Origin of the sequence: Bradyrhizobium sp. WSM1417, from assembly GCF_000515415.1 — a bacterium.
Taxonomy (GTDB): domain Bacteria; phylum Pseudomonadota; class Alphaproteobacteria; order Rhizobiales; family Xanthobacteraceae; genus Bradyrhizobium.
The window spans coordinates 55,659-97,500 of the sequence record NZ_KI911783.1; the positions used below are offsets into that span (position 1 = coordinate 55,659).

Below are 41,842 nucleotides of genomic sequence, written 5' to 3' on the forward strand. Positions count from 1 at the left end.
GGCCGCGCGCAGCCGGAATCACCTCGAAGCGGCAGGACAGGCCAGAGAGATCGGGCTGCGTGCCCGCGGGCGCTTCGGTGATCGCAAACTCGCCGCGCTTCATCGCGGCGTCGGCCCAGGCGAGCCCGCCGCCAGAAAACATCGCATAGGACAAATTGGCCGACGGACCGAAGCGCGCGACGCGCACGTCGAGGCCCTGCGCCCGAATGGCGCTCACCGCCACCAGCGCGATGCGCATCCGCAAGTCGAGATCTTCCCGGACCCAGGTCGCGGTCGCAGCCAAAGCCTCGCGGGCGGGCTCGAGATCATTAGGCGCGACCGCAAAACTCGCGCCGTCGCCGCCGAACACGAAGGGAAATTCGCGTCCCTCCAATGCGTTCGTCACCGCCGCGATCACGGCGGCACCGGCCATGTTCACCGCCTTGTAGCGCTGCGCCGCGATGGCCTGGGTCGAATCCACGATGTCGGCAACGCCGACGCTCCAGTCATCGGGCAGCGGCGAGTACAAAGCGGGGTCCATCAGGCTGGTGAAGCCGCGAAACACCGGAATGCCGCTATAGAACGCTGATGTCATCGGATGATGCCGGATGGTTGGGACGCACGTCCAAAGAGACATACGCAGAAGAATCGATTCGGGTTCGCCGGGAGCGCGCCCTTGCAACCATTGGCCGAAATGGAACCGGACAACAAGACGAGGGCGCGCTGCAATGCCACAGAAGGTCATTGATCGGCATCAAACAGCTGCGCGCAAATGGCGTCTAGTCTTGATGATCTAACATGGTTGCGCGGGAACATCGACGTGTCCGACTTCGACAGGAAGGACTCCATCGCTCCGGTACGCCGGCGCACCGGGCGTGATCCGATCAGCGCGGTGAAGATGCCGGAAAGCCTGACCGCGGCCGTCGATAATTGGGCCGAAACGCATCACCTGTCGCGCTCGGATGCCATCCGGACGCTGGTCGAGCTGGGCCTGAAGGTCGCGCCCCCGGCACTCCCGCCAGGGCACCCGCTCGCCTCGGATGCCACCAGGATCGAAGAGCTTGCGGTGCATGAACTCGAGGGACTGCTCGATCCTGCCCTGTCTGAAGACGAACGCGAGCGCCGGATCCGCCGTCTGACCGACGGCCCGCCGGAGTTCTCACACGAACGGATTGACCTGCCGAAGCACCGGACCTGAATGTCTAGTGCAGCTTCTCATCCTGACGCTTGCACAGCGCGGATGAAGGTACGTCGTGGCAACCGACCAGACGCACGAATTTCTGCGGATACATTTCGTGACCGTGATCACCGGAATTTTGGTGAGACATCGGCTCGCAGCGAACGGGCTGACAGTGAACGTCGCTTTGCTGTGCGCAAGATGGCTTTGCCGACGCCTTGTCCGGGCTCGCAGCGGTCATGGACTGCTCCCTATCGATTAGGGCAGATCGATTGACGTAAGCCAATCGATTGCGCGGCATCTTACAACCAAATCCGGACGATGTCATTGCGCCGGATCAATGCAATTGTGCCGATGGAGTTCCGCCTACGCCGTGTTGCCCGCGTCGACCGTGAACACGGTACCCGTCACATTGCGACCGCCCTCGCCCAACAGATATTCCACCATGCGCGCGACATCGTCGGTCTCCGGCAGGCGGCGTAGCGCGCTGCGGCCGGCGATGCGCTTGCGGCTGTCGTCGGAGAGATTGTGCGTCAGCTCGGTGTCGATGAAACCGGGCGCGATCGCATTCACGGTGATGCCGAGCTTGCCGACCTCGCGCGCGAGCGAACGGGTGAAGCCGGTGGCGGCGGCCTTGGTCGCACCGTAAACCGAGAGGCCGTTATAGCCGGTGGTCGCGATGATCGAGGAGATGTTGATGATACGGCCGGCACCGTCGGCCATCATCTGGCGCGCGACATATTTGGTGAGAATGATCGGCGACAGCACGTTGAGCTGCACCAGCGCCTCGATCTCGGAATTGTGCATGGTCGCCAGCAGGCCTTCGGTGCCGAGGCCGGCATTGTTGACGAGGCCGTAGATCGGGCCGAATTCATCGCGCACGAGTTTGGCATAGGCCGGGATCGCGTCGATCACGGCGAGGTCACAGGCGCGGAAATGCAGGCGCCCTTCCGACCCGGCGATCGCCGCCTGGAGCTCGTCGCTCTCGCGCCGCGCGGCCGCGATCACGTTGTAGCCGGCATCGACAAGCCGCTTGCCGATCGCAAGGCCGATACCGCGGCTGCCACCCGTGACGAGAACATTATGCATCGGTGCGCGCCAGTTTGCCGGCCGGGGTGACGTCCAGCGCCTCGACGAAGCGGATCACCGCCGGCACCTTATGGGACGCGAGCTGCGCGCGGCACTGATCCAGGATCTGGGCGCGGATCTCTTTCGCGCGCGCCGGATCGGTGCCGTCGGCGAGGATCACGTCGGCGACGACGATGCCGCCGGTGATCGGGCTCTTGCGTGACTTCGCCCGCGACATCCGCACGTCGGGATGACGGTTGATCACCGCCTCGATCTCTTCAGGATGGACCTTCAGCCCGCCGATATTGATGATGCCGCCGCGTCGGCCGACGAAATAGTAGCGGTCGCCACGCAATTCGACGATATCGCCGCTGTCGACATACCCGTCTGCATCGGTGAGCGCAGCCGCGTCGCGGCCGATATAGGCGTGCGCCGTGCGCGTCGAGCGGATACGTAGCGAGCCGTCGACGACCTTCATTTCGACGCCATTGCGGTTGCCGAGATAGTCCGCCGGAAAGCCTTCCAGCCCGTCATTGACGGCAAAGCCGACGCCGGCCTCCGTGGATGCATAGGCATGGCCGACGGAGGAATTCGGGAACGACGCCTTCAGGCCGTCCAGCACCGCCTGATCGGCGATCTCGCCGGAGAGGCGGACATAGCGCGGCGCAAACTGCGCGGCCGAGCCGCTCATCAACAGCTTGCGCCAATGCGAGGGCGTGCCGGAGATGTGGGAGACGCCGCGCGCGTTCAGCCGCGTGACGTGATCGGCGAGCGCCTCATGCGGATCGGACAGCACCATCGAACCGCCGGAGAGGACGGCGCGGAGGAATATCTGCAGGCCGCCATAGCGGCGGATGTCGTAGAAGGTTGCCCATACCGGCGCCGGTCCACGCGCCGGGCCTTCGGCGACGATGGCGCCGGTGAGCGCTTCCAGCGTATGGCCAACGATCTTCGGCACGCCCGACGTGCCCGAAGTGAGCATCAGCCATTCCGTGGCGCGTTCAGTCCTGGCCGGTACGGTGGCCTGAGGCGGCAGTTTTGCGGTGACGACCAGCGGCACGCCGGTCTCGGCCCAACGATCGGGCTCGTCGGTGACGACGGCATCGATCCCGGCATCCGCCATCAGCGCATCGAGATGCGCGGGATTGAGATCGGGCGGGCACAGCAGCATGCGGCGGGCAATACCGTCGAGCTCGATCATGGCAAGACCCGATCGGAGCTGGTCGGACACTTTCAGCAGCACCGCGCGACCGGACAGCTCGCCCAGGCGGCCACCCAGCACCGTCTGCGACAGGATATCCGTCAGCGACACGATATCGTGCGCATCCGACAGCGCGCGGCCCGTCAGCTCCGCGCCGAGATGGTCGCGAAGCGCAAAGATCTCACGCGGGGACATTTTCGTAGGCCCGCACGAAATCGCCCACGGTGGCGGGGAACGCTGCGTCCTCGGAGATGGTGAAGGGGTCGACGCCGGTCTCGTCCTCGAGGCGCGCCACCAGGATGGCGAAGGCGAGCGAGTCGAAGCCCGTCTCGTGCAGGGACAGATCGTCAGAGAGTGCGGGAAGCGCGACGTGCTGCTCCTTGGCGATCTGCTGGATCGCTTCGATGACCTTAGACCGTACCGACATGGCTGGCTCGCTTCTGTTGTCGTTCGTGTTGCGGCGGTTCTTGATGACCGCCTCCCTGGGTCGCTTGTTTACCCGACAGAAGTAAATGGCTTCTTGGACAATTCGGATAAAATTGGACCTATCTCCGAATTTTCGCGGGCTAGTCTAGAGCCGGATCGTACCCTCGTTGATTTGCGCATGCGTCTCCGCGTCCAGCGCGACATAGGCGCCGGTCTTCGGGTCCAGCATGAACAGCGGATCGGAGACCGCGCCCGGATCAAACCCCTCGCGCGCGAGCTCGCCCTTTTTCTGTTTGAACGTCTCGGTCGCATCGAGCTCGCGCGAGATGCGTATGAAGACGGGGTGAGCATAGGCCGGCAGGCGCTGTGCGAGATGGGCGGGCAGCGCCTCGACGGCAAAGCCCTCGTTCACCACGATTGCGCTCATGCCGGCGCGGCCATCGGTGCCGGGGACGCTGACGCCGTAGGTGGTGGCGTCGATGACGCCGGTGAAATCGCGCACGGCGTCGTTGACCTCCGAGGTCGCGACGTTCTCGCCCTTCCAGCGAAAGGTGTCGCCGATGCGGTCGACGAAGTGGAAGAAGCCCTTCTCGTCGAGCCGCATCAGGTCGCCGGTGCGGAACCAGGAATCGCCCTTGGCAAAGACATCGCGCAGGATCTTCTTCTCGGTTTCGCTCGCCTCGGTGTAGCCCTCGAAGCGACCGCCGCCCTCGTCCGCCGTGCCGATGCGGCCTATGGCTTCGCCAGCCTCGCCGCGCGCGCAGGCGATGCAAAATCCCTCTGCATTGCGCAGCGGCGCGCCGTTGTCGGGGTCGAGCTTGACGAGACCGGCAGGGAAACGATGCGCGAGCAACGGCGGAACGCGGCCGATCGCGCCGGGCTGGCCCTCGACGTTGAACAGCGAGAAATTGCCTTCCGTCGCCGCGTAGAATTCGAGGATACGCGGAATGGCGAAACGCGCCTGAAAATCGTCCCAGATGTCACCACGCAGGCCGTTGCCGCAGACGAGCCGCAGGCGATGCCGGTTCTCGTATTCCGACGGCGGCGCCTTGAGAAGATAGCGGCAGAGCTCGCCGATATACTGAAACAACGTGCAGTCGTGGCGCACGATGTCGGGCCAGAAATTCGAGGCTGAGAATTTTTCCGCGATCACCACCGAGCCACCGGCGGCGAGCATGCTGCACGGCGCGACGATGCCGCCGACCGAGTGGAACAGCGGCAGGCAATCGTAGAGCCGATCCTGCGGCGTCGCGCCGGTGAGGCCCGCGAACCAAAAGCCCCAATTGAGGATGCGGCGGTGGCTGATGCTGGCAGCTTTCGGCAGGCCGGTCGTCCCGGACGTGTAGATCAGCAGGGCCCGGTCGTCGATGGTGACGTCGCCACGCTCGTCCGGCGAAAGCGGCCCGTCATCGAGGGCGGCGAGCGCGACATCGATCGCGCGTTCGCTGCGGGCATCGCCATGGGTCCAGACCTTTGCTTCCGTGTTCAGGTGCAGCGACGCCCCATCCAGCGTCTCCGCAAGCTCGTGCGCGACAATGATGTGAGCGGGCTTTGCGACTCCGATGCAATGCGCGAGCGACCGGCCGACGAGCTTGGTGTTGATCAACGCCACCACGCCGCCGACGCGGCTGATGCCGAGCCAGGCCGCGACATAGTCGATGCCGTTCGGCATGATCAGCGCGACAGTGTCGCCCTTGACCACACCGGCCGAGCGCGCCCACCGCGCATAACGATTGATGCGTTTCGAAAGCCCCTCATAGTCGAGGCTCGCGTCGTCGGTGACCAGCACAATGCGATCGGGCTGGCGCTGCGTCCAATCATCGACGACGTCTGCAAACAGCCGGCCCGGCAACGTCTCGATCCGCGCAGTGAGCTCGATCGCCTTAAGCCAGATTTTCGAAGCCGAAGGTGCACGCGCGGCTTTCGGTTGCTCGATGACGCCGGTGGTCATGCCGTTCATTCTTTCGGAACGTGTCTGCTGGTTGCCGACAGCTTAGCTCGCACGCCCTGCCCAGGAGTTAAGAGACAAGGTAAACCGGCTTAGTACGCGATTAACTCTAGTCATCCTTTACCAAACCGGTGGGATCGGCGTGCGCGGGCTCGCAATTCTTGCGATAGCAAAGCCAGTTGTCGGGGCGCGCTGCGCGTGTCTCTTTGCCCGCTTGCGGCGCGAGGTGAATTGGAGAGCATGATGATCACCAAGCGACATTTCCTTCAGGCTGCGGCTTCTGCCGCAACCGTGCTCGCCACGCCACGCGCCTTTGCGATCGGCAATCCCTCCTATCCCTCGCATAGCGTAAAATGGGTGGTGCCCTATGCACCGGGCGGGGCCACCGACGTGCTGTCTCGGCTGCTCTGCCAGCGCCTCTCCGACCGGCTCGGCCAGACCTTCGTCGTCGAGAACAAGCCTGGCGCCGGCAGCAATATCGGGACGCAGGCGGTGATCACGTCCGCCCCGGATGGTCACACGCTGCTGTTGACCTCGACCGCGAACGCCATCAACGCCTCGTTCGATCCGGCGCTGCCGTATGATTTCGCCAGGGGGATCGCGCCGGTCGCCGGCGTCGCGCGAATTCCGCTGGTGCTGGTCGTCAGCAACGACCTGCCGGTGACGAGCGTCGCCGACTACATCGCCTACGCCAAGGCCAATCCCGGCAAGATGTCGATCGCCTCTTCCGGCATCGGCACCTCGCTGCATCTCTCCGGCGAGCTGTTCAAGTCGCTGGCCGGCGTGCAGTTCACCCACGTGCCCTATCGCGGCTCGGCTCCCGGATTGACCGACGTGATGAGCGGCCAGATCCAGGGCATGTTCGACAACGTCACTTCATCCTTCGAGCTCGTGCGCGCCGGCAAGCTGCGCGCGCTCGGCGTCACCACGCGCGAGCGCTCGGAGATTCTGCCGGACGTGCCACCGATCGCGGATACGCTCACCGGCTACGAGACGAGTTCGTTCTACGGTGTCGGCGCTCCGCACGACACGCCGCGCGAGATCATCGACCTGCTCAATCGCGAGATCAACGCCGCGCTGTCCGATGCGGAGATCAAGTCGCGCATCGCCGGGCTCGGCGCAATCCCGCTGCACGGCAATGCCGGCGAATTCGGCGGCATGCTGACGGCGGAGACCGACCGCTGGCGCAAGGTGGTGGAGCTGTCGGGCATCCGGAAGGAGTAGCGACCGCGCCTGCATGCGAAGCGGAAGCGCTGGAATCCGCGCAGCGCTAGCCGCCTCGCTGATGGCGCAAGCGCTGCGGCGGTGCATTGAACGGATAATACGGATTGAGATCGCAGCTGGCGGAGCGGCCTGAAGCCGTAGCTTGGCACTGCGGCACCGAGGTGAAAGAGCAATCATACCACTCCCCGCCACCACCGTTCGCACCGGAATAGACGTGCATGCAGACGGGATAGCGCGGATCGAAGGTCTGCGCATGCGACGGCACGGCCGTGAGCAGGGCACCGACGGTCATGATCAGGCCGAATAAGCGACGCATAAGAATTCCCCCTGAAAGCCGCATTGCGGATCGCTAGTGCACGTTCTTGTGGCGCCGGCGCGGCGGCGGCGGGGGTTGGTCGAACGCATAGTAGGGATTAACGTCGCAGCTTGCCGAGCGGCCCGAGGCCGTGGCGCGGCACTGCGGCAGCGAGGTGAAGGAGCAATCGAAATAATCGCCGCCGCCACCGCCAAAGCCGCCGGGCGTATAGACGTGCATGCACACCGGATAACGCGGATCATAGGTCTGGGCGCTGGCATCTGCCGCCACGAACAGCGTGACAATTGCGGTGAGGGTCAGGATCGGCAGGCGCATCGGACATTCCTCGAATCGGTGGCAACGGCACGCGTTATGTCATTTCGATATGGCACAACTGCGCGGCAGAAGCGATTGTTCCTATTTCATACCTCTCCGGCTTGTGACACCGGACGAAATGAGTGAGACAAAGCGCCGCAAAGATGCGGAATCGGAAAGCATCCAGTTTTCCGGCCTGCGCGGAACGCATAACTCGCTGCAGCTCTCCTTCGACAAAGGTCGCAAAGCATCCAGCGCAGGAATCCGTTCGCTGGCCGGAGCGAACGTACTAGTCTTTCGATCACAACGCCGGCCCGGACCGACGACGTTCCAGGGCAATCAACAAGCAAATGGGCTGAAGGAAACGCACTTGCGCTCTCGGGCGCGACTCCGCTGTGAGCGGGGAGAAGATGCGCTGGCCAGGGCTGTGGTGTCAGGGCATGCAAGAGAGCTTCTCGTCTCCGTTCATCCGCTATCCGATCGGCACCTCACTGCTGATGGCGGGCATCCTGTTCGTAGGCCTCGTGGCCTATCCTCTGCTGCCGGTTGCACCGCTGCCCCAGGTCGACTTTCCGACCATTCAGCTCTCGGCCTCGCTCCCCGGCGGCAGCCCTGAGACCATGGCCTCTTCCGTGGCACAGCCGCTCGAACGTCAGCTCGCACAGATCCCCGGCATCACGCAGATGACGTCGACCAGCTCGCTGGGTTCGGCGTCGATCACGATCCAGTTCGACCTCAACCGGAAGATCGACGCCGCCGCCAACGATGTGCAGGCAGCGATCAATGCAGCGAGCGGCCAATTGCCGAAGAACCTGCCCTCGCCTCCCACCTATCGCAAGGTCAACCCGGCGGATTCGCCGGTGATGATCCTGTCCGCGACGTCCGACACGCTGCCGCTGACCGTCGTCAGCGACCGCACCGATGCGCAGCTCGCGCAACAGATCAGCCAGTTATCCGGCGTCGCCCAAGTGTTCGTCGGCGGACAGCAGAAACCCTCCGTACGCATACAGATCGATCCGGCCAAGCTCGTCGCCAAGGGCCTGTCGCTGGAGGACGTGCGCGCCCAGATCGCGGCTGCGACCACCGACAGCCCGAAGGGCAGCATCGACGGGGCCAAGCGCGCCTACACGATCTACGCCAACGACCAGCTCACCCAGGCCCAGCATTGGCAGGACGTCATCGTCGCCTATCGCAACGGCGCTCCATTGCGGATCCGCGACATCGGTGAGGCCGTGGCAGGGCCGGAGGACATGAAGACGGCGGCTTGGGCCGACGGCAAGCGCGGCGTGTTCCTCGTCATCTTCAAGCAACCCGGCGCCAACGTCATCGAGACCGTCGATCGTATCAAGGCGCAGCTGCCGCGGCTGATCGCGGCCATCCCGCCCGCGATCTCGATCAAGATCATCAGCGACCGCACCATCACCATCCGCGCTGCCGTCGAGGACGTACAGATCACGCTCATGACCACTATCGCGCTCGTGGTGATGGTGATCTTCATCTTTCTCCGCAGCTTCTGGGCGACGATCATCCCGAGCATCACGGTGCCGCTAGCGCTACTGGGAGCCTGCTCGCTGATGTGGGTCTTCGGCTATTCGCTGGATAACCTCTCCTTGATGGCGCTGACGATCGCGGTCGGTTTCGTGGTGGACGACGCCATCGTGATGCTGGAGAACATCACCCGTTACGTCGAGCAGGGCGAGAGGCCGCTTGCTGCCGGCTACAAGGGCGCGGCCGAAATCGGCTTTACGATCCTCTCGATCAGCATCTCTCTGATCGCGGTGCTGATCCCGTTGCTCCTGATGGGCGGCATCATCGGCCGGCTGTTCCGCGAATTCGCGGTCACGCTGGCGATGGCGATCCTTGTTTCTCTGGTGGTGTCGCTGACCCTGACGCCGATGATGGCCTCGCGCTTCCTGCGCGCCAACCACGAGGCTCGGCACGGCCGCTTTTACCAGTGGAGCGAGCGGGTGTTCGAAAGAGTGCTCGGCGCCTACGAACGCGGGCTCGACGTCGCGCTGCGCCACAGTTTCGTCACCCTTTGCATCTTCTTCGCGACCGTAGCACTCTCGATCTACCTCTTCATCCTGATCCCGAAGGGTTTCTTTCCGCAGCAGGACAACGGCTTCCTCACAGCCGTGTCCGAGATGCCCCAGGACATCTCCTTTGCCGAGATGAAACGGCGCCAGGTGGAGCTCAACACCATCGTGCAGGCCGACCCCGCCGTCGCTTCGATCGCGATGTTCATCGGCGGCGGCGGTACGGCACTGAACTCGGGGCGCATGTACATCACCTTGAAACCGCTGGAGGAGCGCGATGCCGGCGCACAGCAGATCATCGCGCGGCTGCGGCCCAAGATCGCCAAGGTGGAGGGCGCCAAGCTCTATATGCAGGCCTCGCAGGACGTTCGTCTCGGCGGCCGCGCCACCCGCACTCAGTTCGAATTCACGCTCCAGGACGCCAACCTCGCCGAACTGAACGAATGGGCGCCGAAAATCCTCGATGCGATGAAGACGCTGCCGCAACTGCGCGACGTCGCGACCGACCAGCAAACCGAAGGCACGACGGTTCAACTCAGGATCAATCGCGACACCGCCGCACGCTATGGCATTCAGCCGCAACTGATCGACGACACCCTCTATGACGCGTTCGGCCAGCGTCAGGTCGCGCAATATTTTACCCAGACCAACAGCTATCACATCGTCCTGGAGATCACACCGGACCTGCAAGGCCAGCTCGGTACGCTCGACAAGGTCTATCTCAGATCACCGCTTACCGGCGACGAGGTGCCGCTCTCGGTGTTCTGCAACTGGACCAATGTGCCCGTGCGACCGCTTGCGATTTCGCATCAAGGCCAATTTCCGTCGGTGACGATCAGCTTTAATCTCGCCGAGGGCGTGGCGCTGGGACAAGCGACCGACGCGGTGCTGCACGCGGTCCGCGAGATGCGCGCGCCGCCGGCGCTGGCAACAAGTTTTCAGGGTACCGCGCAGGCATTCCAGCAATCGCTCGGCACCGTGCCGTTGCTGATCCTCGCCGCACTGGTCGTGGTGTATTTGATTCTGGGCGTGCTCTACGAGAGCTACATCCATCCTCTGACCATCCTGTCCACGTTGCCCTCGGCTGGCGTCGGCGCCGTCGCGATCCTGATGATCTTCGGCTTCGACTTCAGTCTCATTGCCCTGATCGGAGTCATTCTCCTGATCGGCATCGTCAAGAAGAACGGCATCATGATGGTGGATTTCGCCATCGCGGCCGAACGCGAGCAGCATCTCACCCCGGAGCAATCGATCCGCCAGGCGGCGCTGCTGCGCTTTCGCCCGATCATGATGACAACGATGGCCGCCCTGCTAGGCGGCGTGCCGCTGATGCTCGGAAGCGGCACTGGCTCCGAAATCCGCCAACCGCTCGGTTATGCGATGGTCGGCGGCCTTCTCGTGAGCCAAGCGCTGACGCTGTTCACGACCCCGGTCGTCTACCTCTACCTCGACCGCTTCTCCGACCTGCTCTCGCGCTGGATGGAGAAGAAGCCGCAAGCTACCGTCGCGTGCGATGAGCGGAAGGATCACGCGGCGGAATGAGCGCGGCGGCATATATGGCCTGCGCCCCGCTACCCGCCGAGCCCCTGCAGCACCAGCCGGTTCAGCCTTGCCGCAAACGCCGCCGGATCTTCCGGCAGTTCGCCGTCCAGGATCTGCGCCTGTTCGAGCAGGAGCAGACTCAGATCGTCGACCGCCTTCGAGCCGGCCTGAGCCTTCGTGATCGCCGTGACCAGCGGATGGCGCAGGTTGATCTCGAGGATCGGCTTGGTGCGCATGCCACGGTTTTGCTGGGCCAGGATGCGCTCGAGCTCGCGGCTCGGGCCCTGGCTGTCGGCAACGAGGCAGGACGCGGAACTGGTGAGGCGCGTCGATGCCTTGACGTCGCTGACACGCTCGCCAAGCGCGGCCTTGATCACCGCGATGGTGGCACCCTCGTCGGCGGCCGGCTCGTCCTTTTTCGCTTCGTCCGCCTCGTCGACGCGCGGGATCAGCTCGAGATTGAGATCGCCCTGGCTTAGCGACTTCAGCGGCTTGCCGTCGAACTCAGATGGCATCGAAGTCCAGAAGGCGTCGACGGGATCGGATAGCAGCAGAACTTCGATGCCGCGCGCAGTCGCCGCCTCGAGCCTGGGGTTCGACTTCAACCGGTCGATGCTGTCGCCGACGAGATAATAGATCTCGGTCTGATTCGGCTTGAAATCGGCGATGACCTCCTTGAGCGAGCGCTTCTCGCCCGCAGTCGTGGTGAAACGCGACAGCGCGAGCAGCTTTTCGCGGCGCTCGAAATCCTCGTAGATGCCTTCCTTCAGCACCGCGCCGAAGGCCTCCCAGATCTTCGCGAAGTTCTCCGGATCCTTCTCCGCAAGGCTTTCGAGCTCGGACAAGACGCGGGTCGCCACGGCCTTGCGGATCTGTGCGAGCTGCGGATTGTTCTGAAGCATCTCGCGGGAGATGTTGAGCGGGAGATCCTCGCTGTCGACGACGCCGCGGATGAAGCGGAGGTAGCCCGGCAGAAGATCGGCATCGTCGGTGATGAAGACGCGGCGGACATAGAGCTTGACGCGCCCCTTGCGGTTCGGCTCGAACAGGTCGAACGGCTTGGTCGAGGGCGCGAACAGCAGCACGGCGTAGGAGTAACGCCCCTCCGCGCGATAATGCAGCGTCATCGCGGGATCGTCGAAGGCGGAGGCGATCTGCTGATAGGCCTTCTTGTAGTCTTCCGGCGTGAGCTCGGATTTCGAGCGCTGCCACAGCGCGCTTGCAGAATTGATCTGACGCGGTTCGCCCTCTTCAGGCACGAGCTCGATGGGGAAGAGGATGTTGTCGGAATAAGCGCCGACGATGCGCTCGATCTCGTAAGCTTCGAGATATTTCTTCGCATCGTCCTTGAGATGCAGGACGATCTCGGTGCCGCGCTGCACGCGGCCCGCATCCTCCTCGCTGGCACGCGCGATCTCGAAGCCCGACCCGCCTGTGGACGTCCAGGTCCAGACGTCGCTCTCGCCGGCGCGGCGGCTGACCACGACGATCTTGTCGGCGACCATGAACGCGGAATAGAAGCCGACGCCGAACTGGCCGATCAGGCCGAGACCATCCTTGGCCTCCTTGAGCTTCGACACGAAGGCCTTGGTGCCCGAGCGGGCGATGGTGCCGAGGTGGTCGATCAGCTCCTGCCGCTCCATGCCGATCCCGTTGTCGGCGATTGTCAGCGTCCCGGCCGTCTTGTTCGGAATAATCCGGATCTTGAGCGCGTCGCCCTCGCCCAGCAGCGCAGGACTCGCGATGGCCTCATAGCGCAGCTTGTCGCAGGCGTCCGATGCGTTGGAGACAAGCTCGCGCAGGAAGATATCGGTCTCGGAATAAACGGAGTGCACCATCAGGTGCAGAAGCTCGGAAACCTCGGCCTGGAAGGGCTGCGTATGCACAGCCGTGTCTGACGTCGTCATGCGTTTACCCGGTCAATCGAAGGGGAAAAGAAACCCGGGATATAACGCGAGGGGGCAGGGGATCAAGTGGACGTCAGCAATCGCCCTCCGGGCGGAGGGCGACTTGTCCGTGGCAAATGCCGATCAGGTCACGCAGCGACCGGGCTGGAGCAGTTTTGCGACCTCGGTCAGGGAGCTGACCATCGGCTCGCAGGCGATCGTCGGCTTTTTGCGGCTCTGCTTCTGGTCCGGGAGCAACACCGGCGGCTTGGCGTTGCCGGTCTCGATCACCGCGGGGACCCGCAGCAGGACCGACGTGTCGGCCAGATCATTCAGCCGCATCGACACGGTCCGGGTTGGAACCTCCGCCTGCTTGATGTCGGCGAGCCGGTCGGCTTTGCTGGAGCGGTTGACGTTATGGCCCGGCTTGTCAGCGACCGCCTGCCAGCGGTCGGCCAGATCATGGCCGGAGGCCAGCTGCACGGCGCCCACCTGAACGGCGCCAAGCGTCGCGGCGAGCGCGACGGCGCCTAAAAATACCTTTTGGATCTGTGACATGGCTGTCGGTCCCTCGCCCCATGGCGATCGCGGGAACAACGCAACGAGAGGACCGGGAGTTCTCAGTCGTTAAGATCACTTAACCGTGTGCGAAAAAGGCACGCCCTCGCGAAAAATTCCCAGAAAAATTTCGCAACCCCCTGGAACGACTTTCGCGGATCGGAGTCGTCTCAACAGCCGGCTATTCCCCCCTGCCCCATAAGCCGGCGACGTAGGGCGCGACTGTGGTGATGCCAGTCGCGCCTTACTTTTGTCTGGCGTTCAGTTCGCCTTCCCCGCGAGCCACTCCTGCCCCTGCCCATAGAGCTTCTCGACCTCAGGCCCGGTCAGACCCGGCATGTCGCGCTTGACCTTGTAGCCGATCAGCTCCTGCATGTAGGCGAGGTGGCGGTAGCCTTCCGGGAGCGCGGCAAGGGCTTTCTGGTCGAGCTGAAGTGTCGCGGCGGGATCGACCGGGTCGATCCGGTCCTTCTCGTAGATCGGCTGGCGGCGGACGATGCCCCATTTTCCCTGCCGCTTCTCCAGGAAATCGTAGAAGCGCCCGGTGCAGACGACGTCGCAGGGCACGTCGTGCACCGGCGCGCGCTGCGAGATGGTCATCTTGGTCTGCGCGATGGCGCGCGCCCCCTCGAGGTCGATGCTGCAGCCCCCAAGGAAATGCAGGATGCGCACGCCCTTGGCGAACCCCTCCTGGCTGACCCGCATGAAATCCCGCGCCGGCCCCTGAAACCAGGTGGCGGACATCCAGCCTTCTTCATGCCAGACGGTGGCGAAGCGCTCCCAGTCGCCGGCATCTCGCCACACCGCCCAGTTCTCGACGAGATCGCGGATGGCGAGGCGATCGAGGAGTTGCTGGTCCATGATGCGAAATCTCCGGTGTTTCGAAGCAGTTATGGATGTCATCGGCCCGAGATATCAACGGGGCAATTTGCCCGGCGTCAAGCGGGCTTCCCGGCCGATCGAATCGCCCCACACAAGCGCGACGCGATACGAGCAGCGAGCCTTGCAATCAACCTGATGGCGACTAGTATCCGCGCCGATGCAGATGAAACTCCCCTTGCTTGCCGCCCTCCTCGTATTGCTGGCGGCTTTCCCCGCCCATGCGCAGACTGCCCCCCAGAGCGAAAGTGTCAAAGCCTGGAAAGCGGGGCTGTCGGCACACATTGCCCGCAACAGGTTTTTCCCTGTTGAAGCATGGGGGCAAACCGGCAAGGCCAAGATCGCGTTCGTCATCGATCGCTCTGGCAGGTTGATCTCGCGGGCGCTGGCCGAGAGCGCCGGCTCGCGGTCGCTCGACGACGCCGCTATGGCGATCATTGCCCGCGCCGCCCCGTTTCCGGCGCCGCCTTCGGAGTTGAAGGACGCCTCGTTTGATTTCACCGTGACGATTGACTTCAGCGGCCGTCAATTCCTGGTGCCATCTTCCGGGCTGGTGCTGAGCAGGCCGGGTGCCATCCTCACGGAGTCCGATGCGATGGCTGCCTGGCGCAAGGCGGTCACCGAGCATGCCTGGCGCCACATCGCGTTTCCTCCGAAGGCGATCGGCCAACGGGGCGATGCCGGCGTCACTTTCGTGATCGACCGGTCGGGCAAATTGATCTCGAGTGCGCTGGTGGAGAGCACCGGCTCAGCGTTGCTCGATGAAGAGGCGCTCGCGATGATCGAGCGATCTCAACCATTCCCGGAGCCGCCCGCCGCGGCGAAGGATGATCTCCAGAGTGTGACAATCCTCGTGACATTCGACGGGACACCACGGCCCCCGGCAGGACCGTCGCCTGAGCGCGAAAAATTGCTCCAGTCATGGATCGAGGACCAGGCCAAGCTCAATGCGAAATCCCTTGGGCCGAACGATACCAAGCTGAATTCCATGCTTCGCAGCATTTGCCGCGGTTGCTGAGGCAGGGTATCGGCGAACAAAAACGGCGCGCCTTGCGACGCGCCGTTTCTGTTTCGGAGAGGCTTGCTTAAGCCGCCGGCACTTTCGGCGCGCGATTGCGCGAGTTGCGCTGGAAGAACAGCGCCTGGCTCGCCACTGCCGACACCATCGCCGGCTGGAACGGTTTTGAGATCAGGAACGCCGGCTCGGGGCGCTCTCCGGTAAGGAAGCGTTCCGGGTACGCCGTGATGAACACCACCGGCACTTCGAAGGTGCGGAGCAGCTCGTTGACGGCGTCAAGGCCCGACGAGCCGTCGGCGAGCTGGATGTCGGCGAGGATCAGGCCGGGCCGCTTGTTCTTGGCCAGTGCGACCGCATCGGCGTGGGTGCGGGCGACGCCGACGACATTGTGGCCGAGATTCTTCACCAGGCTTTCGAGGTCCATGGCGATGAAGGTCTCATCCTCGATGATCAGCACATCGGTGGCGATCTCGGCGGCCATCTCACGCCCTGCGGCATCCGCAAGCCGGCGCGTCTCGCCCACGTCGGTGCCAAGAATGTAGCCGACCTCTTCCTCCGAAAATCCCTCGAGCGAGAGCAGCAGGAAGGCTTGCCGCGGTAACGGCGTGATGTTCGACAGCCGTCGCTCCGGGGGCATCGGCAGGTTCGTCACCTCGGAATCGTCGTTGACGGAAACGGAATTCCAGATCTGGGTGAACAGCCGAAACAGGCCGGCGCGCGGCCCGTGGCTCTCGTCGAGCACCGACGGATCTCCCAGCATGGCTTCCAACATGGCTGCGACATAGGCGTCACCGGAGGACTGGCTGCCCGTCAGGGCGCGTGCGTACCGGCGCAACAACGGCAAGTGTTCAGCAACAAGCTGTGAACGGGACATCCCCACTCCATATATCTTCGGGCCGACCTTGACGTGCAGGCGTTAGGCGGGGGGCCCGGGTTCCCCTGCTGGGCTGATTACGCCTCAGACGGAGAAAAGTTCCGCATGAGGGCGGAACTTTTTCTCGCAGCTCGCATTGAGCCTATCCAGGGAACGGCTCCCGGTTGAGAGAACTTCTCGATTTTACAGTCACTTAACTCGGGGAAACGTGGAACAGGTCATGAAAGATCTCAAGTCTCAAGCCAGCAAAAGCACGACCCCCGGCAAGGGAGGGCTCACTCCGGAGATCCAATCCCGGATCGGGCACCAGCTGCGCGCCATGTACGACGATGTGGTGCGGCAGGGGGTTCCGGACCGGTTCGCGGAACTGATCAAGAAACTTGATGCGCCGGGAGCGACACCCCAAGTGGAAAATGGTGGCGGTTCTAACGACAACAACAATGGGAGGGATTGATGCCTCTCACGGACTCCCTGCGTAACGACATCCTGGCGGCCGTGCCCAGTCTGCGCGCGTTCGCCATCTCGCTCAGCGGCAATGCCGATCGCGCCGACGATCTGGTCCAGGAGACGCTGTTGCGCGCGCTCGCCAACATCGACTCGTTCCAGCCCGGCTCCAATCTGCCGGCGTGGCTGTTCACGATCCTGCGCAACCTGTTCCGCTCCGACTATCGCAAGCGGCGGCGGGAAGTCGAGGATGCCGAAGGCAACTATGCCAAGACGCTGAAGACGCAGCCCTCGCAGAACGCGCATCTCGAGTTCGAGGAATTCCGCACGGCGCTCGACAAGCTTCCGCAGGACCAGCGTGAAGCGCTGATCCTCGTCGGCGCCTCCGGCTTCTCCTATGAGGATGCGGCCTCGATCTGCGGCTGCGCGGTGGGCACGATCAAGAGCCGCGTCAACCGTGCGCGCTCCAAGCTCGCGGCGCTGCTCTATGTCGACGGCGCCGAGGATTTCGGGCCCGACGAGACCATTCGCGCCGTGATCGGCGGCAGCGGCGGCTGACCGCCGGCGTCAATCGGACTGAGACCGCGATGAAGGCGGCCGCTTCCGCGGCCGTCTTCGCATGTCTGAAGTGATCATGTCTGAAGCGTGAAACTTGATGCGTGCCTGCGTAGCCTCGATCACTCGTCCACGAAGGTCACGGTCTCGGCCACGCTCGCACGCGACGTGCGGTAGCTGTTGACCTTGTGGGCGTTGTCGGCATAGCCGAACGAGATGCCGCAAACGATGCGGCGGTCAGCTGGCAGATTGAAATGGCGGCGGATCAGGCCGGAGTGGCGCGCGAGCGCCGCCTGGGGAATGGTGCCGAGCCCGAGCGCCTGCGCGGCCAGCATGAAGTTCGAGACATAGGCGCCGCAATCGATCGCACCGTAGATGCCGAGCGGCTCGTCGGTGTGGATGATGGCCACATGCGGCGCGCCGAAGAAATTGTAGTTCTGCAGCGCCTGCTTCGCGTACGCCGCCTTGTCTCCGCGCGCGATGCCGAGCGTGTTGTAGAGCTGGAAGCCGCTCTCGCGGCGGCGTTCGAGATAGGCGCCGAGATATTCCCGGGGCGGCGGGAAATCATAGTCGTCCCCGAGACCGCCCGAAGCCTCCTTGTAGATTAGCTTGCGGAAACGCTCCTTGGCTTCGCCGCTGGCGATGACGACCTGCCAGGGCTGGCTGTTGCACCACGACGCCGTGCGCTGCGCGGTCGTCAGCACATGTTCGATCGTCGCGCGATCGACTTCCTTGGCCAGGAAGGCACGGACCGAGTAGCGCTCGTTGAGCAGCTCTTCGAGCACGCCGATGCGGTCGTTTTGCTTTACTTGTGCGTCCATGGATCAACTCGCGCCTTCTCTTCGTAAGGTGGGCAAAGGCGCATAGCGCCGTGCCCACCGACAGACTTACCTCGGCGCATCTGCATATGGTGGGCACGCTTCGCTTTGCCCACCCCTACGGATACAGCGAGAAGCTAGATCACCGTCCCTTGGTCGGGATCTTGTTATACGGCACGTCCTTGTCGACGCGGATATCGCCCGGCAGTCCCAGCACGCGCTCGGCGATGATGTTGCGCAAAATCTCGTCTGTGCCGCCCGCGATGCGCATCGAGGGCGAGGACAGCAGCATCTGCTGAAACTGGCCCTGAACGGTTTCCTCGTCGCTGCCTGTGAGAACGCCGGCCGCGCCCTGGAGGTCCATGGCATAGGTCGCGATGTCCTGCAGCATCATGCCGGAGACGAGCTTGCCAATCGAATTCTCCGGCCCCGGCCGTTCACCCTTGGAAAGCGCCGAGATCGCCCGGTAGCTGGTGTATTTCAGCCCGCTCGACTTCACCGCCCAGCTCGCGAGTTTTGAGCGCACGGCGGGATCGTCGATGGCGAGGCCATCCTCCAGCATCAGATTGGAGCAGAACTCGAACATCTCGGGGACGCCGGTCGCAACCCGCGAGCCGATCGACATCCGCTCGTTCATCAGCGTGGTCAGCGACACGCTCCAGCCCTCGCCGACGGCGCCGAGGCGCTGGCTGTCGGGAATGACGACGTCGGTGAAATAGACCTCGTTGAACTCCTGCATGCCGTTGGCCTGCTTGATCGGGCGCACCTCGACGCCGGGGCTCTTCATGTCCAGGAAGAACATGGTGAGCCCCTTGTGCTTGGGCACATTGGGATCGGTGCGCGCGATCAAAAGTCCGTAGTCGGAATAGTGCGCACCGGAGGTCCAGATCTTCTGACCGTTGACGACCCAATTATCGCCCGTCTTCTCCGCGCGCGTGCGCAAGCCCGCGACGTCGGAGCCCGCCGACGGCTCGGAGAACAGCTGGCACCAGATCTCCTCGCCTGCGGCCAGCTTCGGCAAATGGCGCCGCTTGGCGTCCTCGCTGCCAAAAGCCATCACGGTTGGGCCGCACATGCCCTCGCCGATCTGGAACGGCTGCGTCAGCTTGCCGTAGACGCCTTCCTCCTGCTGCCAGATCACCCGCTCGATCGGCGTCGCACCGCGGCCACCATATTCCTTCGGCCAATGCAGGCAGGCCCAATTGCCTTCGGCCTTCTTCTTCTGCCAGGCCTTGCCGACATCGACGATGTCGTGGTTGGCGAGCCGGATGCGGCCGAGCGAGGACTTTGACAGCTCCGCCAAAAACTCCTTCGGCGCATTGGCCTCGACCCATTTGCGCGCGGTCTCGCGGAATGCGGCTTCCTGCGGGGTGTCGTCGAAATTCATGGCGGACCTCTTCGTTCTTGCTCTGTCTTAGTCCCTCATGGTGAGGAGGCGCGCAGCGCCGTCTCGAACCACGAGGCCCCAGTCGGGCCTGCATCCTTCGAGACGCCGCGTTCCGCGGCTCCTCAGGATGAGGATCATCAGCCTCGTCCCTTCGTCGGGATCTTGTTGAACGGCACGTCCTTGTCGACCCTGATGTCGCCGGGCAGGCCCAACACCCGCTCGGCGATGATGTTGCGCATGATCTCGTCGGTGCCGCCTTCGACACGGGTGCCCGGCGCGCGCAGCAGCATCGCCTGGAAGCGGCCGGCGAGTTCGGCATTCTCGCCGCTAACCACTCCGCCCGCACCCTGCAAGTCCAGTGCGTAAGTCGCGACATCCTGGATCATCGATCCCGCCACCAGCTTGCCGATGGAATTTTCCGGTCCCGGGCGCTCGCCCTTCGACAGCGCGGAGATCGCGCGCATGCTGGTGTATTTCAGCCCGCTCGCCTTCACTGCCCAGTTCGCCAGCTTCGCGCGCACCGCACGATCCTCGATGGCAGGGCCACCGTCCAGCATCAGGCTGGAGCAATATTCGAACAGCTCGGGGAAGCCGGTCGAGACGGCCGCGCCGATCGCGCTGCGCTCGTTCATCAGCGTCGTCAGCGAGACGTTCCAGCCGTCACCGACCTCGCCAAGGCGCTGATGATCGGGAATGCGGACGTTGGTGAAATAAACCTCGTTGAAGTCGGAAGCGCCGCTCGCCTGTTTGATCGGCCGCACCTCGACGCCCGGGCTCTTCATATCCAGGAAGAACATGGTCAGGCCCTTGTGCTTGGGCACGGTCGGATCAGTGCGGGTGAGCAAAATTCCGTAGTCGGAATAATGCGCGCCCGACGTCCAGATCTTCTGGCCGTTGATCACCCAGTCGTCGCCGTCCTTTTCCGCGCGGGTTCGCAACCCAGCGACGTCGGAGCCGCCGGCGGGCTCGGAGAACAGCTGGCACCAGACCTTTTCGCCGGAGGCGAGCGGCGGCAGATAGGCGCGCTTATGCTCCTCGCGCGCGAACGCCATCATGGTCGGCCCGCACATGCCGTGGCCGATGATGAACATGCGGGATAGCTGACCGAACGGCCCCTCTTCCTGCTGCCAGATCACACGTTCGATCGGTGACGAGCCGCGGCCACCATACTCCTTCGGCCAGTGCAGACAGGCCCAGCCGGCATCCGCCTTCTTCTTCTGCCAGGCCTTTGCAACGTCGAGGATGTTGGCGTTCTTCAATTGCGTGCGGCCGAGCGAGGACTTGCGGAGCTCGTCCTCGTATTGCTTCGGTGCATTCGCACCGATCCAGGCGCGCGCGGTGGCGCGGAATTCGGCTTCCTGCGGGGTATCGTCGAAGTTCATGACGTTGCCCTTCGCCTACGCCGCGTTCTTCTTGCGCATGCGATCGATCAATTGGTCTTCCCAATAGGAGAGGCTGCCGAGACCGAGCGCCATGGCGTTGGCGCGGCGGTAGTACATGTGGCAGTCGAACTCCCAGGTGAATCCCATGCCGCCGTGGACCTGGATGTTGTTCTTGGCGCAGTGCTGGAACGCCTGCGTCGCGCTGATGCGGGCCGCGGCAGCGGCTTCCGGCAGCTCCGCGGCGTTGGTCGAGAGCGCCCAGGCGCCGTAATAGCTATTGGAGCGCGCCAGCGTCGCCGACACATACATGTCCGCCAGCATGTGCTTGACGGCCTGGAACGAACCGATCTGTCGGCCGAAGGCGATGCGGTCGAGCGCGTAGTCGCGGCCCATCTCCAGCGCACGGTCGGAGCCGCCGACCTGCTCGAACGCGCAGAGCACCGCGGCGCGGTCGAGCACTTGAGTCAAGATGCTCCAGCCTTCGCCGGCCGCGCCCAGCGGCTCGGCCTTGCAATCCCTGAAAGTGATCTCGGCCTGCCCGCGGGTCGGATCGAGATTGGTCAGGCTTTTCACCTCGACGCCGCCGTCCTTGAGATCGACAACGAACAAGGAGATATCGCCGTCGCGTCCGCTCGATCCCGTCCGTGCCGCGACCACCGCGAAGTCGGCGATCGCGCCATCCGCGACCGGCTTCTTGACGCCATTGAGTACGCCATTCGCAGCCGTGAGCTTGATGGTCTTCGGTGACGGATTGCCTTTTCCCTCGAACAGCGCCAGCGTGCCGATCGCCTCGCCCGAGGCAATCGCCGGCAACCATTTCTTCTTCTGCGCCTCATTGCCCGCGATCAGCAGCGCTTCAGCAGCGAGATACACCGTGGAGGAAAACGGCACCGGCGCGTTCGCCCGGCCCATCTCTTCAGCGATCACGCAAAGCTCGAGATGACCGGCGCCGGCGCCACCAAAATCCTCGGGAATAGCGACACCGAGAAAACCCATCTCGGCGAGGCCCTTCCAGAGTTCCTTGTCGTATGGCGCCTTGCCGTCGAGGACTGCGCGTACAGCTTTGGGCGAGCATTTCTCGGTGAGGAATTTGCGCGCCTGATCGCGGAGCTGCTTCTGGTCGTCGGAAAAATCGAAGTTCATGGCGCGTATCCGTGTTGATGATGTCGATTACTTGAGAACGATGACGTCCTGGTCAGGCTTGTCGGCATAAAGCCGCTCGACCAGCGGGGCACGGCGCTCGAGGCCGGCGCGCTGGTTGATGTAGCCCTTGTCGGTGAGCTCGTTGCCGTCGATCGAGGGCGGCTCGGCCATCAGCATGGCACGCGCGATGATGCGGCTGCTGGCGCCTTCGCACTCCTTGTTGTGAGCCTCCAGCCCGCGCCTGAAGCAGGCGATCACCTCGGGATGCTTCACTGCATCCTCGAAGCTGAGATCTGCCTTGCCGACAAGTTGGCGGCAGGCATGCAGGTTCGGCCAGGCCAGCAGGCCGATGAAGGCGCGATCCTGCCCCGCGACCAGCGCATCATGCACGACGGGCGTCGCGGCCGCGATGGCATCGGTGCGCAGCGAGCCGACGTGGACGAAGGTGCCGGTGGTCAGCTTGAAATCTTCCACCACGCGCCCGGCAAAGATGATGCCTTTCACCGGATCGGTGTCGTCGACGAAGACGCCGGCGTCACCGATGCAATAAAAACCTTCCTCGTCGAACATCTTCTTCGTCAGATCAGGCTGGCCGAAATAGCCAGGCGTGACGTTGACGCCACGCAGGCGCAACTCGTATTTCGAGCCGCACGGCACCATCTTCAACTCGACGCCGGGGAACGGCAGGCCGATGAGGCCGACGCGCTCGGTGTCCCAATAGGTGCCGGTCGAGGTCGGCGCGGTCTCGGTGGAGCCCCAGCCGGTGTAGAACACGATGCGCTCGCCGGTGGTCTTGACGGCGAGGGCCTGCATGCGATCGTAGAGATCGTCCGGCAGCCGCGCGCCGCCATAGGCCATGATCGAGAGGTTCTTGAAGAAGGATCGGCACAGCGCCTCGTCCTTCTCCATGGCGGCGGCGAGCGCGGCATAACCGGCGGGGACGTTGGCGTAATAGGTCGGCGAGATTTCGCGCAGATTGCGCAGCGTCTCATCGAATTGGCCCGGCATCGGCCGGCCGTCATCGATATAGAGCGTGCCGCCATCGACCAGGATCGGGTGGAAGGCCGCATTGCCGCCCATGGTGTGGTTCCAGGGCATCCAGTCCAGCATGGTTGAGATCGGACCGCTGGGATCGCGCGGCCGCACCTGCATCATCATCGCCGCATTGGCGCACATCATCGCTTGCGTGTTGATGACCGCTTTGGGCATGCCGGTGGAGCCCGAGGTAAACAGCAGTTTGCCGACGGTCTCAGGCGTGATCTTTGCGATCGACGCTTCGACGTCGGCTGTCACGGCTGTCGCCGCGAGCGCGGCAAAGCTGACGCTCTCGATGCCCTCGCAGGGCCGTAGGACGTGAACGACGGTAACGCCGGTGAGATCGAGCGCCTTCAGCGCCTTCTCGAAGGTCGAGCCGTCCTGCACCATCACCACGCCGGGCTTGATCAGGTCGAACAGGTACTTCAGCTTGACGTGATCATGGCTCATCAAGGAGTAGGCCGGCGAGACCGGCGCGGCGGGGACCCGCGCCTGCATCGCCGCCTGCGTCATCAACGCGTGCTCGATCGAATTTCCGGAGAGGATCGTGACCGGTCGGCCGTCGAGCGCGAGATTGAGCAGGCCTTGCGTCAGCGCATCCACGGTGCGCTTGGCTTCGCCATAGGACAATTTGCGCCATTCGCGGCTGGGGCCGCCGCGCTGGGCAAGCCAGATCCGCTCGGGCGCTTCCTTCGCCCATTTTGCCAGCGAAGCCGGGATATGCTTCTCGTAGGTTTGCAGCGGGATGCGCGACTTCAGCACCACCGTGCCGTCGTCGCGGCGCTCGACATCGATGTCGCGCGCAAGCCACTTGACCTTGCGAAAGGCGGGCTTCGTCATCACCGCCGCCGCGCTTCCACTCATTTTGCGTCTCCCGGAATTTCTCGTCCTTTACGGATCTTCATTGTCAGCGCCTGATATAGACAGGCTTTCGCTTCTCAAGGAAGGCCCTGATGCCTTCCGAAAATTCCTCGGAGCGGCTGCACAGGACCTGGTTGCGATCCTCCATCGCGATCACGGCTTCCAGCGATCCGGCATCGACGCTCATGTTGAGACATTCCTTGGACAGGCGCAGACCCACGGGCGACGCCGTGATGAGCGCGTCGACATAGGGTTCGGCGGCGGCGTCGAGCTTGTCTTCGTCAACGACCTCGGAGACCAGCCCGACCGCGAGTGCGCGTTCGGCGCCGATGAAGCGTCCTGTGAGGATCAGCTCCGAGGCCACGGAGACACCGACCAGGCGTGGCAGGAAATAGCTGGTGCCGATGTCGCAGCCGCCAAGGCCGAGCTTGATGAAGGCGCAGTTCATCCGCGCCGATCTCGTCGCGATGCGGATGTCGGAGGCGAGCGCAAGTGCAAAGCCGCCACCGGCGGCCGCGCCCTGTACCAGCGCGAGGATCGGCTGCGGACAGCGCCGCATCAGCATCACGATATCGGCGATGCGCCGCTGTGAGTCGAGCGACTCGGTCACATCAGGCGGCTCCTGCTGCCCGGCACGGCGCGCCATCGCAGCCTTGAGATCGAGGCCCGCACAGAAATTCTTGCCGGCGCCCTTCAGCACCACAACGCGCGTATCGCGGTTGCGCTGGAGGCCCTGGAAATAGGCGTTGAGCGCGTCGATCAGCGCAGGATCGAGTGCGTTGAGGTGTTCGGGACGATTGAGCGTCACGGTGTCGACGCCGTCGTTGTGCTCGATCAGCAGCGGTTGGGACATGAGGCGCCTCGTGCTTGCCGCCGTTCGCGGTGCCGATTGCTGCGCCCTCTCCCCTTGTGGGAGAGGGCATGTACGCTGCGAACCCGGAATTCGCTTGGGTGAGGGGTCTGTCTCCGCGGATAGAGACCCCTCATCCGGCGCGCTACGCGCGCCACCTTCTCCCACAAGGGGAGAAGGAAAAAGAGTCCTACCGCGGCGCCATGCGGATCGCGCCGTCGAGGCGAATGGTCTCGCCATTGAGCATCGGGTTCTCGACGATGTGCACGGCCAGCGAGCCGTATTCATTGGCGTCGCCGAGACGCGCGGGATGCGGCACCTGGGCCCCTAAGCTCTTGCGGGCCTCTTCGTTCAAGCCCATCAGCAGCGGCGTCAGGAACAGGCCGGGCGCGATGGTGTTGACGCGGATCTTCTGGCTCGCGAGGTCGCGCGCGGCCGGCAGCGTGAGACCGACGACGCCGCCCTTCGACGCCGCATAAGCGATCTGGCCGATCTGGCCTTCGTAAGCCGCGACCGACGCCGTGTTGACGATGACGCCGCGCTCTTCACCGACCGGCTCGATCGTGACGAGGCGCTCGGCGAACAGACGCAGGCAGTTGAAGGTGCCGATCAGATTGACATTGATGATACGCGCGAACTTCTCCAGCGGGTAGACCCCATCGCGGCCGACGATGCGCTGCGAGCCGCCGATCCCGGCGCAGTTCATCAGCACACGCGCGACGCCGTGCGCGGCTTCCGCCTTGGCGATCGCCGCCTTGATCTGCTCCTCGCTGGTGACATCGGCGTGAAGCGCGATGCCCTTCACTTCGGCGGCGACCTTCTCGGCGTTTTCCTTGCTCTGGTCGATCACGCCGATCTTGGCGCCCTTGGCGGCCATGGCGCGGGCGGTCGCGGCACCAAGGCCCGACCCGCCGCCGGTGATGAGAACGGCTACGTCTTTCAACTGCATCGTAAGCTACCTTTTCCTTGGGCGTTTCTTCTCTAGACTTCTGCGTTCTGGCCGGATTATCCGGCCGCGGCAGCTTCCTCGATATTCGTGAGGATGCCGCCGCAGATCAGCGTTTCCATGTGCTTGATGTATTGCCGGCAAACGTCGTCGGTGACCGGGCCGACGCCGGTCGCGCGCGACATCGCGTGCCGGCCGAAGAACAAATGATCGCAGGCGCCGATCAGGCTGGTGTAGAACAGCACCGGATCGGTGGCGCGGAATTCGCCCTGACTGACGCCTTCGGCGAGCAGGCGCCGATGGAAATCCAGCAACGGCGCGACGAAGAATTTCGAGACTTCGTCCGCGGAACCCGCGACGCTCTCGTGCAGCAGATAGTGGATCAGCCGGTTCATATACGGAAACCGGTGATAGGCGCGGATGATGCCGCCGATATGCAGCTTCAGCTTCGCGGTCGGCGTGATCGGCTGCGCCAGCAGATATTCGAGATTGGACAGTTCCGTCCCCGCATCGCGCTCGAGCAGCGCCAGCAGCAGGCCGTCCTTGTTGCCGAAGTGATATTTGACCAGCGCGGCGTTGGCCCCGGATTTCTGGGCGATGTCGCTCAGCGAAATCTCGATCGAGGAGCGTTCGATCATCAGCTCGCTCGCGGCCACGAGCAATTTCTCTGCCGTGGAATTCTTTCCGCTGGGGAGCCGGTTCGGTACGCTGGTAGTCACGGAGATCCCTGTTTTTGGCAAGAGCAGCCGCAGATAAGCCCAAGCAGCGCCTCCCCACAAGAGTTAATTGATCGATTGACTAAACAACCGGTCGCCCCTTAAATCCGCCCCGACAACCAACCCGTTCAAAACAATCCAGGGAGAACCGACATGGCCGAGGCTTACATCGTCGCCGCTGCGCGTACCGCCGGTGGGCGCAAGGGGGGCCGCCTCGCCGGATGGCATCCGGCCGATCTCGCTGCGAAGGTGCTGGACGAGCTGGTCGACCGCACCAAGGTCGACCCCGCTTTGGTCGAGGATGTGATCATGGGCTGCGTCATGCAGGTCGGCGAGCAGTCCAACAACGTCGCGCGCAACGCCATCATGGCCTCGAAACTGCCGGAGAGCGTGCCGGGCACCTCGATCGACCGCCAATGTGGCTCCTCGCAGCAGGCGCTGCACTTCGCAGCCCAGGCCGTCATGTCCGGCGCGATGGACGTGGTGATCGCCGCCGGCGTGGAATCGATGACGCGCGTGCCGATGGGCCTGTCGTCACAGCTTCCCGCCAAGAACGGCTTTGGCAACTACAAGAGCCCGGGTATCGAGCAGCGTTATCCGAACATCGTCTTCAGCCAGTTCACTGGCGCCGAGATGATGGCCGAGAAGTACGGTCTCTCCAAGGACGAGCTCGACGAGTACTCCTACAACAGCCATCAGCGCGCGATCGCGGCAACGCAGGCCGGCCGTTTCAGGACGGAGATCGTGCCGCTCGAGATCACCCGCGCCGACGGGTCCAAGGACACCCATCACATCGACGAGGGCATCCGCTTCGATGCCACACTCGACGGCATCAAGGGCGTCAAGCTGATCGCCGAGAACGGCAAGCTCTCCGCGGCCAGCGCCAGCCAGATCTGCGACGGCGCCTCCGGCGTGATGGTGGTGAACGAGCGCGGCCTCAAGCAGCTCGGCGTGAAGCCGCTGGCGCGCGTCCATCACATGACCATGATGGGCGGCGATCCCGTGATCATGCTGGACGCACCGCTGCACGCCACCAAGCGCGCGCTGGAAAAGGCCGGCATGACGATCGACGACATCGACCTGTTCGAGGTCAACGAGGCCTTTGCCTCGGTGCCGACCGGGTGGCTCAAGACCACCGGCGCCGATCCGGAACGTCTCAACGTCAATGGCGGCGCCATCGCGCTCGGCCATCCGCTCGGCGGCTCCGGCACCAAGCTGATGACGACCCTGGTGCATGCCCTGCATCAGCGCGGCAAGCGCTATGGCCTGCAGACCATGTGCGAGGGTGGCGGCATGGCCAACGTGACGATCGTGGAGCGGCTGTAAGCTGCTGCGTCGCTGATGGTGTCGTCCCGGCGAAGGCCGGGACCCATAACCACACGAGCCTGTGGTTAAGCTGCGCAGGGGCGACATCGCGTTCAACAATTTGGATCGGTGGCTATGGATCCCGGCGTTCGCCGGGATGACACCGTTGATGTTGCGAGATCCCGGCCATGACCCATCCCTCCATCCACGCCCGCGCCACGCCCGACAAGATCGCCTATCAGATGGCCGGGACCGGCAAGGCGATCACCTATCGCGAGCTCGACGAGCTCTCGAACCAGGGCGCGCACCTGTTCCGCTCGCTCGGGCTGAAGGCCGGCGACCACATCGCGCTGCTGATGGAGAACCGCCTCGCCTTCATGGAGATCTGCTGGGCGGCGCAACGCAGCGGGCTCTATTACACCGCGATCAGCCGCTATTTGAAGCAGGACGAGATCGACTACATCATCGCCGACTGCGGCGCCAAGGTCGTGATCACGACGCCGAAATGCGCCGACCAGATCAAGGCCCTGATCAAGGGTGCGCCCGGCGAGCCGGTCTTCTACATGATGGACGAGCCGCAAGCCGGCTTCCGCTCCTACGACAAGGAGGCCGCCGCGCAGCCGACAACGCCGATCGCCGACGAGGTCGCCGGCTATGACATGCTGTATTCGTCGGGCACCACCGGCCGGCCCAAGGGCATCAAGAAGGCGTTCGAAGGCAAGCCGATCGACGAGCCGAACGCGTTTCTGCGTGTCCTCTGCGCCAACATGTGCGGCATGAACGCCGAGACTATTTATCTCTCACCGGCCCCGCTCTATCACGCGGCTCCCTTGCGCTTCAACATGATGGCAATCCTGCTCGGCGGCACCTCCATCATCATGGAGCACTTTGACGCCGAAGATTTCCTGAGGCTGGTCGAAAAATACAAGGTCACCCACGCGCAGCTCGTGCCGACCATGTTCGTGCGCATGCTGAAGCTGCCGGACGAGGTCCGCATCCGCTACGACGTCTCGACCCTGAAGGGCGCGATCCACGCTGCCGCGCCCTGCCCGGTCGAGGTCAAGGCCAAGATGATTGAATGGTGGGGGCCGATCCTGATCGAGTACTACGCGGGTTCCGAAGGCAACGGCGTCACCGTCTGCAACTCGAAAGAATGGCTGGAGCACCGCGGCAGCGTCGGCCGCGCCGTGGTCGGCAAGATCAAGATTCTGGACGAGAACGACGAGGAGCAGCCGACGGGCGAGATTGGCACGGTCTATTTCGCCGATGCGCCGGTTTTCACCTATCACAACGATCCCGAGAAGACGAAGAAGGCCTACAACGCAAAAGGCTGGTCGACGCTCGGCGACGTCGGCTATCTCGACAGTGAGGGCTTTCTCTTTCTCACCGACCGCAAGTCCTACATGATCATCTCGGGCGGCGTGAATATCTACCCGCAGGAGACCGAGGACGTGCTCATCACCCACCCCGAAGTCGCCGACGTCGCCGTGTTCGGTGTGCCGAACGAGGAGATGGGCGAAGAGGTCAAGGCGGTGGTGCAGCCGCACGATCCCAAGCGCGCCGGCAAGGAGCTCGAGGCCGACCTGATCGCCTACTGCAAGAGCCGCCTCTCGACGATCAAATGCCCGCGCTCGATCGATTTCGAAGCCGAGCTGCCGCGCACGCCAACCGGCAAGCTGGTGAAGCGGCATTTGCGCGACAAATATTGGCCGAAGACGGCGGCGAAGATCTAGCCCGCGGCGTCATCGCCTTAGTCGAACAAGCTCGGCGTGTGGTTCACCAGCGCGCCTTCGATCTCCAGCATCTTCAGCTTCGTCACCACGCCGCCGTTCGCGGAGAAGCCGCCGGGCTTGTTGCCGGCCGCCAGCACGCGATGGCAGGGCACGACGATCGGGCACGGATTGCGGCCGAGCGCCTGGCCGACCTCGCGCGACAGCTCGACACCGCCGAGCTGCTTGGCGATGTCGCCATAGGTGACGGTCTTGCCCGGCGGAATGGTGCGGGCGATCGCGTAGACGCCGCGGTTGAAGTCGGGCACGCCGTCGAGGTCGAGCGGGATGTCGGTGAGGTCATCCGGCTCGCCCGCGAGCAGCTTTGTGATGCGGTCGATCGCCTGCTGCAGGTCGACGGTCGGCTCGGCCTCGCTGGCGTCGGCATGGCGCTGGCTGATGCGGGTGCGGATCTTCTGCTCGCCGCCCATCGGCAGTTGCGTGCCGTTGATACCGCGCGGACCCCAGGCAATGGCGCACAGGCCGATCTTGCTATCGAACAGGGCAAAATGCTGGTCGGTCATGGTTTGGTCCCTGGCTTGCGTTCCCTCGCATGCCCCCAATGTGAACTGAGCTCAAATCTAGGCTTGGAAATAGTTGCGATCCACCCGGTTTCCGGGAATCTTGCACAGGAGTTCCGCCTCCCCTCTTCGCGAGCCCAGAATGCAAAGCCTCCACGTCAACGGATACGACATGCCCTATCTCGACGTGGGCGAAGACCGAGGCCGGCCGCCGCTGGTTTGCGTGCACGGCTCGCTCAACGACTTCCGTGTCTGGGGCTGCGTGCTCGGTCCGCTGTCGCAGCGGCACCGGCTGATCGCCGTCAGCCTGCGGCACTTCTTCCCGGCGCAATGGGACGGCGTCGGCGACACCTATTCGATCGCCCAGCATGTTGACGACGTCATCGCCTTCATCAATGAACTCGACCTCGGCCCGGTCGATTTGATGGGCCATTCCCGCGGCGGGCACATCTGCTTCCGCGTGGCGCAGCGGCGGCCGGAGCTGCTTCGGCGGCTGGTACTGGCCGAGCCCGGCGGCGAGCTCGATGCGAGCCTCGATCCTGATTATGCCGGCGGTCCCTCGCCGCTGCTGGCGCGGTTCACGGCCTCGGCCGAGAAGATCGCGGCCGGTGACATCGACGGCGGCCTTGCCGTCTTCGTCGACACGCTTGAAGGCGCCGGCACCTGGCCGCGGCTGCCGGCGCTGGTGAAGCAGAATCTGCGCGACAATGCCTTCACCCTGATCGGCCAGGTCCGCGACAACCGCCCGCCATTCTCGAAGACGGACGCGGAGTCCATCAAAATGCCGACGCTGTTCATCCTGGGCGCACGGACCAAGGGCCTGCTGCCGAAGGTGCTGCATGCGCTTGCCGCGTATGTGCCGTATTCCAGGACGGCCGTCATCCCGAACGCAACGCATCCGATGTTCGAGCAGGCGCCGCAGAAATACTCCGAAGTGGTGCTGGATTTTCTGGCGGGCTGATCATGCAGACATTTCGCGTCAACGATTACGACATGGCCTATCTCGAAGTGGGACGAGGCCCGCCGCTGGTCTGCGTGCACGGCACGCTCGGCGATTTCCGCACCTGGTACTCCGTGCTCGGCCCGCTGTCGAAATCGCATCGCGTGATCTCGGTCAGCCTGCGGCATTTCTTTCCCGAGCACTGGGATGCCGTCGGCGATGACTACAAGATGGCCCAGCACGTCGCCGACGTGATCGCGTTCATCGAGCAGGTCGAACCCGCGCCGGTCGATCTGATGGGCCATTCGCGCGGCGGCCACATCGCCTTTCGCGTGGCGCAGTCGCGGCCGGATCTGCTGCGCAAGCTGGTGCTGGCCGAGCCCGGCGGCGATCTCGATGCCAGCCTGCCAGTGCCGGCAGGCACGCCCGTGCATCCGCCGCTGGCCGCGCGCACGGCGCGCTCGGTCGAGATGATCCGCGCCGGCGACATCGACGGCGCCCTGCAGAACTTCTACGAAGGCATCGAAGCCGACGGCTCGTGGCGGCGCGTGCCGGCGGCGGCGAAGCAGCAATTGCGCGACAACGCGATCACCTTCCTCGGCCAGATCAACGAGCAGCGCAGGCCCTACACGCTCGTGGACGCGCAAGCGATCAGGACCCCGACGCTCCTGATCGGCGGCGGGGCGACGGCGGGGAGCCTGTCGGTGATGTGGCGCGTGCTGGCCGCGCACATCGCGGGGGCGAAGACGGCCGTGATCCCCAATGCCGGCCACTGGATGTTCGAGCAGGCGCCGCTCGAGTTCGGCGAGGCGGTGAACGCTTTCCTGGCGGAATAGGACCCGCCCCTCTTTTCTTTTTCCTCAAAACAACCCCATGCACAGTAGCCGAGCCCAGCAATATCAATGACTTGGCGAAGCGCAAAAACGGGGTCGGACGCCCAGTTGGCCGCGCTTGACGCCCTTTCCCTCTCGCCGTATCTTCGAATACGGAATTCCGTATTCCCTGTCATAGTTCTCGGAGCTGCTGGCGTGATCCCTCTCGACCCGCTTCCGAACTTGATCGACCAGGTCTATGCGCGGATCCTGGAGGCGATCTCCGACCGCACGCTGCAGCCCGGCCAGCGCATCCGCCAGAACGAGCTCGCTGACAGGCTCGGCGTGTCGCGCCAGCCGGTGTCGCACGCGCTCCACCTATTGCACCGGCAGGGACTGGTCGCCGAGAGCGGCCGGCGCGGCTTTGAAGTCACCCAGCTCGATCCCGCACGCATCCGCCAGCTCTACGAGGTGCGCGGCGCGATCGACGCGTTGGCGGCACGGCTTGCCGGCGAACGCGCGGCAAGCGATGCGGCGGGACGCGCGCGGCTGGAGGCGGCGCTCGCCGCCGGGCGCAGGATCGACGGCAAGACCACGCTCGCCGAGCTGATCGCGCTCGACGTCGAGTTTCATCGCGCGATCTATCGGCTCGCCGGCAATCCCGTGATTGAGGAGACGATTACGCCGCAATGGCCGCATATGCGCCGCTCGATGGCGACGGTGCTGTCCGAGCTCGATTATCGCGGCAGCGCCTGGGCGGAGCATGCCGACATTGCCGGACATATTCTCGCGGGCGACGCGAAGGCGGCCGAGGCTGCGGCGCTTGCGCACGCGCAGACGGCGGGACGGATGACGGAGGAGAGATTGAGGGCGACGGAAGAGGCCGCGGCGTAGCAGCCACCACCGCCAAAGACGTGGATGGCCGGGTCAGGCCCGGCCATGACGAGCGATAACAAAAATTAAAACAGGAGGACGCCCCATGAAACTGTCCCAGGAGCAATTGGAGTTCTTCCACCGCGAGGGCTGGCTGTTCCTGCCCGAATTGTTCAGCCCGGAGGAAGTCGATCTCCTCGCGCGCGAGGCGGTTGCCATCTATGACGCGAACCGGCCGGAAGTCTGGCGCGAGAAGAGCGGCGCGCCGCGCACCGCCTTTGCTGCGCATCTCTACAACGAGGCGTTCGGCATTCTGGGCGCGCATCCGCGCATGATCGACCCGGTCGAGCAACTGTTCGGCGAGCAGGTCTACATGCACCAGTTCAAGATCAACGCGAAATCGGCCTTCACCGGCGACGTCTGGCAGTGGCACCAGGATTACGGCACCTGGAAGCGCGACGACGGAATGCCCGAGCCGCGCGCGATGAACATCGCGATCTTCCTCGACGAGGTGATGCCGATCAACGGCCCGCTGATGCTGGTGCCGCAGAGCCAGAACGCCGGCGACCTCAAGGCCTCGCACGATCTTGCGACGACCTCCTATCCGCTGTGGACGCTGGACGAGGAGACCGTGACGCGGCTGGTCAAGCAGGGCGGCATCGTGGCGCCGACCGGCAAGCCCGGCGGCATGCTGATGTTCCACGGCAATCTCGTGCATGGCTCGGCCGGTAACATCACGCCCTACCCGCGCAAGATCGTGTACCTGACCCTGAACGCGGTTTCGAATTACATCCGCACCCCGACGCGGCCGGAGTACATCGCGCATCGCGATTTTGCGCCGATCAAGACGGTGGACGACGACGCGCTGGTCCGGCTCGCCCGTGCGCCGCGGCAGGCTGCGGAGTAGACAGGTCTCTCGTGCCCCGGACGCAGCGCAGCGCGAAGCGGTGCGATGCTGAGCCGGGGCCCATGCCGCACGGATAGTTTTTCTCTGGGTCCCGGCTCTGCGCAGCAGCGCTACGCGCTTCACCGCGTCCGGGACACGATAGTTGATCGGGTAACAACATGAACCTCTTCCGCCTCCTCCAGGCCCGCGCTTCCGCCGGCAAGCCCGTCCGTGTGGCGCTGATCGGCGCCGGCAAATTCGGCTCGATGTTCCTGGCGCAGGTGCCGCATACGCCGGGACTGGAGGTGCCCATCATCGTCGACATCGATCGCGACCGCGCGCGCGAGGCCTGCCGCACTGTCGGATGGGACGCGGCGCGGATCGCCGCGACCATCTTCACCGATGACGGCGCGCGCGCCATTGCCGGCGGCGCGATGGACGTGGTGGTGGAGGCGACCGGCAATCCGGCCGTCGGCATCAAGCATGCGCGCGCGGCGATCGCGGCCGGCAAACATATCGTCATGGTCAATGTCGAGGCCGACGTGCTGGCGGGTCCGCTGCTCGCCGAGGAAGCCCGCAAGGCCGGCGTGGTCTATTCGCTCGCCTATGGCGACCAGCCGGCGCTGACCGCGGAGATGGTGGATTGGGCCCGCGCCACCGGTTTTCACGTGGTCGCCGCCGGCAAGGGGACGAAATATCTGCCGGCCTATCACGACGTGACGCCTGACGGCGTCTGGCAGCATTACGGGCTGAGCGCGGGCGAGGCGCAATCGGCCGGGATGAATCCGCAGATGTTCAACTCCTTCCTCGACGGCACCAAATCGGCGATCGAGATGGCCGCGATTGCGAACGCCTGCGGACTGGACGTGCCTGCGGAGGGTCTGCTGTTTCCACCCTGCGGCGTCGACGACCTCCCGCACATCATGCGGCCGCGCAGCAGGGGCGGCGTGCTGGAGCGATCGGGCGTCGTGGAGGTGGTCTCCTCGCTCGAGCGCGACGGAAGGCCGGTGTTTCGCGATCTGCGCTGGGGCGTTTACGTCGTGCTGGAGGCGCCGAACGACTACGCCGCCGACTGCTTCAGGCAATACGGCCTCAAGACCGACGGCAGCGGACGGTACGCGGCGATGTACAAGCCCTATCATTTGATCGGGCTCGAGCTGAACATCTCGGTGTTGTCGGCAGCCCTGCGGGTCGAGCCGACCGGGCAGCCCCATGGTTTCCGCGGCGACGTCGCCGCCGTGGCAAAACGCAATCTGCGCGCCGGCGAGATGCTGGACGGCGAAGGCGGCTACACGGTGTGGGGCAAGCTGGTGCCGGCGGCCGCGAGCCTCAAGGCCGGCGCGCTGCCAATCGGCCTTGCGCATCGGCTGAAGCTGAAGCACGACGTCGCCCATGGCGAGATCGTGCGCTGGAGCGACGTCGAGTTCGACGCGGGCAACGAGACGGTGAAGACGCGGAAGGCCATGGAAGCGGCGTTCGTCAGCGCAGATCAGGCCGCGCATTCATAAATCGAGATTCATTGGTTTGGCCTAAGCGATGTCTGCTGGCCGACGCTTTGCGGACGCAAGCTGAACATTGTCTCAGGTCAGCTATGGGCACTAGCGGAACTGAGCCTTGAAATTTACCGAAGGTTAGCACGCGTTAAGGCACAACCAGTGGATGCTCTCCTCTTGGAAGCTCACCATGGCCCGTCCACCACTTCAGCGGCTTCTGATTTTGCTTTTTGTAGCCCTCTGTTGGAAGGTATCGCGAGCACTTTGGTGCTTGCAGCGTCGATTGACCCGTCTCCAGCGCAAGAGGCGCAATCGGGATTGTTGGAGCTCCGGTTTGGGGCAACGACGATCGCGTTCAAGCGAAGCGAAATCAACTGGGTTAGCGGTCACGGAAAACCCAGTAGCTCAGATTCAACGTTGACTGTCGGGCCGAATGCATCTGTGTTTTTTACACCTCCGTTTGGCATTCCGGAGTGCCTGGACATTGGACAGGTAGTCTTAATTAATCAGACCATCGAGCCGATCGTTCGGCAGCGGCTCTTTCTCGATTACACACCGAGGCGCACCGAGTTTCGTGGCATTTCGCAACTCAGGCCACCATCTGGGCGGCCTATTCTGGATTTGTATCAATTCGAAGACGGCGACCTCAAAGATTTCTGGGGCGAACAGATAACCTTCTACCGCGAGCCTCCAACCACAAACGTCAAGATACAATTGACACGCGACACTCATCTGCGCGTCCTAGCCACGGCTGAACGCTGCTTCTTTGAGCGCGGTGAGGCGACGATCAAGCAACTGATTTCAGTCATAAGCAGTAAGATAGAAAAATGAGAGAGTATGTAAAGGCAATCGTTCGCTGCAACCTAATGGCCTTCGTCTTCGTTGCCGAATGTGCAGCGGCGAGTGACTGGCCGAAGATGCCTGACGGTCGCGTGTTGATCGATGTGAAGGGCGTGCACTTGGCGTTGCCAGAAAAGGGAAGCGATCTTCGTTTTATTAGGTTTAGGAGCGACAGGAGAGATATACGCCAGTCTGATGGACAGGAACTGACACTCGAAAAAGTCTTAAAGTCTCCCGCCGAAGCACGCGACCTATTTTCTCGCTCGGCTACGATCCATGTAAGCATCTGGAATGTCGCTGACGGAAATGATCTGTGGCTTGCTAAATTTGATCGCTGGGAACTTCGCACGCTCCAAATAGGCATATCGATTGGGGTTCATGCTGCCGTCGCTAACTGCGAAGCTTGGGAGTCCGATTTCCGCCAGCTTAAGTCCTCGCTGGCAGCAAACGACTCCAGAATCGGCGGCGACGGGTGGGCTGAATTCGTTCGCGGCCGATCACCTGTGTCCAGAGTTTATCTCCAAGTGCGGTCTCCGGCATTCATTTCTGATCTGACGTGCAATGCGCTGGGGAGTTGTTATGCACCGAAGTGTCTCAGTCCAGATGTTGGCCTTTCGTATCAATTCAATGAAGCGGCGCACAATCGGGCAACATGGGGCGCGTTCAACGCAAAGGCTACCGACGTTCTAAGGTTCGTTCTTGTAGATCTAATTAAGTGACAACCTAATCAATTTGGCAGGTCCAAGTCGCCGAGCTCAGGCGCGCATCTGGGAAGTCGGCTGCGGTTCAGGGGCGGTCCGCACCGGACGCCATGACTTTTGCCCTACCTTGACTCCAGACCTGCCGCCAACCGACGACGCTCGACCAGGAACGGCATCGCTCGATTTGCGCTTAATTCTCACTATGAAATCGGATCGAGAAGTCGTGAACCGATGTCGAGGGGTACCGATGGTAGTCTCACAGCATGACCGGCTTGGCACCGACACAGGACGTACCAGAATCGCTTACTAGCGATGTATCCGCTATGGCGCCGCGCATCGTGAACGGCCTAACTGTCCGACCGCGCAAGCAAACTAATCCGTGGTCCTCGGGACTTCTGTTGTTGCCGGATTTCGTGGCGATCCCCGTTCTCGTCTGTCTCGGTTTGCACAGGGTGCTGCGCTACCTCGACACCGATGGGGACAAGGAAGGTTAGGCGCGACTTCTGCTATGAGTCACAAGCGGTCCTCCACCGGCTGCGGGCGGCAGGTCAGCTACGGGCCAATAGTGCTCGGCTAGGTCGGTTGCGTTAAGCTCGTCCATTCAATTTGAGCATTCTCAGTAGGGCCATCTATAAGGCTGCATGACAAAAGATCGGGAATGTTCTGGATCATTGCTGTCGCCTCTTTCGGCTTTTGGTGCTGGCTCACCAGGCGGGCGACTGAACGCGCGACAGAACTTGCGCCAACCGGGCTGTTACGTTCGCCCCTTTATTGGTCGTCGAACGCGCTGGTCCTCGTTCTGTTGGTGCTTGTGTTGTACATAGCCCACATCCACCATCAATCGCCCATTCCGCTGTTCGTTTGGTTCGCCGTTGCGGCAATCATCGTGGCCTTGCTCGTCATGCGGCGTGCTCTGAAGTGGCGTTATCCGACCTAAACTGCGCCGCGAGTTTCTCATGGGCACGTTCTTTACCGACGAGCAGATGCAGGAAGCGATTGCGGCGTTGGAGGACCACACTCCCGGTATCTGGGAGAGAATGAAGGAGATGGCCTTGACCCCGGACGACCCGCACGATGAGGAGCAAGAAATAGAGCAGGGAGCCATCGTGCGCGTACTTGCCATCGTTCTGCCGAGGGTGCCGTTCGTTGCGCAAGGTCAGGACCCATTCGAAGCAAGGGCACGTTTGAGTATAGACTTGGGCCACGCTGTGCGTGCTGCAATTGCGACGGCGAAGGGCGGCTCCTAGATCAACGCCATGATCGCTTTGGGTCCAGAAGCGGTCCTCCACTGGCGGCGCGCGGCAGGTCAGCTAGGGGCCAATACGGACATCAACAGGAAGTTGCCAGAGTCATGGCTGCTGCTTGTCGTGGGGCAATCCAACAATAACGCCAAGGAACCAACCGCCAAGGAAGGACACAACAAGCATGAGGAGATAGGTCGTTGCGAAGGGACCGACCTCCTGCTTGCCTTGAGTACGATCAAACTCTAGTAGCACCAGCGCAAAGACTGCCGCGCAGAATGCCGGCAGAAATGCCGCAAGCCTTCCCTGCGGGTTCCGCGATAGAGTCGTGGATCGACGATACGATATCACGGCACTCAAGACGACCACGATCAGACAGGCGGTGAGGAAGTACATGGGCGCCTTAACCGTCTGGGATATGTCTAGCCACTGGTCTGACGCGCGGCGCCGTGCTGCTCATGGATCGAACCATTCATCCAAAGTCCATAGCCGACGGCGATATGAAAGACAGCGTATGTGAGCGCATTTTCAATAACGAGGGACGCAGGCCCGCCCTCGGTGAGGAAAGCTTTCTCGGCAAACCAACCAGAATAATACGCAAAATAGGCGCCAGCGAATCCGCGCCAAAACGTACCGGGAAGAAAATCAATCTCGAATGCCATCAGCACGAGACCGCTGGCCGCAAGCACCTCAATTACAAAGTCGACAGTCTGCACCGCATTGAAAGTCCCAACGTCGCCGATTCCGTAAGACGCGAGCAAGACAGCGAAGACTGCAAAAAGCTTCCAACCCACGTAGACCTCCGACTTTGCTTGCGCTGCCCAAGGTAAAGATCATCAGTAAAGCCATCGCTTCTAGGTTTAGTTTAACTTAGGCTTCGACGGTAGCTCAAAGCTTAGAAGATAAGTAGATTTCGGGATCGGCCTTGAGGTTAGGCGGGTGTGCCGCTCAAGTCTGCAATGGATCGAAAGCCGCTATTGCATTTTGGGCCGGATACGCCCGCTATGGAGCCAACAGCAGCCACGCTAAATCTCTTCGACCCGGAGCGGCACAACTGTCTCCGCTGCATGACTTCTCCCGGCCAATTTCCCCAAACGACTTTCGCGTCAAAATTCCTACCGTGGCAGCGAGCGTTTATCACGTCGTCCACAATGGGCGCGGGCCCTTGAAAATAGTTCTCGTCGCGACCAAGCTCCTCCTCGGTCACAAGGTCTCCTGATTTCAGAAGAATTCGTTTGACCCAGTACGGCACGTTACAATCCTTTCTCAGCTACCGACGTCCATAATACCCCGCACAAGAAGCACGCAACGTCCATGTCTGCACCGGTCAAACGGCGACCTCTAATTTTCCGGCGGAGGCGATCGACGCAACGAGAAGAGCGGCCAGATCGCGGACGACAAAACAATCCACCAAAAGCCAGACTTGAAGCCGCTCGAACCGGCTCGGCCAGCTCCGGGTCACGACTGACCTGGGCAACGATCCCGGACCAATCCGCTTTGTTCTCCGTCAGGGAAGCAGCCGCTCTTGCTTTGCCTGCCTGAACCACTTCCGGAACATGTCCTCGGTGTCCATCATCTCGGTGAAGCCGGCGCGGTTGATCTTCACGGTCGAGACGATCGAGGGCGGACCGGATTCGGTCTGGCCGTAGCGCAGGCTGTAATCGGCGTATTGGAACGAGAGGCCGACGAATTCGGCCAACGCAGGCGATGCAAGGTCGTGCTTGCGCCGCAGCGCATCCCAGGGGCCGACCCAGGATGGAAACGCCCTGGCGAGCGACAGCGGGACCGGCTTGCCCGGCTTCATCTCCAGCGCATCGGCGACCGCAGGCCAGATGTTCTCCCAGGTGAAGACGTCGCCATTGGTCACGTTGAAGGCTTCGTTGCGCGCGGCCTCGGCCTCGCCCGACCAGGCGATGGCGCGGGCGAGGAGATCGACGTCGACGGCCTGCCCCACCCGCGCGGCGCCGCCGGGGTAATCGAGCGGCCTGCCCTGCTCGCGCAGCATCGCGGCATAGACGCCGAGCGGCGGAATCAAATCCATGGCGCCGCCCATGGCGAGGCCGACGATCAGCACCGGCCGCAGGATGCTCCAATGCCAGCTCTTGCCGGCTTGGAGGTCGCGCAAGAAGTTTTCCTGCGCCCAGTAGAAGTTGGGCTGCTCGTACATTTCGGAGCGGCCTTCGCGGGCCGGCACGGTCAAGGGGCGAACGTGGACGCCGTAGGCCTTGGTGCCCTGCAGCAGGGCGACGTGCCTGAGGCCGGGTGAGACCGGCTCGAGTGCACCCATCAGATTGCGCAGCATCAAATCGTTGGTCTTGATCTGCTGCGGGTCGCGCCATCCGTCGACGAGCTGCGGCGCCTCGTAGAGCGCGGCGTAGATCAGATGGGTTGCGCCGCTCAGTTCCGATGCGGCCCGCCGGCAATCCGCTGTGCTGGTCAGGTCGATCGGGACATGACGGGCGCCGTAAAGGTCGCGCGGCTTCCGCCGGGACAGGGCAATGACATCGCACCCGCCCGCCAGGCCGAAGTGTCGCAATGCGGCATTGCCGACGAGACCGCTCGCTCCGGCAACCACGACTTTCTTGCTCGTCATGTGCGAGCCTCCCTGGTTTTTGCGCGACTGAATAGCAGATCGCTCGCAGGCCCGACTTGCGTCAGGCCGGCGTTCGCAGCTGCGAGGCGCCCAAGAGGCTTGAGACTTGAGGCTTGATTCCGGCGAAGCGCCCGGTCATCCTCGCCGCGGAACCGCAACGATCGGAATTCCATCCAAGAGTGCCCGCAAGGGCCGTTCGGAAACGCCACAACGTCTCAACAGAAAACGTCGAGCGTCGACGAAGACAAGACGACACCAAGATCGTCCCCCAGGTCGAAGCATCGACTTAACGGAGGGAAGCGCATGGAACGTCGTAAATTCCTGACGGCAGGCGGATTGGGCCTGGCCGCAAGTGCCGTCGCTGCGCCGGCGATCGCGCAGTCGATGCCCGAGATCAAATGGCGATATGCCGCGAGCTGGCCCAAGGCGCTCGATACGCTCTACGGCGGCTGCGAGTATTTCGCCAAGCGCGTCGCCGAGATCACCGACAATCGTTTCCAGATCCAGCCATTCGCCGCCGGCGAGATCGTGCCGGGCCTGCAAGTGCTCGACGCCGTCGCCAACGGCACGGTCGAGATGGGCAACACCGCGCTGTATTATTATTGGGGCAAGAACCCCGCCTTCACGTTCGGCACGTCGCTGCCCTTCGGCTTGAACACGCGCCAGCACATTTCGTGGCTGCAGTGGGGCGGCGGTCAGGACCTGATCAACAATCTGCTGAAGGAATACAACAGCATCGGCATTCCGACCGGGTCGACCGGCGCGCAGATGGGTGGCTGGTTCCGGAAGGAGATCAAGTCGATCGACGATCTCAAGGGACTGAAATTCAGGGTCGGCGGCTTTGCCGGAACGATCATCGCCAAGGTCGGCGGTGTCCCGCAGCAGATCGCGGCGGGCGACATCTATCCCGCGCTGGAGAAGGGCACGCTCGATGCCGCCGAATGGGTCGGGCCCTATGACGACGAGAAGCTCGGCTTCGTGAAGGTGGCGAAGTACTATTACTATCCCGGTTGGTGGGAAGGCACCGGCCAGGGTCACAACATCATCAATCTCGACAAATGGAACACGCTGCCGAAGCACTACCAGGCCGCGGTCGATGCCGCGTCGCGCGATACCTTCACCTGGGTGACCGGCAAATATGACTACGTCAATCCGCCGGCGCTGAAGCGCCTGCTGGTGGCCGGCGCGATCCTGAAGCCATTCCCGCAGGAAGTGCTGGAAAGCTGCTACGGCGCGGCCAACGAGATCTACGCCGATCTCGCCAAGACCAACCCGCATTTCGGCAAGATGTATGCGAGCCTGACG

42 protein-coding genes (2 of these 42 only partly in view) are annotated in these 41,842 nt (G+C 63.3%); 18 read left to right on the forward strand and 24 right to left on the reverse strand.

Going from position 1 to position 41,842, the window contains the following annotated elements; genetic code table 11:
* Positions 1–574: the 5' portion of a DUF3095 domain-containing protein gene (locus BRA1417_RS0100275; protein WP_027514087.1), read on the reverse strand. 566 nt of this gene lie to the left of the window's left edge; 574 of the gene's 1,140 nt are visible here — the first part of the coding sequence; it begins with the start codon at positions 572–574; the stop codon falls past the left edge of the window.
* A 177-nt stretch (positions 575–751) separates the two neighbouring features.
* Between BRA1417_RS0100275 and BRA1417_RS0100280 the strand changes: the two genes are divergently transcribed.
* Positions 752–1,177 carry a hypothetical protein gene (locus BRA1417_RS0100280; RefSeq protein WP_051448258.1) on the forward strand — a complete coding sequence of 142 codons (426 nt, stop codon included), beginning with the start codon at positions 752–754 and terminating at the stop codon, positions 1,175–1,177.
* Between the two features lie 4 nt (positions 1,178–1,181).
* On the opposite strand, the gene BRA1417_RS42090 is transcribed toward BRA1417_RS0100280, so the two are convergent.
* The 5 genes from BRA1417_RS42090 to BRA1417_RS0100300 all read right to left on the reverse strand — a co-directional run bounded on the left by BRA1417_RS42090 (position 1,182) and on the right by BRA1417_RS0100300 (position 5,811).
* Positions 1,182–1,397 (reverse strand): hypothetical protein, encoded by a 216-nt coding sequence (locus BRA1417_RS42090; protein WP_084462444.1) that lies wholly within the window; start codon positions 1,395–1,397, stop codon positions 1,182–1,184.
* A 125-nt stretch (positions 1,398–1,522) separates the two neighbouring features.
* A complete protein-coding gene (locus tag BRA1417_RS0100285) occupies positions 1,523–2,245 on the reverse strand; it encodes an SDR family NAD(P)-dependent oxidoreductase (protein WP_027514089.1) in 723 nt (240 codons plus the stop codon).
* Positions 2,238–3,620 (reverse strand): class I adenylate-forming enzyme family protein, encoded by a 1,383-nt coding sequence (locus BRA1417_RS0100290; protein ID WP_027514090.1) that lies wholly within the window; start codon positions 3,618–3,620, stop codon positions 2,238–2,240. Before BRA1417_RS0100290 ends, BRA1417_RS0100285 begins: the two co-directional genes overlap by 8 nt.
* Positions 3,607–3,852, reverse strand: a complete 246-nt coding sequence (locus tag BRA1417_RS0100295; protein WP_007597226.1) for an acyl carrier protein — start codon at positions 3,850–3,852, stop codon at positions 3,607–3,609. Before BRA1417_RS0100295 ends, BRA1417_RS0100290 begins: the two co-directional genes overlap by 14 nt.
* 144 nt (positions 3,853–3,996) lie before the next feature.
* Positions 3,997–5,811, reverse strand: coding sequence for a long-chain-acyl-CoA synthetase (locus BRA1417_RS0100300; protein WP_027514091.1), 1,815 nt, complete (start codon positions 5,809–5,811; stop codon positions 3,997–3,999).
* Between the two features lie 231 nt (positions 5,812–6,042).
* Between BRA1417_RS0100300 and BRA1417_RS0100305 the strand changes: the two genes are divergently transcribed.
* A complete protein-coding gene (locus tag BRA1417_RS0100305) occupies positions 6,043–7,023 on the forward strand; it encodes a tripartite tricarboxylate transporter substrate binding protein (RefSeq protein ID WP_027514092.1) in 981 nt (326 codons plus the stop codon).
* A gap of 46 nt (positions 7,024–7,069) precedes the next feature.
* Here BRA1417_RS0100305 and BRA1417_RS0100310 read toward each other — a convergent pair whose 3' ends face one another.
* The gene (locus BRA1417_RS0100310; RefSeq protein ID WP_027514093.1) at positions 7,070–7,339 is read right to left on the reverse strand and encodes a DUF3551 domain-containing protein; all 270 of its coding nucleotides are present in this window, start codon (positions 7,337–7,339) and stop codon (positions 7,070–7,072) included.
* Positions 7,340–7,372: 33 nt separating this feature from the next.
* Positions 7,373–7,654, reverse strand: a complete 282-nt coding sequence (locus BRA1417_RS0100315) for a DUF3551 domain-containing protein (protein WP_027514094.1) — start codon at positions 7,652–7,654, stop codon at positions 7,373–7,375.
* Positions 7,655–8,073: 419 nt separating this feature from the next.
* Between BRA1417_RS0100315 and BRA1417_RS39430 the strand changes: the two genes are divergently transcribed.
* Entirely contained in the window at positions 8,074–11,211 is a 3,138-nt protein-coding gene (locus BRA1417_RS39430) for an efflux RND transporter permease subunit (RefSeq protein WP_051448259.1), read from the forward strand.
* Positions 11,212–11,240: 29 nt separating this feature from the next.
* Here the strand turns inward: BRA1417_RS39430 and htpG are convergent, their stop codons facing one another.
* The 3 genes from htpG to BRA1417_RS0100335 form a co-directional block, all read right to left on the reverse strand.
* Positions 11,241–13,118, reverse strand: coding sequence for a molecular chaperone HtpG (gene htpG, locus BRA1417_RS0100325; RefSeq protein ID WP_027514095.1), 1,878 nt, complete (start codon positions 13,116–13,118; stop codon positions 11,241–11,243).
* Between the two features lie 123 nt (positions 13,119–13,241).
* Entirely contained in the window at positions 13,242–13,655 is a 414-nt protein-coding gene (locus BRA1417_RS0100330; protein ID WP_027514096.1) for a hypothetical protein, read from the reverse strand.
* A gap of 261 nt (positions 13,656–13,916) precedes the next feature.
* Positions 13,917–14,516 carry a nuclear transport factor 2 family protein gene (locus BRA1417_RS0100335; protein ID WP_027514097.1) on the reverse strand — a complete coding sequence of 200 codons (600 nt, stop codon included), beginning with the start codon at positions 14,514–14,516 and terminating at the stop codon, positions 13,917–13,919.
* A gap of 196 nt (positions 14,517–14,712) precedes the next feature.
* Here BRA1417_RS0100335 and BRA1417_RS0100340 point away from each other — a divergent pair, with 196 nt between their 5' ends.
* A complete protein-coding gene (locus tag BRA1417_RS0100340; protein ID WP_245286125.1) occupies positions 14,713–15,552 on the forward strand; it encodes an energy transducer TonB in 840 nt (279 codons plus the stop codon).
* Positions 15,553–15,619: 67 nt separating this feature from the next.
* Here BRA1417_RS0100340 and BRA1417_RS0100345 read toward each other — a convergent pair whose 3' ends face one another.
* The gene (locus tag BRA1417_RS0100345; RefSeq protein ID WP_007597237.1) at positions 15,620–16,426 is read right to left on the reverse strand and encodes a response regulator; all 807 of its coding nucleotides are present in this window, start codon (positions 16,424–16,426) and stop codon (positions 15,620–15,622) included.
* 220 nt (positions 16,427–16,646) lie between these two features.
* Between BRA1417_RS0100345 and BRA1417_RS0100350 the strand changes: the two genes are divergently transcribed.
* Together BRA1417_RS0100350 and BRA1417_RS0100355 are read left to right on the forward strand one after the other, a co-directional pair.
* On the forward strand, positions 16,647–16,880 hold the full coding sequence (locus tag BRA1417_RS0100350; RefSeq protein WP_007597239.1) for a NepR family anti-sigma factor: 234 nt from the start codon (positions 16,647–16,649) through the stop codon (positions 16,878–16,880).
* Positions 16,880–17,428: a sigma-70 family RNA polymerase sigma factor gene (locus BRA1417_RS0100355; protein ID WP_007597240.1), complete on the forward strand. Its 549-nt coding sequence runs from the start codon at positions 16,880–16,882 to the stop codon at positions 17,426–17,428. Before BRA1417_RS0100350 ends, BRA1417_RS0100355 begins: the two co-directional genes overlap by 1 nt.
* Positions 17,429–17,547: 119 nt before the next feature.
* Here BRA1417_RS0100355 and BRA1417_RS0100360 read toward each other — a convergent pair whose 3' ends face one another.
* The 8 genes from BRA1417_RS0100360 to BRA1417_RS0100400 all read right to left on the reverse strand — a co-directional run bounded on the left by BRA1417_RS0100360 (position 17,548) and on the right by BRA1417_RS0100400 (position 26,509).
* Positions 17,548–18,246 (reverse strand): nitroreductase, encoded by a 699-nt coding sequence (locus BRA1417_RS0100360; RefSeq protein WP_027514100.1) that lies wholly within the window; start codon positions 18,244–18,246, stop codon positions 17,548–17,550.
* A 139-nt stretch (positions 18,247–18,385) separates the two neighbouring features.
* Complete coding sequence (locus BRA1417_RS0100365; RefSeq protein WP_027514101.1) at positions 18,386–19,630, reverse strand: acyl-CoA dehydrogenase; 1,245 nt, start codon at positions 19,628–19,630, stop codon at positions 18,386–18,388.
* A 137-nt stretch (positions 19,631–19,767) separates the two neighbouring features.
* On the reverse strand, positions 19,768–21,012 hold the full coding sequence (locus tag BRA1417_RS0100375) for an acyl-CoA dehydrogenase (protein WP_027514102.1): 1,245 nt from the start codon (positions 21,010–21,012) through the stop codon (positions 19,768–19,770).
* Positions 21,013–21,027: 15 nt separating this feature from the next.
* Positions 21,028–22,155, reverse strand: a complete 1,128-nt coding sequence (locus tag BRA1417_RS0100380; protein ID WP_027514103.1) for an acyl-CoA dehydrogenase family protein — start codon at positions 22,153–22,155, stop codon at positions 21,028–21,030.
* 27 nt (positions 22,156–22,182) lie between these two features.
* Positions 22,183–24,054 (reverse strand): AMP-binding protein, encoded by a 1,872-nt coding sequence (locus BRA1417_RS0100385; protein WP_027514104.1) that lies wholly within the window; start codon positions 24,052–24,054, stop codon positions 22,183–22,185.
* 43 nt (positions 24,055–24,097) lie between these two features.
* Positions 24,098–24,904, reverse strand: coding sequence for an enoyl-CoA hydratase/isomerase family protein (locus BRA1417_RS0100390; protein ID WP_027514105.1), 807 nt, complete (start codon positions 24,902–24,904; stop codon positions 24,098–24,100).
* Between the two features lie 187 nt (positions 24,905–25,091).
* A complete protein-coding gene (locus BRA1417_RS0100395) occupies positions 25,092–25,850 on the reverse strand; it encodes an SDR family NAD(P)-dependent oxidoreductase (protein ID WP_007615252.1) in 759 nt (252 codons plus the stop codon).
* A gap of 56 nt (positions 25,851–25,906) precedes the next feature.
* Positions 25,907–26,509, reverse strand: a complete 603-nt coding sequence (locus BRA1417_RS0100400) for a TetR family transcriptional regulator (RefSeq protein WP_018453285.1) — start codon at positions 26,507–26,509, stop codon at positions 25,907–25,909.
* Between the two features lie 207 nt (positions 26,510–26,716).
* On the opposite strand from BRA1417_RS0100400, the gene BRA1417_RS0100405 reads away from it, so the two are divergent.
* Together BRA1417_RS0100405 and BRA1417_RS0100410 are read left to right on the forward strand one after the other, a co-directional pair.
* A complete protein-coding gene (locus BRA1417_RS0100405) occupies positions 26,717–27,889 on the forward strand; it encodes an acetyl-CoA C-acetyltransferase (protein ID WP_027514107.1) in 1,173 nt (390 codons plus the stop codon).
* 167 nt (positions 27,890–28,056) lie between these two features.
* Positions 28,057–29,601: an acyl-CoA synthetase gene (locus BRA1417_RS0100410; protein WP_027514108.1), complete on the forward strand. Its 1,545-nt coding sequence runs from the start codon at positions 28,057–28,059 to the stop codon at positions 29,599–29,601.
* A 17-nt stretch (positions 29,602–29,618) separates the two neighbouring features.
* Here BRA1417_RS0100410 and BRA1417_RS0100415 read toward each other — a convergent pair whose 3' ends face one another.
* Complete coding sequence (locus BRA1417_RS0100415) at positions 29,619–30,161, reverse strand: methylated-DNA--[protein]-cysteine S-methyltransferase (protein ID WP_027514109.1); 543 nt, start codon at positions 30,159–30,161, stop codon at positions 29,619–29,621.
* A gap of 139 nt (positions 30,162–30,300) precedes the next feature.
* Between BRA1417_RS0100415 and BRA1417_RS0100420 the strand changes: the two genes are divergently transcribed.
* The 9 genes from BRA1417_RS0100420 (at position 30,301) to BRA1417_RS0100465 (ending at position 37,950) form a co-directional block, all read left to right on the forward strand.
* Entirely contained in the window at positions 30,301–31,119 is an 819-nt protein-coding gene (locus BRA1417_RS0100420; protein WP_027514110.1) for an alpha/beta fold hydrolase, read from the forward strand.
* A gap of 2 nt (positions 31,120–31,121) precedes the next feature.
* Entirely contained in the window at positions 31,122–31,934 is an 813-nt protein-coding gene (locus BRA1417_RS0100425) for an alpha/beta fold hydrolase (RefSeq protein WP_027514111.1), read from the forward strand.
* A gap of 192 nt (positions 31,935–32,126) precedes the next feature.
* A complete protein-coding gene (locus BRA1417_RS0100430; protein WP_027514112.1) occupies positions 32,127–32,804 on the forward strand; it encodes a GntR family transcriptional regulator in 678 nt (225 codons plus the stop codon).
* Positions 32,805–32,889: 85 nt separating this feature from the next.
* Positions 32,890–33,690, forward strand: coding sequence for a phytanoyl-CoA dioxygenase family protein (locus BRA1417_RS0100435; protein ID WP_027514113.1), 801 nt, complete (start codon positions 32,890–32,892; stop codon positions 33,688–33,690).
* Between the two features lie 158 nt (positions 33,691–33,848).
* The gene (locus tag BRA1417_RS0100440; RefSeq protein WP_027514114.1) at positions 33,849–35,177 is read left to right on the forward strand and encodes an NAD(P)H-dependent oxidoreductase; all 1,329 of its coding nucleotides are present in this window, start codon (positions 33,849–33,851) and stop codon (positions 35,175–35,177) included.
* A gap of 147 nt (positions 35,178–35,324) precedes the next feature.
* Positions 35,325–35,993, forward strand: coding sequence for a hypothetical protein (locus BRA1417_RS0100445; RefSeq protein WP_156948502.1), 669 nt, complete (start codon positions 35,325–35,327; stop codon positions 35,991–35,993).
* Positions 35,990–36,721 carry a hypothetical protein gene (locus BRA1417_RS0100450; protein ID WP_156948503.1) on the forward strand — a complete coding sequence of 244 codons (732 nt, stop codon included), beginning with the start codon at positions 35,990–35,992 and terminating at the stop codon, positions 36,719–36,721. Before BRA1417_RS0100445 ends, BRA1417_RS0100450 begins: the two co-directional genes overlap by 4 nt.
* A 640-nt stretch (positions 36,722–37,361) precedes the next feature.
* On the forward strand, positions 37,362–37,640 hold the full coding sequence (locus BRA1417_RS0100460; protein ID WP_027514117.1) for a hypothetical protein: 279 nt from the start codon (positions 37,362–37,364) through the stop codon (positions 37,638–37,640).
* 19 nt (positions 37,641–37,659) lie between these two features.
* Positions 37,660–37,950 carry a hypothetical protein gene (locus BRA1417_RS0100465; RefSeq protein ID WP_027514118.1) on the forward strand — a complete coding sequence of 97 codons (291 nt, stop codon included), beginning with the start codon at positions 37,660–37,662 and terminating at the stop codon, positions 37,948–37,950.
* Positions 37,951–38,052: 102 nt separating this feature from the next.
* On the opposite strand, the gene BRA1417_RS42095 is transcribed toward BRA1417_RS0100465, so the two are convergent.
* From BRA1417_RS42095 to BRA1417_RS0100480, 3 genes are all read right to left on the reverse strand, one after another.
* The gene (locus BRA1417_RS42095) at positions 38,053–38,340 is read right to left on the reverse strand and encodes a hypothetical protein (RefSeq protein WP_084462102.1); all 288 of its coding nucleotides are present in this window, start codon (positions 38,338–38,340) and stop codon (positions 38,053–38,055) included.
* Positions 38,341–38,366: 26 nt separating this feature from the next.
* Entirely contained in the window at positions 38,367–38,738 is a 372-nt protein-coding gene (locus BRA1417_RS0100475; RefSeq protein WP_027514120.1) for a hypothetical protein, read from the reverse strand.
* A gap of 713 nt (positions 38,739–39,451) precedes the next feature.
* The gene (locus BRA1417_RS0100480; protein ID WP_027514121.1) at positions 39,452–40,537 is read right to left on the reverse strand and encodes an SDR family oxidoreductase; all 1,086 of its coding nucleotides are present in this window, start codon (positions 40,535–40,537) and stop codon (positions 39,452–39,454) included.
* Positions 40,538–40,840: 303 nt separating this feature from the next.
* On the opposite strand from BRA1417_RS0100480, the gene BRA1417_RS0100485 reads away from it, so the two are divergent.
* Positions 40,841–41,842, forward strand: partial view of a TRAP transporter substrate-binding protein gene (locus BRA1417_RS0100485; protein ID WP_027514122.1) — the 5' portion only. It continues 87 nt past the right edge of the window; only the first 1,002 of its 1,089 coding nucleotides appear in the window; it begins with the start codon at positions 40,841–40,843; its stop codon lies beyond the right edge, outside the window.

Excerpts from the sequence above, each read along its gene's own strand:
- BRA1417_RS0100280 (WP_051448258.1), top strand. The coding sequence starts at position 752 with ATGGCGTCTAGTCTTGATGATCTAACATGGTTGCGCGGGAACATCGAC.
- BRA1417_RS42090 (WP_084462444.1), bottom strand. The coding sequence starts at position 1,397 with ATGACCGCTGCGAGCCCGGACAAGGCGTCGGCAAAGCCATCTTGCGCA.
- BRA1417_RS0100285 (WP_027514089.1), bottom strand. The coding sequence starts at position 2,245 with ATGCATAATGTTCTCGTCACGGGTGGCAGCCGCGGTATCGGCCTTGCG.
- BRA1417_RS0100290 (WP_027514090.1), bottom strand. The coding sequence starts at position 3,620 with ATGTCCCCGCGTGAGATCTTTGCGCTTCGCGACCATCTCGGCGCGGAG.
- BRA1417_RS0100295 (WP_007597226.1), bottom strand. The coding sequence starts at position 3,852 with ATGTCGGTACGGTCTAAGGTCATCGAAGCGATCCAGCAGATCGCCAAG.
- BRA1417_RS0100300 (WP_027514091.1), bottom strand. The coding sequence starts at position 5,811 with ATGAACGGCATGACCACCGGCGTCATCGAGCAACCGAAAGCCGCGCGT.
- BRA1417_RS0100305 (WP_027514092.1), top strand. The coding sequence starts at position 6,043 with ATGATCACCAAGCGACATTTCCTTCAGGCTGCGGCTTCTGCCGCAACC.
- BRA1417_RS0100310 (WP_027514093.1), bottom strand. The coding sequence starts at position 7,339 with ATGCGTCGCTTATTCGGCCTGATCATGACCGTCGGTGCCCTGCTCACG.
- BRA1417_RS0100315 (WP_027514094.1), bottom strand. The coding sequence starts at position 7,654 with ATGCGCCTGCCGATCCTGACCCTCACCGCAATTGTCACGCTGTTCGTG.
- BRA1417_RS39430 (WP_051448259.1), top strand. The coding sequence starts at position 8,074 with ATGCAAGAGAGCTTCTCGTCTCCGTTCATCCGCTATCCGATCGGCACC.
- htpG (WP_027514095.1), bottom strand. The coding sequence starts at position 13,118 with ATGACGACGTCAGACACGGCTGTGCATACGCAGCCCTTCCAGGCCGAG.
- BRA1417_RS0100330 (WP_027514096.1), bottom strand. The coding sequence starts at position 13,655 with ATGTCACAGATCCAAAAGGTATTTTTAGGCGCCGTCGCGCTCGCCGCG.
- BRA1417_RS0100335 (WP_027514097.1), bottom strand. The coding sequence starts at position 14,516 with ATGGACCAGCAACTCCTCGATCGCCTCGCCATCCGCGATCTCGTCGAG.
- BRA1417_RS0100345 (WP_007597237.1), bottom strand. The coding sequence starts at position 16,426 with ATGTCCCGTTCACAGCTTGTTGCTGAACACTTGCCGTTGTTGCGCCGG.
- BRA1417_RS0100350 (WP_007597239.1), top strand. The coding sequence starts at position 16,647 with ATGAAAGATCTCAAGTCTCAAGCCAGCAAAAGCACGACCCCCGGCAAG.
- BRA1417_RS0100355 (WP_007597240.1), top strand. The coding sequence starts at position 16,880 with ATGCCTCTCACGGACTCCCTGCGTAACGACATCCTGGCGGCCGTGCCC.
- BRA1417_RS0100360 (WP_027514100.1), bottom strand. The coding sequence starts at position 18,246 with ATGGACGCACAAGTAAAGCAAAACGACCGCATCGGCGTGCTCGAAGAG.
- BRA1417_RS0100365 (WP_027514101.1), bottom strand. The coding sequence starts at position 19,630 with ATGAATTTCGACGACACCCCGCAGGAAGCCGCATTCCGCGAGACCGCG.
- BRA1417_RS0100375 (WP_027514102.1), bottom strand. The coding sequence starts at position 21,012 with ATGAACTTCGACGATACCCCGCAGGAAGCCGAATTCCGCGCCACCGCG.
- BRA1417_RS0100380 (WP_027514103.1), bottom strand. The coding sequence starts at position 22,155 with ATGAACTTCGATTTTTCCGACGACCAGAAGCAGCTCCGCGATCAGGCG.
- BRA1417_RS0100385 (WP_027514104.1), bottom strand. The coding sequence starts at position 24,054 with ATGAGTGGAAGCGCGGCGGCGGTGATGACGAAGCCCGCCTTTCGCAAG.
- BRA1417_RS0100390 (WP_027514105.1), bottom strand. The coding sequence starts at position 24,904 with ATGTCCCAACCGCTGCTGATCGAGCACAACGACGGCGTCGACACCGTG.
- BRA1417_RS0100395 (WP_007615252.1), bottom strand. The coding sequence starts at position 25,850 with ATGCAGTTGAAAGACGTAGCCGTTCTCATCACCGGCGGCGGGTCGGGC.
- BRA1417_RS0100405 (WP_027514107.1), top strand. The coding sequence starts at position 26,717 with ATGGCCGAGGCTTACATCGTCGCCGCTGCGCGTACCGCCGGTGGGCGC.
- BRA1417_RS0100410 (WP_027514108.1), top strand. The coding sequence starts at position 28,057 with ATGACCCATCCCTCCATCCACGCCCGCGCCACGCCCGACAAGATCGCC.
- BRA1417_RS0100415 (WP_027514109.1), bottom strand. The coding sequence starts at position 30,161 with ATGACCGACCAGCATTTTGCCCTGTTCGATAGCAAGATCGGCCTGTGC.
- BRA1417_RS0100420 (WP_027514110.1), top strand. The coding sequence starts at position 30,301 with ATGCAAAGCCTCCACGTCAACGGATACGACATGCCCTATCTCGACGTG.
- BRA1417_RS0100425 (WP_027514111.1), top strand. The coding sequence starts at position 31,122 with ATGCAGACATTTCGCGTCAACGATTACGACATGGCCTATCTCGAAGTG.
- BRA1417_RS0100435 (WP_027514113.1), top strand. The coding sequence starts at position 32,890 with ATGAAACTGTCCCAGGAGCAATTGGAGTTCTTCCACCGCGAGGGCTGG.
- BRA1417_RS0100440 (WP_027514114.1), top strand. The coding sequence starts at position 33,849 with ATGAACCTCTTCCGCCTCCTCCAGGCCCGCGCTTCCGCCGGCAAGCCC.
- BRA1417_RS0100450 (WP_156948503.1), top strand. The coding sequence starts at position 35,990 with ATGAGAGAGTATGTAAAGGCAATCGTTCGCTGCAACCTAATGGCCTTC.
- BRA1417_RS0100460 (WP_027514117.1), top strand. The coding sequence starts at position 37,362 with ATGTTCTGGATCATTGCTGTCGCCTCTTTCGGCTTTTGGTGCTGGCTC.
- BRA1417_RS0100465 (WP_027514118.1), top strand. The coding sequence starts at position 37,660 with ATGGGCACGTTCTTTACCGACGAGCAGATGCAGGAAGCGATTGCGGCG.
- BRA1417_RS42095 (WP_084462102.1), bottom strand. The coding sequence starts at position 38,340 with ATGTACTTCCTCACCGCCTGTCTGATCGTGGTCGTCTTGAGTGCCGTG.
- BRA1417_RS0100480 (WP_027514121.1), bottom strand. The coding sequence starts at position 40,537 with ATGACGAGCAAGAAAGTCGTGGTTGCCGGAGCGAGCGGTCTCGTCGGC.